This is a genomic window from Serratia sp. 22264 (assembly GCF_052045345.1).
GTDB lineage: Bacteria > Pseudomonadota > Gammaproteobacteria > Enterobacterales > Enterobacteriaceae > Serratia > Serratia plymuthica.
On sequence record NZ_JBQEOY010000001.1, the window covers coordinates 2,211,872 to 2,269,542 of the forward strand.

The 57,671-nt window shown below is 57.4% G+C and carries 50 protein-coding genes (2 of these 50 running past the window's edge); 28 read left to right on the forward strand and 22 right to left on the reverse strand.

Annotation, left to right across the window (positions count from 1 at the left end):
• Window positions 1-396, reverse strand: partial view of a MurR/RpiR family transcriptional regulator gene (locus ACTJJ1_RS10340; RefSeq protein WP_440833478.1) — the 5' end (the start) only. It extends 492 nt beyond the left edge of the window; only the first 396 of its 888 coding nucleotides appear in the window; its start codon is at window positions 394-396; its stop codon lies beyond the left edge, outside the window.
• Window positions 397-804: 408 nt separating this feature from the next.
• Between ACTJJ1_RS10340 and ACTJJ1_RS10345 the strand changes: the two genes are divergently transcribed.
• Complete coding sequence (locus ACTJJ1_RS10345) at window positions 805-2,934, forward strand: TonB-dependent siderophore receptor (RefSeq protein ID WP_440833480.1); 2,130 nt, start codon at window positions 805-807, stop codon at window positions 2,932-2,934.
• 99 nt (window positions 2,935-3,033) lie between these two features.
• Here the strand turns inward: ACTJJ1_RS10345 and ACTJJ1_RS10350 are convergent, their stop codons facing one another.
• A complete protein-coding gene (locus tag ACTJJ1_RS10350; RefSeq protein ID WP_440833482.1) occupies window positions 3,034-4,299 on the reverse strand; it encodes an MFS transporter in 1,266 nt (421 codons plus the stop codon).
• Window positions 4,300-4,475: 176 nt separating this feature from the next.
• Entirely contained in the window at window positions 4,476-7,595 is a 3,120-nt protein-coding gene (locus ACTJJ1_RS10355; RefSeq protein WP_440833483.1) for a beta-galactosidase, read from the reverse strand.
• Between the two features lie 390 nt (window positions 7,596-7,985).
• Between ACTJJ1_RS10355 and ACTJJ1_RS10360 the strand changes: the two genes are divergently transcribed.
• From ACTJJ1_RS10360 to ACTJJ1_RS10435, 16 genes are all read left to right on the forward strand, one after another.
• Window positions 7,986-9,050 (forward strand): LacI family DNA-binding transcriptional regulator, encoded by a 1,065-nt coding sequence (locus ACTJJ1_RS10360; protein WP_006326443.1) that lies wholly within the window; start codon window positions 7,986-7,988, stop codon window positions 9,048-9,050.
• 119 nt (window positions 9,051-9,169) lie between these two features.
• Window positions 9,170-9,745, forward strand: coding sequence for a TetR/AcrR family transcriptional regulator (locus ACTJJ1_RS10365; RefSeq protein WP_325986774.1), 576 nt, complete (start codon window positions 9,170-9,172; stop codon window positions 9,743-9,745).
• A gap of 289 nt (window positions 9,746-10,034) precedes the next feature.
• Window positions 10,035-11,102: an iron-containing redox enzyme family protein gene (locus ACTJJ1_RS10370; RefSeq protein WP_122288545.1), complete on the forward strand. Its 1,068-nt coding sequence runs from the start codon at window positions 10,035-10,037 to the stop codon at window positions 11,100-11,102.
• 223 nt (window positions 11,103-11,325) lie between these two features.
• Window positions 11,326-12,195: a phosphoenolpyruvate mutase gene (aepX, locus tag ACTJJ1_RS10375; protein WP_004946681.1), complete on the forward strand. Its 870-nt coding sequence runs from the start codon at window positions 11,326-11,328 to the stop codon at window positions 12,193-12,195.
• A 47-nt stretch (window positions 12,196-12,242) separates the two neighbouring features.
• A complete protein-coding gene (gene aepY, locus ACTJJ1_RS10380) occupies window positions 12,243-14,663 on the forward strand; it encodes a phosphonopyruvate decarboxylase (protein ID WP_208904215.1) in 2,421 nt (806 codons plus the stop codon).
• Between the two features lie 56 nt (window positions 14,664-14,719).
• Window positions 14,720-15,556 carry a phytanoyl-CoA dioxygenase family protein gene (locus ACTJJ1_RS10385; protein WP_006326451.1) on the forward strand — a complete coding sequence of 279 codons (837 nt, stop codon included), beginning with the start codon at window positions 14,720-14,722 and terminating at the stop codon, window positions 15,554-15,556.
• Between the two features lie 12 nt (window positions 15,557-15,568).
• The gene (locus tag ACTJJ1_RS10390) at window positions 15,569-16,708 is read left to right on the forward strand and encodes a 2-aminoethylphosphonate--pyruvate transaminase (RefSeq protein WP_020439383.1); all 1,140 of its coding nucleotides are present in this window, start codon (window positions 15,569-15,571) and stop codon (window positions 16,706-16,708) included.
• Entirely contained in the window at window positions 16,705-17,724 is a 1,020-nt protein-coding gene (locus tag ACTJJ1_RS10395) for a GNAT family N-acetyltransferase (protein ID WP_440833487.1), read from the forward strand. Before ACTJJ1_RS10390 ends, ACTJJ1_RS10395 begins: the two co-directional genes overlap by 4 nt.
• 1 nt (window position 17,725) lies before the next feature.
• Window positions 17,726-18,646 (forward strand): hypothetical protein, encoded by a 921-nt coding sequence (locus ACTJJ1_RS10400; protein WP_202291598.1) that lies wholly within the window; start codon window positions 17,726-17,728, stop codon window positions 18,644-18,646.
• A 10-nt stretch (window positions 18,647-18,656) separates the two neighbouring features.
• The gene (locus ACTJJ1_RS10405) at window positions 18,657-19,880 is read left to right on the forward strand and encodes a pyridoxal phosphate-dependent aminotransferase (RefSeq protein ID WP_440833489.1); all 1,224 of its coding nucleotides are present in this window, start codon (window positions 18,657-18,659) and stop codon (window positions 19,878-19,880) included.
• Window positions 19,873-21,213, forward strand: a complete 1,341-nt coding sequence (locus tag ACTJJ1_RS10410; protein WP_440833491.1) for a hypothetical protein — start codon at window positions 19,873-19,875, stop codon at window positions 21,211-21,213. The genes ACTJJ1_RS10405 and ACTJJ1_RS10410 overlap by 8 nt, the downstream gene beginning before the upstream one ends.
• A 64-nt stretch (window positions 21,214-21,277) precedes the next feature.
• Window positions 21,278-22,000: a sugar phosphate nucleotidyltransferase gene (locus ACTJJ1_RS10415; RefSeq protein ID WP_235196215.1), complete on the forward strand. Its 723-nt coding sequence runs from the start codon at window positions 21,278-21,280 to the stop codon at window positions 21,998-22,000.
• The gene (locus ACTJJ1_RS10420; protein WP_004946700.1) at window positions 21,997-23,283 is read left to right on the forward strand and encodes a pyridoxal phosphate-dependent aminotransferase; all 1,287 of its coding nucleotides are present in this window, start codon (window positions 21,997-21,999) and stop codon (window positions 23,281-23,283) included. Before ACTJJ1_RS10415 ends, ACTJJ1_RS10420 begins: the two co-directional genes overlap by 4 nt.
• Window positions 23,280-23,909, forward strand: a complete 630-nt coding sequence (locus ACTJJ1_RS10425; protein WP_202291602.1) for a CDP-alcohol phosphatidyltransferase family protein — start codon at window positions 23,280-23,282, stop codon at window positions 23,907-23,909. Before ACTJJ1_RS10420 ends, ACTJJ1_RS10425 begins: the two co-directional genes overlap by 4 nt.
• Window positions 23,910-23,938: 29 nt before the next feature.
• Window positions 23,939-25,231, forward strand: a complete 1,293-nt coding sequence (locus tag ACTJJ1_RS10430) for an ATP-grasp domain-containing protein (RefSeq protein WP_004946705.1) — start codon at window positions 23,939-23,941, stop codon at window positions 25,229-25,231.
• A 42-nt stretch (window positions 25,232-25,273) separates the two neighbouring features.
• A complete protein-coding gene (locus ACTJJ1_RS10435; RefSeq protein ID WP_006326469.1) occupies window positions 25,274-26,533 on the forward strand; it encodes an MFS transporter in 1,260 nt (419 codons plus the stop codon).
• 62 nt (window positions 26,534-26,595) lie between these two features.
• On the opposite strand, the gene ACTJJ1_RS10440 is transcribed toward ACTJJ1_RS10435, so the two are convergent.
• Both ACTJJ1_RS10440 and ACTJJ1_RS10445 read right to left on the reverse strand, forming a co-directional pair.
• The gene (locus ACTJJ1_RS10440; protein ID WP_041417031.1) at window positions 26,596-27,039 is read right to left on the reverse strand and encodes a DMT family transporter; all 444 of its coding nucleotides are present in this window, start codon (window positions 27,037-27,039) and stop codon (window positions 26,596-26,598) included.
• A gap of 4 nt (window positions 27,040-27,043) precedes the next feature.
• Complete coding sequence (locus ACTJJ1_RS10445; RefSeq protein WP_041417033.1) at window positions 27,044-27,562, reverse strand: GNAT family N-acetyltransferase; 519 nt, start codon at window positions 27,560-27,562, stop codon at window positions 27,044-27,046.
• Between the two features lie 39 nt (window positions 27,563-27,601).
• Between ACTJJ1_RS10445 and ACTJJ1_RS10450 the strand changes: the two genes are divergently transcribed.
• A complete protein-coding gene (locus tag ACTJJ1_RS10450; protein ID WP_006326475.1) occupies window positions 27,602-28,171 on the forward strand; it encodes a helix-turn-helix domain-containing protein in 570 nt (189 codons plus the stop codon).
• Between the two features lie 59 nt (window positions 28,172-28,230).
• Here ACTJJ1_RS10450 and ACTJJ1_RS10455 read toward each other — a convergent pair whose 3' ends face one another.
• Window positions 28,231-28,818 (reverse strand): nitroreductase family protein, encoded by a 588-nt coding sequence (locus ACTJJ1_RS10455; RefSeq protein ID WP_013813687.1) that lies wholly within the window; start codon window positions 28,816-28,818, stop codon window positions 28,231-28,233.
• Between the two features lie 86 nt (window positions 28,819-28,904).
• Window positions 28,905-29,786, reverse strand: a complete 882-nt coding sequence (locus ACTJJ1_RS10460) for a LysR substrate-binding domain-containing protein (RefSeq protein ID WP_006326477.1) — start codon at window positions 29,784-29,786, stop codon at window positions 28,905-28,907.
• A gap of 121 nt (window positions 29,787-29,907) precedes the next feature.
• Here ACTJJ1_RS10460 and ACTJJ1_RS10465 point away from each other — a divergent pair, with 121 nt between their 5' ends.
• Window positions 29,908-30,543 (forward strand): flavodoxin family protein, encoded by a 636-nt coding sequence (locus ACTJJ1_RS10465; RefSeq protein ID WP_004946718.1) that lies wholly within the window; start codon window positions 29,908-29,910, stop codon window positions 30,541-30,543.
• Between the two features lie 144 nt (window positions 30,544-30,687).
• Complete coding sequence (locus ACTJJ1_RS10470) at window positions 30,688-31,794, forward strand: glycosyltransferase family 9 protein (RefSeq protein WP_062792358.1); 1,107 nt, start codon at window positions 30,688-30,690, stop codon at window positions 31,792-31,794.
• On the opposite strand, the gene ACTJJ1_RS10475 is transcribed toward ACTJJ1_RS10470, so the two are convergent.
• The 3 genes from ACTJJ1_RS10475 to ssuD all read right to left on the reverse strand — a co-directional run bounded on the left by ACTJJ1_RS10475 (window position 31,795) and on the right by ssuD (window position 35,312).
• On the reverse strand, window positions 31,795-32,961 hold the full coding sequence (locus ACTJJ1_RS10475; protein ID WP_440833497.1) for an O-antigen ligase family protein: 1,167 nt from the start codon (window positions 32,959-32,961) through the stop codon (window positions 31,795-31,797).
• Entirely contained in the window at window positions 32,939-33,847 is a 909-nt protein-coding gene (locus ACTJJ1_RS10480) for a sugar glycosyltransferase (RefSeq protein ID WP_440833642.1), read from the reverse strand. Before ACTJJ1_RS10480 ends, ACTJJ1_RS10475 begins: the two co-directional genes overlap by 23 nt.
• Before the next feature lie 310 nt (window positions 33,848-34,157).
• Window positions 34,158-35,312: an FMNH2-dependent alkanesulfonate monooxygenase gene (gene ssuD / locus ACTJJ1_RS10485; RefSeq protein WP_004946729.1), complete on the reverse strand. Its 1,155-nt coding sequence runs from the start codon at window positions 35,310-35,312 to the stop codon at window positions 34,158-34,160.
• A 282-nt stretch (window positions 35,313-35,594) separates the two neighbouring features.
• Between ssuD and ACTJJ1_RS10490 the strand changes: the two genes are divergently transcribed.
• On the forward strand, window positions 35,595-37,502 hold the full coding sequence (locus tag ACTJJ1_RS10490; RefSeq protein ID WP_440833499.1) for an aliphatic sulfonate ABC transporter substrate-binding protein: 1,908 nt from the start codon (window positions 35,595-35,597) through the stop codon (window positions 37,500-37,502).
• A 14-nt stretch (window positions 37,503-37,516) separates the two neighbouring features.
• On the opposite strand, the gene ACTJJ1_RS10495 is transcribed toward ACTJJ1_RS10490, so the two are convergent.
• From ACTJJ1_RS10495 to ACTJJ1_RS10520, 6 genes are read right to left on the reverse strand one after another with little or no spacing between them, the layout of a single operon-like run.
• Window positions 37,517-38,629, reverse strand: coding sequence for an alkylhydroperoxidase domain protein (locus tag ACTJJ1_RS10495; RefSeq protein ID WP_020439400.1), 1,113 nt, complete (start codon window positions 38,627-38,629; stop codon window positions 37,517-37,519).
• Window positions 38,626-39,672, reverse strand: coding sequence for a putative FMN-dependent luciferase-like monooxygenase (locus ACTJJ1_RS10500; RefSeq protein WP_208904222.1), 1,047 nt, complete (start codon window positions 39,670-39,672; stop codon window positions 38,626-38,628). Before ACTJJ1_RS10500 ends, ACTJJ1_RS10495 begins: the two co-directional genes overlap by 4 nt.
• Window positions 39,662-41,335 (reverse strand): dipeptide ABC transporter ATP-binding protein, encoded by a 1,674-nt coding sequence (locus tag ACTJJ1_RS10505; protein ID WP_440833502.1) that lies wholly within the window; start codon window positions 41,333-41,335, stop codon window positions 39,662-39,664. The genes ACTJJ1_RS10500 and ACTJJ1_RS10505 overlap by 11 nt, the downstream gene beginning before the upstream one ends.
• Window positions 41,335-42,225, reverse strand: a complete 891-nt coding sequence (locus ACTJJ1_RS10510; protein WP_004946744.1) for an ABC transporter permease — start codon at window positions 42,223-42,225, stop codon at window positions 41,335-41,337. Before ACTJJ1_RS10510 ends, ACTJJ1_RS10505 begins: the two co-directional genes overlap by 1 nt.
• Window positions 42,222-43,166, reverse strand: a complete 945-nt coding sequence (locus tag ACTJJ1_RS10515; RefSeq protein ID WP_004946748.1) for an ABC transporter permease — start codon at window positions 43,164-43,166, stop codon at window positions 42,222-42,224. The genes ACTJJ1_RS10510 and ACTJJ1_RS10515 overlap by 4 nt, the downstream gene beginning before the upstream one ends.
• Window positions 43,167-43,176: 10 nt before the next feature.
• Entirely contained in the window at window positions 43,177-44,802 is a 1,626-nt protein-coding gene (locus ACTJJ1_RS10520; protein ID WP_037431272.1) for a TIGR04028 family ABC transporter substrate-binding protein, read from the reverse strand.
• Between the two features lie 177 nt (window positions 44,803-44,979).
• Between ACTJJ1_RS10520 and ACTJJ1_RS10525 the strand changes: the two genes are divergently transcribed.
• On the forward strand, window positions 44,980-45,228 hold the full coding sequence (locus ACTJJ1_RS10525) for a hypothetical protein (protein WP_062792363.1): 249 nt from the start codon (window positions 44,980-44,982) through the stop codon (window positions 45,226-45,228).
• A gap of 15 nt (window positions 45,229-45,243) precedes the next feature.
• Here ACTJJ1_RS10525 and ACTJJ1_RS10530 read toward each other — a convergent pair whose 3' ends face one another.
• Window positions 45,244-46,539, reverse strand: coding sequence for an MFS transporter (locus ACTJJ1_RS10530; RefSeq protein WP_208904226.1), 1,296 nt, complete (start codon window positions 46,537-46,539; stop codon window positions 45,244-45,246).
• 304 nt (window positions 46,540-46,843) lie between these two features.
• Here ACTJJ1_RS10530 and ACTJJ1_RS10535 point away from each other — a divergent pair, with 304 nt between their 5' ends.
• Window positions 46,844-47,560, forward strand: a complete 717-nt coding sequence (locus ACTJJ1_RS10535; RefSeq protein WP_440833506.1) for a FadR/GntR family transcriptional regulator — start codon at window positions 46,844-46,846, stop codon at window positions 47,558-47,560.
• A 41-nt stretch (window positions 47,561-47,601) separates the two neighbouring features.
• Here ACTJJ1_RS10535 and ACTJJ1_RS10540 read toward each other — a convergent pair whose 3' ends face one another.
• Window positions 47,602-48,855: an enolase C-terminal domain-like protein gene (locus ACTJJ1_RS10540; protein ID WP_004946762.1), complete on the reverse strand. Its 1,254-nt coding sequence runs from the start codon at window positions 48,853-48,855 to the stop codon at window positions 47,602-47,604.
• A gap of 354 nt (window positions 48,856-49,209) precedes the next feature.
• Between ACTJJ1_RS10540 and ACTJJ1_RS10545 the strand changes: the two genes are divergently transcribed.
• The 3 genes from ACTJJ1_RS10545 to idnD all read left to right on the forward strand — a co-directional run bounded on the left by ACTJJ1_RS10545 (window position 49,210) and on the right by idnD (window position 52,486).
• On the forward strand, window positions 49,210-49,977 hold the full coding sequence (locus tag ACTJJ1_RS10545; RefSeq protein WP_261455591.1) for an SDR family oxidoreductase: 768 nt from the start codon (window positions 49,210-49,212) through the stop codon (window positions 49,975-49,977).
• Window positions 49,978-50,075: 98 nt separating this feature from the next.
• A complete protein-coding gene (locus ACTJJ1_RS10550) occupies window positions 50,076-51,440 on the forward strand; it encodes an MFS transporter (RefSeq protein ID WP_440833508.1) in 1,365 nt (454 codons plus the stop codon).
• Complete coding sequence (gene idnD, locus ACTJJ1_RS10555) at window positions 51,440-52,486, forward strand: L-idonate 5-dehydrogenase (protein ID WP_006326508.1); 1,047 nt, start codon at window positions 51,440-51,442, stop codon at window positions 52,484-52,486. The genes ACTJJ1_RS10550 and idnD overlap by 1 nt, the downstream gene beginning before the upstream one ends.
• 27 nt (window positions 52,487-52,513) lie before the next feature.
• Here the strand turns inward: idnD and ACTJJ1_RS10560 are convergent, their stop codons facing one another.
• Window positions 52,514-53,143, reverse strand: a complete 630-nt coding sequence (locus ACTJJ1_RS10560) for an alanyl-tRNA editing protein (RefSeq protein ID WP_440833510.1) — start codon at window positions 53,141-53,143, stop codon at window positions 52,514-52,516.
• A gap of 88 nt (window positions 53,144-53,231) precedes the next feature.
• Between ACTJJ1_RS10560 and ACTJJ1_RS10565 the strand changes: the two genes are divergently transcribed.
• Window positions 53,232-54,167 carry a LysR family transcriptional regulator gene (locus tag ACTJJ1_RS10565; protein WP_202291620.1) on the forward strand — a complete coding sequence of 312 codons (936 nt, stop codon included), beginning with the start codon at window positions 53,232-53,234 and terminating at the stop codon, window positions 54,165-54,167.
• Here the strand turns inward: ACTJJ1_RS10565 and alkB are convergent.
• Window positions 54,150-54,797, reverse strand: coding sequence for a DNA oxidative demethylase AlkB (alkB, locus tag ACTJJ1_RS10570; RefSeq protein ID WP_004946782.1), 648 nt, complete (start codon window positions 54,795-54,797; stop codon window positions 54,150-54,152). The two genes, ACTJJ1_RS10565 and alkB, sit on opposite strands and share 18 nt — an antisense overlap.
• A 139-nt stretch (window positions 54,798-54,936) precedes the next feature.
• Here alkB and rarD point away from each other — a divergent pair, with 139 nt between their 5' ends.
• Window positions 54,937-55,821, forward strand: a complete 885-nt coding sequence (gene rarD, locus ACTJJ1_RS10575) for an EamA family transporter RarD (RefSeq protein ID WP_004946787.1) — start codon at window positions 54,937-54,939, stop codon at window positions 55,819-55,821.
• 27 nt (window positions 55,822-55,848) lie between these two features.
• On the opposite strand, the gene ACTJJ1_RS10580 is transcribed toward rarD, so the two are convergent.
• Window positions 55,849-56,604 carry a 4'-phosphopantetheinyl transferase family protein gene (locus tag ACTJJ1_RS10580; protein ID WP_202291622.1) on the reverse strand — a complete coding sequence of 252 codons (756 nt, stop codon included), beginning with the start codon at window positions 56,602-56,604 and terminating at the stop codon, window positions 55,849-55,851.
• Between the two features lie 44 nt (window positions 56,605-56,648).
• A protein-coding gene (gene agp, locus ACTJJ1_RS10585) for a bifunctional glucose-1-phosphatase/inositol phosphatase (RefSeq protein WP_064799782.1) crosses the window boundary here: on the reverse strand, window positions 56,649-57,671 show its 3' portion. It continues 207 nt past the right edge of the window; the window shows 1,023 of its 1,230 coding nt (coding positions 208-1,230); its start codon lies beyond the right edge, outside the window; its stop codon occupies window positions 56,649-56,651.

Below are 57,671 nucleotides of genomic sequence, written 5' to 3' on the forward strand. Positions count from 1 at the left end.
GATGGCCTGGCGGTTTTGCGGTTCAGATAACACGTCGCAGGCGCGCTTGTGCCCACCCAACACGAAATCAATGCCGGAATTGATGTCGCAAGCCAGATCGCTCACGGTAGCGTTCATCTTTACTTCAGAGTTAATCGCGGTGCCGAACCAGGCTTCCAGCGTGCTTTTCATGTCGCGCAAGCCGGCAAAACCCAATGCCTGCACCGCCCGCACCACGGTGGCATCCGAGGTACCCGTCGCTGCGGCAATCTCCATGGCGCTCGCTTCCATTACGGATTCGCGATGCTCATGGATGTAGCGCACCACCGCCTGTAATCGTGGAGAAAGGCCCGCCGCACGCGCGCGGTAACGTTCGCCAAAAACATCGACACGTTTTTTTATTTCATTTCCCGTCATAATCTTTGCTCAATCCGTTTGTTTTTCATCGGTTTATTGACCAAGGCCATCCTGCAAAGGCCGCCTCGTTCGCGCTAAATGTAGTAGCCGTCAGGCTGTGAAAATAATCACATCGCGGCTGAGCTACGGGAAACCGTCGCAAACCCGCAACCAAAAATTCAACAAAATCACTTTAAATACATATCACTACACAAAAATAATCACCCACATAAAACGAGGCATTTTTTTGCGCATCGCTGTAGTGGCGGGTTGAATTTTCATATTTACTACTACATTGCCCTATGATTGAATGATTATCAATTACATTGAAGCAAGCGCATCCCTTACCCTGGCGGTTTCACTTAAAAGCAGCCGGGTTTTTATTGGCAAAAAGAAAATAACAACATCATTAACACCGGGTTTAATTAGATGAATAACAACACATTGTTTTATTTTAAACGCAGCTGCCATCCGGCCATTCTGGCCGCAATCTATGGCGCCGCGTTTTTCACCTCAGGCGCCAGCTATGCTGCATGGAACGACAATACCCTCACCGTTACCGGGCAAGCGGCAGACGAACAGGGTTACAGCGCCAGCAACAGCTCCGTTGCCGGCAAAACGCCAACCTCCAGGCTGAATGAAGCGCAGTCCGTCAGCGTAGTCACCCAACAACAGTTAGAAGATTATCAGGCAGAAAGCCTGGCCGATGCGATGCGTTTTGTCAGCGGTGTAGCCGAAGGCAACACGCTGGCGGGCACCGAAGATGGCTTTGTGCGCCGCGGTTTTGGTTCCAACTCGGACGGCTCCATTTACCGCGACGGCGTGCGCAGCAGCCAGGGGCTGAATTTCGATGCCACCACTGAGCGCGTTGAAGTGCTGAAAGGCTCGGCTTCGCTGCTGTACGGCATCCAAAATCCGGGCGGCGTGATCAATGTCGTCAGCAAAAAACCGCAATACGACTGGCACACACGCGTCAGCGGCCGCTACGCCAGCGAAGGCGGCGGTACAGGCACGGTAGACGTCACCGGCCCGCTCGGCAACGGTTTTGCATTCCGGTTGATTGCCGAGAAGCAAAATCAGGACTATTGGCGCAATTATGGCAGTGACAAACACACGCTGATCGCCCCGTCGCTGCAATGGTTCGGCGAAAAAGCCAGCTTCCTGATCAGCTACTCAGAATATCGCTACGACATTCCTTACGATCGCGGCACCGCCTTTATTGACGGCAAACCAGTCGACATCGGCTATAAAAACCGCCTGGACGACAAGGCCAACCATGCCTGGGGCCACAACAAAACGCTGAATGCCCAGTATGGCTGGCAGTTCAACGAAGACTGGAGCACCCGCCTGACGCTGGGCTGGAACCAGCGCCGCTACGACAACAACGAAGTTCGGGTGACCGGCGTCAACGCCACCACCGGCGCCGTCACGCGTCGCGCCGATGCCAACCGCGGCTTCAACCATAAAACCAAATACGTCTCCTGGGACCTGCTCGGTTCGCAGAACATCTTCGGCATGACGCACGATATCGTTCTGGGTACAGATTATGAGATGAACCAGACCTACCGTGCGCATCAATACCAGGGCAAAGCCAACAGCAGCTTTAACTTCAACGATCCGCAATACGACATCCTGTCGCCCGTGACGGACAGCAGCACGGAAAATGTCGCCAACAGCAATAACCTGAACCGCATTCACAGCCGTTCGGTGTACGCCAAAGACAGCATTTCGCTGACGCCGGACTGGATCGCCGTATTGGGCGGGCGCTATCAGCATTACGAACAGCGCGCCTCCAAAGGCTTCAACCCGGTGGTGGAAACGCTGGATGATGAAGGCAACAAGTTCCTGCCGCAGGCTGGGCTGATTTATAAACTGACGCCGGATGTCTCGCTTTACGGCAGCGTCAGCAAATCCTTTACGCCGTCCACCAACGTCGACGATGACGGTGACGTCGGCAAGCCGGAACAGGGCACCACCTGGGAGATGGGCAGCAAGTGGCAGGTTTCGCCGCGCCTGTTCGCCAGCGTGGCATTGTTCAATATTGACGAGCGCGACATGTCGCTCAGCATCAACGGCGCAACGCGCGCTATCAATAAAGCGCGTTCTCGCGGTGCGGAACTCGAGCTGAATGGCGAGATCTTGCCGGACTGGGAGCTGAGCGCCAATTACAGCTACACCAACGCCAAGATCATTGACGACGGCGTGAACGCCGCGAATAACGGCAACCGTCTGCAGAATGCGCCACGCCATTCAGGCGCGCTCTATCTGAGCCATAATCTGGTGATCGGCGGCATTCCGGGCGACTTCCGCGTCGGTGGCGGCGCGCGCTACGTCGGCACGCGGGCGGGCGATCCGGAGAACAGCTTCACCCTGCCGAATTATGTGGTGGCCGACAGTTTCATCGCGTGGAACAACCGCCTGTTCGGCGAGAAAACGCAGTTGAAGCTGAACCTGAACAACCTGTTTAATGAGCACTACTACACCTCCAGCGGCGGCAATCTGCGCGTGCGCGAAGGGGAAACCCGTAATCTGATGGTACAGGCGAGCGTGGAGTTCTAAACAGTTCCGCCCTCTTTAGCCAGATCGAAAAGAAAGCCCGCTCGGGGCAAACCTGAGCGGGCTTTTTGTCGGGCCGTTGCCTGTGCTTGCGGCAATGCGTTACGGCGTGGCGGTGTTAGCCTCCGCCGGTGCACGCAGGCCGCGCCCCGTCAGCGTGAAATAGGAAATGACGGTAAAGGTGGTGGTGATCAGGCCGAGGATCAGATAGGCCTGATGGAACCCCACAGAGTCATACATTCTGCCCACCCAGGCGGAAAGCACCACGCCCGAAAGCTGTTTGGACAAATTAAAGCCGATCAGGAACAAGGTTGCCGACACCCGGGGATCAAACACTGAGGAGATATATTTAAAGGTGCCCACCAGCAGGAACGGCAGCTCAAACATATGCAGCGTTTTCAGTAAAATCACTTCAATGCCGCTGCTGGCGAAGGACGAACCGATAATCCTCACCGACATGATGGCGCCGGCCACCAGCAGCGCATTTTTGGCGCCGATGCGGTTAATGATAAACGGGGCGCAAAACATAATGCAGGCATTCAATAACTCCCCGCCGGTGGTGACGAAACCGAAGATCTCGGTGCCCCTTTGGGGCGATGAAAAGAAGCCTTTGAAAAAGTTGGCGAATTGCTGATCGAACACGTCGTAAATACTGGCGACGCCAATCACGTATAACAAGAAGGCCCAAAAGCGCGGCATTTTCAACAGTTCCAACGCCATAGCCAGCGAGAACTCGCGCTGGTTCGCCCCCAGCTTGCCCATTACCTGCGCCGTCTGGTTCGGTTGCGGGCGGGATACAATCAACAAGACGGCCAGCACCACCCCGAACCCGGAGGCGATCCAGAAGGTAATGTTAGGGTTAATGCTGAACAGCAACCCGGTTATCGACGCGCAAATAGCCCAGCCCACGCAGCCGGAAACGCGAACCTTGCCGTATTCGAAACGGTTGGTGCGGCTGACGCGCTCAATATAGGCCTCCACGGCGCCCGCGCCGCCGGAGAATACAAACCCCAGGTAAAGGCCCCCCGCCAACGCGCCGGCATAAATATTGTATTGCAGCAAAGGCGCCAGCACGTAAATAAAGAACGGCGCGAATAAAATCAAAAGAATGACAATCGCCCAGATCAGGTGTTTGCGCAGGCCCAGCTTGTCGGAAATCAAACCGAAAGCCACCTGGAAAATAATGGCGAACAAGGCAATAAAAGAAAAAACCATCCCGGTTTCAGTTTTGGTGAGGTGATTGACATCCGAAAGCCATATCGGGAAAAAAGGGAAATACGCCGACATGATGAAATAGTAGAAAAAGAAGAAAAGCATAAAATAAATAAAGTTATGCCGTTCCTGTGCCGAGAGCTGAGTCAATTTCATAGTGTCACCTGGATTATTATTTTGTAATGGGGGAAATATACCCAAAATAATTGGAGTTGCGTCAAGGCGGCAAGGGAGCGCATCCCGATGAGCTTACTGTAGTAAGTGATTCGGGTAAGTGAGCGCAGCCAACACAGAGGCAGCTTCAAGTATGACGGGTATACCCCCCTCCACGCTTACTGATGCTTAACACTGACCTGATAACGCCACTGCGTTTCCTTTAACAACCACTCTTCATGCACGCTCGGCGTCCAGGAGTCATCGCCCCCCACGCCCATGTGCTGCGCGTCCAGGGTGATCCAGATACCGGGTTCGGCGCGCAACAGATGCCAATGGTCGACGTCCATCAACTGTTTGCTGCCGTAAGGCATGATGGAGAAATGGAATAATCCGTCGACGCGCCAGCCTCCCCAATTGAGCTCCTGGGTGTTGCAACGCAAGCCATTCTCCGTGGGGAATACGTACGGGGTGACCATCTCGCTCAACGGCAAGCGCCAGCGTGAGAAACAAGCACTTGTTTGGCGGTCAGGGTAGTTCTCATGCGGCCCCAACCCTAACCACTCCACGTCTGCCGCCGCCGGTGTGGCCTGGAAAACCATGCCGATGCGCGCCAGCGGCGGCAAATGGCCGGCGCGCTCCCCTTCGACGTTAATCTTCAGCGCGCCGTGGCCATCAATCATCATCTGCCAGTGGCTGACGATCAGCACCTCATCGCCATAGCGGTAATGGAAGGTGCTGCGGATCTCCACCCGGTCTTCGTCAGCCGCCGCCGTGCACTGGGTGCAGGTTCTCTGCATGGCATAAAGCCCGGCTTTTTTCCAGCGTTCCACCCAGGCGTTAGGGTCGATTCGTTCGACTTCACTGACCCCAATGTCGTTATCCAGCGGCGCACGAACAAACTGGTCGGTGAACGGGCTCATCAGCTTGTCTTCACCCGCCACCGTCCACTGCGTCAACAAACCGCTCTTGCGGTCGATAAACCATTGCTGTTCGCCATGCCGCACCCGATAACCCTCTTCATCAATCTGCAATTCAGGGCGAACGCCGGGTGTTGGCGCATCCGGCAACGCCAGCGCCGTCGGCAGCCGGAATTGTTGCCATGCGACGCGATGCCCGGCCGATGACCAGGCGGTGGCCTCCGGCTGGATAACTTCAAGGATCAGGGTGACATTGCGGGCATTCGCCGGCAAATCGATACGTTCCGCCAGGGTGACGACGGCATTGCCCTGCGGCGGGAGGTCCAACTCCACCTCACCCGACCGCCATTCGCGCCCATCCTGTTCAATGCGCCAGTGCAGCCTTTCATTGTCGGTACGGCGGAACAGGTATTCACTGCCGACGGCCACCTCGAGCGGCGCATGGCCCACCAACGAAAACTGGAAGAACTGCTGCGCCTGTTTGGCTTCATGGAGCGAAGGGTGTGGCGTGCGGTCGGCAAACACCAGGCCGTTCAGGCAGAACTGCCGGTCATTGGGCGTGTCGTTGAAGTCGCCGCCATAGGCCGGAGCAAGCAAGCCATTCCCATCGTCTTTAAGCAGCGATTGGTCGGCCCAGTCCCAGACAAACCCGCCCTGTAGCCGCGGATACTGACGAAACGCCCGCCAGTACTTATCAAAATCCCCCAGGCTGTTGCCCATCGCGTGGGCGTATTCGCACAGTATCAGCGGGCGGTTTTCGCCCGGCATGCCGACCCATTTTTTTATCGACCATTTTGGCACCCCAGGGATGAGTTGATCTTCATCCACCCGGGCATACATCGGGCAAAGGATATCCGTGGCCGCGCTGTTGGCCCCGCCGCCTTCGTACTGAACCGGCCGTGTGGGATCGCTGCTTTTGATCCAGCGATAAAGCGCATCATGCAAACTGCCATGCCCGGACTCATTGCCCAACGACCAGATGATGATGGAAGGATGGTTGCGGTTGCACTGCACCATGCGGGTCACGCGGGCGCTGTAAGCCGGGAACCAGCTCGGATCGTCACTCAGCCGCGCCATCGGCACCATACCGTGAGTTTCGATATTGGCCTCATCCACCACGTAAAGACCGTAGCGGTCACAGAGCTCGTACCAACGGGGATTGTTGGGGTAATGCGAACAGCGCACGGCATTAAAGTTGTTCTGCTTCATCAGCAGAATATCCTGAATCATGTCCTCTTCATTGATCGCCTGGCCGCGTTGCGGGTGGTGCTCATGCCGGTTGACGCCACGGATCAGCAGCGGCTTGCCGTTCACTTTCAGCAGCCCGTCCGTTATCTCTACGCGGCGAAAACCGGTGTCCGCCGCCTCGGCCTCAATCAGCTCCCCATCGGCGCCATAAAGCGCAATGACGGCGCGATAACAATGGGGTAACTCGGCACTCCATAAATCCGGCGCCTGCACCGGCAACGCAAAGGTCACCCGATCGGCATAAGCCCCCCGCTCGTCAATCGCCTCGGTGCCCAGCGGCTTGCGTTGGCCGGCGATTTTTTCGTCGCCTCGCCACAGGGATAACTCCACCTGCAGCCCCGCCGGCTGGGCTTTCCCCGCCGCGACATGCACCGAGGCCTGCAAGGTGCCGTGCCGATACTCCGTATCCAGCCCGGCGGCCAGTTGAAAATCGGTAAGATGGGTGTCCGGCTTGTGCAGCAATGACACCGAGCGGTAAATGCCGCTCATGCGCCACATGTCCTGATCCTCAAGCCAGGTCCCCGAACTCCAGCGCATCACCATCGCGCAGATACGGTTCCCACCGGCATGCAGCGCGTCGGTTAAATCGAACTCGGCCGGTAAACGGCTGTCCTGCGAATAGCCAATCCACACCCCATTGCAAAAAAGGTGGAACGCCGAGTTTACCCCGTTGAAGATGATTCGGGTTTTGCCAGCCTTCAGCCAGGCTTCAGGGATGTCAATTTCGCGCGAATAGCACCCCGTCGGGTTCTCCTGCGGCACAAAAGGCGGCTCGGTCGAGATCGGGTAGCGAACGTTGGTGTAGATAGGCGCATCATAGCCGTCCATCTGCCAGTTAGAAGGCACTGTTACGGCCCGGCTATCCGGGCCATCCGCCACTAACCAGCGCGGGTCCGCCGCCTCGGGGCGGTTCAGATAAACAAACTGCCATTCGCCATCCAGCGAAATGCGCCGATCGGAACGCCGGTTATCCCTGGCCTCTTCAAGCGCGCGCCAACTGCGAAATTGCGGGTGGGCGGGCAATCTGTTGAGGTGGGTGACGGCCGGGTTCTGCCAGTCCTGCCGGGCCAGCACCTGAGGGAGAACGCTGTCCGGCGGGTTATCGTTTACCGAATAAAGAGGCTGCTTCATAACAATCCTTACCTGCTGTCATAGGGATGTATAGCGCTATACATTTTAAAGCGAGTAAATACGATACACGCCCTGGCGGGCAATAAATTTGGTGGGTATATTTGAGGTCAATCACGCTATTTGTCGATTGTTTCCTATAATGTATTGCGCATGACATGAAATGTTTTTTTAATACATTTTCAGACAAAAGGGCACATTGCGGGCTAAATAACTGCGTTTAATACCGCGACACCCAAACTTGAGACGGGTGGGAGCATGCAGGTTAGCCGACCGTTGGCGCATGGACGCGCGATACGAGCCTCGATGGGCGGATTCACGGCGTGTCGGCGCTCTGCATGTTCCTCACCGGTAGCACTATTTAACGCCGCGCGTTATTGCGAGATTGAATTGATGAATAAACGGCAGGCAACGTTGGAAGACGTGGCAAAAGAGGCGGGAGTTTCCCAGCAAACCGTGTCGCGGGTGTTGAACAACCCGGATATCGTCTCCGAGCGCACGCGCAATAAGGTGCTGGGCGCGATGAATACGCTCAATTATGTGCCCAACCGCTCCGCACAGATCCTGGCCGGCAAAACCTTGCCGACATTTGGCTTGATCACCACCTCCCTTGCGCTGCACGCCCCTTCGCAAATCGCTTCATCGTTCAAGCACCATGCGGAATTGGTGGGGTATCAGGTGGCGATATCGATGTTGAAAACCGGGCAGTTGAACGTCCTGCAATCGGCGCTGAATGAATTTCGGGCGCAGAAGATCAACAGCGTGGTCATGAGCCTGCCGCTGGAAAAAGCGGATGCGGAAACCCTGGCGCGGGATAACCCGGACATACAGCAACTGTTTCTGGACGTGCCGCCCGCCGCAGAGGTCTGCCACCTTGGCTTTCTTCACAGCGACGGCACCGCCAGCAGCGTCGACCTGCTTCTGGAACTGGGGCACCGGAAATTCGGTTTGCTGGCCGGGCCGGAAAGCTCCATTTCGGCACGGCTGCGCCTGGCCTGTTGGCGCGACACCCTGTATCAGGCGGGCATTGCGGAGACGGATACCGAGTACGGCGACTGGAGCGCCAACAGCGGCTGGGTAAAAACCATGGAATTATTCGGCAGGCACCCGGATATCACGGCGATGCTGGTCGCCAGCGATCAGATGGCGTTAGGGGTCATCAGCGCGTTGCGGCAACTCAACAAGCGCATACCGCAGGACGTGTCCGTGATTGGCTATGATGATACCCCCGACAGCCAGTATTTCCACCCGGCCCTGACCACGGTGAGGCAGGACTTTGATCTAATAGGTAAACGTGCGGTCACCCATTTGTTGAGCATGGCGAATCAGCCGCAAGAGGCGTTTAACGATCTGTTGCCGACCACCCTGGTTATCCGGCAGTCCACCGGCAAACCCGAGGCTGCGGGTTCGGAAAACGCGCTTATCAGGCAACTGAAAGCACTGGTGCAACAACTTTAACAAAAGAACAAAAACCGGATGCAGGTTTTTTTGCATTGCATCACGGTCCCCCGTGCGGATACCTTTGTTTATAAATTGTGATATTATTATAAATATTTCGTTAGCTTTCAGGGGATATTATGACAACTAAAAAACAAATAATAATGAATGTCGCGGCGGAGTTATTTAATAAAGAAGGTTATCAAGCGGTGGGTATTGACAAGATCATTACCGAGGCGGGTATTTCCAAGCTGACGCTGTACCGCAACTTCGCTTCAAAAGATCAGTTAATCATTGAGGTATTAACCCAGCGTAAAGACGATTTCATAAAAAATATCACGGAGGTGATTGAAAACAATCTCACGCCGAAAGATAAACTCTTTTCATTATTCAATTTTTATCACACCTGGTTTAAAGACAAAAGCTTTCGCGGTTGTATGTTTACCAACTCATTGCTTGAGTTTGGCAACAAATCAAAAGAAATTTCCAGTATCAATAAAGAGATGAAAGACGCCCTGGTGGCGTTAATCACCGGCATTCTGTTTTCGCTGGTTAAAAAAGAACGAGCGCAACGCATCGCTTTCACCTTTGTCATACTGCTGGACGGCGCAATCATCTCGGAACTGACCTACGCCGACCGCAGTGAATACTCGCCGGCACTGATCGCCTGGGCAACGGCCAAAACCATCCTCGAAGCCGAAAACATCGTACTTTAACCTCCGCAACCTCCGCGCCCCCAATTTCGCACCTATGCCGCAGCAATGCGGCATTTTTATTGCCGGCCAATCCTACCGCCCCATTAATAAATTAATAATAATTAATGTGTACCGATCTGTTTCATTTTACAGAAAATGTGATTTAAATCACACGAAAAAACAAAGAAAGAAAAATAAAATTATATATTAATCAATGCAGTAAACAAAAATGAAACATTTTTGAAATATTAAATTTGAAAAACCAACCTGTTTACATTAGCTTTTATATCAGCAAATTTTATGGGGGTAAATGATGGATAGTTTAGATTTGGTAACTACTGAATTGACGCAAAGCCAACTGCTGTCCACCAGCCTGGATGAGTTCGTGGCAAGTCTGTTGCGAATGGAGGATTTGGATGCATTTTTTTGCCGTCATCCCACCCTGCCGGCAATACTCCTGGCCACCACAGAGACTGAACTGATCTCGGCCTATCACAGCACGGACATTGAGCACAGCCGCAAAGCCGTGCAAAAAACCTTATTTTGGTTGTACCAGACATTTTTAGCCGACCCGTTAAGCGCAGAAAGCAAAAACCAACACCACCCTGTGATGGTCACTATCAAACGAATGATAGAAAAAAAATGGTTGGCGCATGAGACGGAGCATTTCGCCGCATTGCCCAGCGCGACGAGCCCGCAACTGTTTACGGAAAGCCTGCGGAAACTCTGGTCACACCATCGCTCAGCGACGCACCCGCTCTACGAATTTTTGCAGCATGACGCGTCAAAAGCGCAAATGAACGCATTCTTCAAAAGCGACAGCGCATTGAATTTGCTGTTTTTTGATTTAATCGCCATGGCGATGGTGGGCGCACGTCTCGAGGTCCGAGGTGAGCTCAGTCGCAATATGTGGGATGAGTGCGGCGAAGGCAGCGACCACCATACTCATGTCAATTTGTACAAAGATTTGCTGATGCGCAATCACCTTGAGTTGCCGGAAGACAATTTTGCCGACACCCTGGACTGGCAAGGATTGAGCGGTTACAACCTGTTTATGTTGGGGGGCACCAACCGAGAACATTATTTCAAGCTGATCGGTGCCCTGGCCATTACGGAATTGCTGGATCCCAGCCAATACGAAAAACTGGTTTTGGGCAGTAAACGCCTTGGTTTTACCGAGCGGGATCTGCGCTACTACACCGAGCATATCGGGATTGATGTGATCCATGCGGAAGGCTGGTTGCAGCAAGTGATCACGCCAATTGTAGAGAAATCGCCGGCGGCAATGGCGGAAATATGGATTGGCGCGAATATGCGTCTTAACACGGTGGATAATTATTATAATCACCTGTTAAACAGCCTCGTTAATTTAAAGTAAGTCATTACAAAACAATAAAACGGACTCGCCTTCCTCAGTACAAAGGCAAAAATGATTACTCAGCGATTGCAGGTGCCTTTAACTATTCTCGTCATCCTTCACTATGACAAGCGCAGTCATTGGGTCTTATGCTTGCTTTGATTATTCTGATTAGTACCTGACACTTTCACTATGAAGAGCCATTGAACCATCACTGTATATCAATGTTAATTGAGGTAATGCTATGAGAAAAACATCGGCTTTAAAGAATATACTGCAAAAGAAAGAACTCTCTTTCCTGATGGAGGCCCATAATGCCATGAGCGCTAAAATAGCCGAAGAAAGCGGCTTTGAGGCATTATGGGCTTCCGGGCTATCTATTTCCGCCTCTATGGGGCTTAGCGACAGAAATGAAGCGTCCTGGACTCAGGTGATGGACGTTGTCGATTTTATGGTAGATAACACCGCCATCCCTATTTTATTAGATGGGGACACTGGCTTTGGCAACTTTAATAATGTCCGCCGCTTGGTTAAAAAACTGTCTCAGCGAGGCGTCGCCGGCGTGTGTCTGGAAGACAAATTATTCCCTAAAATAAACTCTTTTATTGGCGCAGGGCAGGATCTGGCTTCCATCAGTGAATTTTGCGGCAAAATACAAGCGGCGAAAGACAGCCAGTTGGACAGCGATTTTTGCGTGGTTGCCCGTGTGGAAGCGCTTATCAGCGGCTGCCCCATGGAAGAAGCGTTGAAACGCGCCGACGCCTACGCCAGTGCGGGAGCCGATGCGGTATTAATTCACTCCAAACAATCTGACGGTGCGGAGATCATGGACTTTTGCCGCCAATGGCAAAATGATTGCCCGATCGTTATCGTACCGACGAAATACTATAACACCGCTACCGATGCGTTCCGTGAAGTCGGTGTATCCACGGTTATCTGGGCTAATCATAGCCTGCGTGCTTCCATCGCCGCTATGCGCGCTATTACCCGAAATATTCGCCAACATAATAGCGTTGCACAGATTGAACGTGAAATTGCCTCTTTGGACGATGTGTTCAAACTCACCAACGAATATGAAGTACAACTGGCCGAACAAAAATACTTAACCCTTTAACGCGACAGTCAGCCGGTTTTTCTATTCATTCGTGAGGAAATGGTTAGATGATTAACGTCCGCGATTTTGTTAATGCATTGATTGAGCAAGGTACACACTATTTTACCGGTGTCCCCTGCTCTTATTTAACCCCGCTGATCAATGAAGTTATTGCTCGCGATGAAACCCACTACGTACTGGCCTCAAACGAGGGTGAGGCGCTGTCTCTGGCCTCCGGACTTTGGCTTGCCAATAAAACGGCCGTTGTCCTGTGTCAGAATTCCGGGTTGGGTAATCTGATAAACCCACTGACATCGCTTAACGAGCCTTTCTCGATTCCGGTCTTGTTGTTGGTGACCTGGCGTGGCCAGCCCGGTACCAAAGATGAACCGCAACACAGGTTGATGGGCGAGATCACGCCCGAATTGCTAAGCCTGGCGGGGGTCGAGTGGGCCGTGCTGCCCGACGACGAAACCGGAGCCTTGGCCAGCCTGCAGCACGCCTGCAATTATATTCAGGCAGAGCAGCGCCCTTATGCATTGGTTCTGACCGGCAATCAGTTTTGCGCCGCGCAATCTCCAATGCCTGAGCCGCAAACGGCGTATCCGCGCCGTGAAGAGGCGTTGGCAACGTTGCTGGCTCACGCTAATCCCGATGGCGTGATCATCGCTACGACCGGCAAAACCGGCCGAGAACTGTTTACGTTATCTGACCGCCCTGAACATTTTTATTGCGTCGGGTCGATGGGCTACGCCAGCGCAATCGCTCACGGCATTGCCTTGGGCTGCGCCAGCTTGCCGGTCTACGTGATCGACGGGGATGGCGCTGCGCTGATGCATCTGGGAAATTTTGCCGGCATCGGCGCCAGCAAGCCCGACAACCTGATACATATTATTTTGGATAACGGCAGCTACGACTCGACGGGAGCCCAACCCACCGCGTCCCCTGGCGTGGATTTTGTCGCCATGGCCTATGCGGCCGGCTATGCCCACGCACAGCATTGCAACGATTCCGACAGCTTCGCCAAAGCACTGCGTCAAACGGATATTGCCGGCCCCCGGCTGTTGCATGTTCCGATCGGCATCGGGTCGATGGCGCAGTTGGGCCGCCCGACGCTGTCGCCTTATAACGTCGCGCGCCGTCTGCAATCCCATCTGAAAACGATAGACCCCGCTTCACCGTTCGAAAAAACCATGGCAAATACCGTGCAGCTTCCCGAGGGGGGCCGCATTTCTCACTCAATCCCTACAACCGAGAACGGACTCATGAACATTCATGATACTACCCAACCGAACGCCCTCAATGCTGTTCTGACGGGCATGGATATTTATGCCTCAAAAGCCATTTCGCTGAAAGCGAAGGCCGATCCCTCCATTGCAAACCTGAGTTTTGGCGAGCCGGTTTTCGGTCCTCCAGAGCATCTGCTGAAGGCGATAGAACAGGAGGATTTGTCATTGTCGGCGTTTATGGACGCCTCAAAACGCTACGAGGATCCCCGAGGGAGCCTGGCTCTGCGTCAGGCAATTGCCGCCTGGTATCGCGATCGCTACGGCCTGCATTTCGATCCTGAGCGTGAAATCATGGTGACGCACGGTGGCGTGGAAGCCATCACGCTGGCTCTGCTTGTCACGACGTCGGCACAGGATAAAGTCGCCATCAGCGATCCCTCCTATATGCTCTATGCCCGCACGCTGAAGACGCTGGAACGCACTCCGCTGCGGATAACGCGCCCTGCCGGCAACCATGAGTATGCGGAAATGCTGGCGCAGGACGGCGCGCTGGAAGGGGTGAAGGCGATGATTGTCAACTCCCCGGAAAACCCGACCGGCTATGTCGCCAGCCCACAGGATTGGGCGGTGATTGGGGCACGTGCCGAGCGCAGCGGTTGCTGGATCATTCATGACGAAGTGTACGATGCCATGCACTTTGAACGCCCGCACCAACCGGCGCGCGCCATCGCCTCCCTGGCCAACAACTCCATTATTATCAACAGTTTTTCAAAAAAATTCGGTCTGCCTGGCCTGCGTATCGGCTGGATGATAGCCCCGCCGCAGGTTATCGAACAGGCTGCCAAAGCGCATGATTACCTCTATCTGGGCGTCAATATCCAATACGAGCGCATCGCACAGCGTTTGCTTAACGATGACGGCAAATTTGCCTGGCTGGAGGAAATGTCCTCCAACATCGCTCAGCGCTGTCATACCGCGCTGAATACTCTGACGGAAGAACGCGGGTATCGCTGGCCACGTAAACCGCTCGGTGCCATGTTCCTGTTCCCGGAAGTGAGCGGCGTCTACCAACGGATGCCTGAAAAATACCGACAACCGGGCCAGCATATCGGCGACGCCGTAGCGAATTACCTTTTGGAAGAACGCGGCGTTGCCGTTGTCCCCGGCTCGGTCTATGGCCCGCAGGGCAATAACCACATCCGGCTGGTGCTCTGCATGCCGGACGACGTTTTTAACCTGGCCATGAAACGCATGGTGTAACCCTGGATACACGGCGGCCGCCGCTGAGTGGCCGCCAAACGGATAAGGAGAAAGTGATGAACGCCTCACGTAACCATTTTCAACAGCAGGGTTTTGTCCATCTGGAAAAATCGCGGGCCAACCTCGATCTGAGCCGTATCGAATCCGCGCTGGCCGAAATCAGCCAACGCGCGCTATCGGCTTCAACCGACAACGTGCCGGGCCTGGTGGTGGTCACCGAAGCCGGCAATGCCGAACAACTGTGCCGTATCGAGTACCTTGCCGGCAGTTCGCCTTATTACGCGCAAGAACTGGTGCCCTGTCTGGCGCAATTGATAGAGCAGCACCTTGGCCAACCCGTCAACCTGTTCAAAGACAAATGCAATTTTAAACATCCCGGCGGTGGCGCGTTCACGCCCCATCAGGATATTACGGCCTATCGTCATTTCGCCTCAAATTACCAGGTGACCGCTGCCGTGCTGCTCGATGCCGCCGTGGAAGAAAACGGAGCGTTGGAAATCGCCACCCACTGGGACCTGACGCCAAAAGGCGCGCAACTGGTGAATACACCCCGAGGGATCCTGCCCCAGTTACCCAGCTATCAGGGGGGGCCGCGCAACGGGGATATCGACGACAGTCTCTGCGCAACCATGCGCTGGCAAAGGATCGATGCCGCCCCCGGCGACGTGATCTTGTTCGACTCTTATATTCCCCATCGCTCCAGCGAAAACCGCTCGTCCTCGACCCGGCGCATCCTGTTCTTTACTTTCAATCTGGCTAGCGAGGGGGATTTTTACCACCACTACTACCGGAGTAAATGGGCCACGCCGGACAATCCCATCTTTCACGTTTCCACCCCGACCTTGCATAGCGCCCGGCAAACCAACGCCGGCACAGTGCCTCAATCCCGTTGAACGGTGACAACGATGCAATCACAGGAATTTCGTTTATTCACTCCCGGCCCGCTGAATACCTCGGCGCAAGTGCGCCAGGCCGCCGGCAGAGATTTAGGGTCGCGCAGCCCGGTCGCCATCCACTTGAGCGCCCGGTTGCGTGAAGACATCGTGGATATCGCGGGATGCGACGCGAGTTGGAGCGCAGTACCCTTATCAGGCAGCGGCACTTTTGCCGTCGAAGCGATGCTTTGTTCTCTGCCGGCGGCAGATGACCACTTGCTGATTATCGAAAATGGCGTCTACAGCGCCCGTATGGTGGACATTTGCCGCATCCACGCGATCCCGCATTCGGTGCTGACGTTGCCGCCACATCAGGGTTTTGACCTGGCGCAGGTTGAACTGGCCCTGAAGCAAACGCCTTTGGTTACCCACATCGCCGCCGTTCATTTCGAAACGGCGCTCGGCGTGATCAATGATATTGATGGCCTGACGCAGTTGGCGAACAGGTACGGCTGCCAGTTGCTGATCGACGCCATCAGTACCTTTGGCGTACTGCCGTTGGACTACAGCGCGCCATCGCTTTCCGCCGTCGCGCTTTCGGCCAATAAGTGCCTGCATGGGCTACCCGGCATCGCCTTCGTTTTAGTGCGAAAGGCCGTGCTGGCAACCCACGTAGCCCCACGCACGCTGAGCCTGGATCTCAGGGCGCAGGCCAACGCGTTGGATGGCAATGGGCAGTGGCGTTTCACGCCGCCGCTGCAAATTATGCTGGCCCTGAAACAAGCTATTGACGAGTACCGTCAACAGGGCGGCAGGCGCGCGCGTCACCGTGCGTATTCTCAACGTATGGCGCATCTGCTCGACGGTATGGCACGTTTGGGTTTCACCCCGATAATTCAACCGCAGTTCTGCGCCCCGTTGATTGTCACGCTGGCGCCGAACCCGGGAATCCAGTGCGAAATCGACAAGCTGAACGACTTTTTATTCCAGCGCGGATTGGTGATTTACCCCACCAAACACTGGGCGGTAAATTCATTCCGCATTGGGGTTATGGGGGAACTCGACATCCAGGATATCGATGATTTGCTGACGGCGTTCGCTGAATTTACCGCACAGGCCGCCCCCGGAACCCTGCAACCGAATCCACTTTCGCTAAGGCCCGCACTATGAGTTATCACCTGTCTTGCCATCATCAATTCGCGGAAATCAACGCCCAGGCCTATGCCGACTTGTGGATGGACTGCGGGCAACCGGCCTTTTATCACCCTGATCTGCTGACGGCGGCAGAACGTCACCCCATGTTGCCGACGCTAGCCACGCATTACCTGGCGGCATGGCGAGGAGAGCGGCTTGACGCGTTGTTGGTGGTCTACCAGCAATCGCAACCCGATCCCTTCGGTACGTTGGCAAAAAGTACCGGTTTTCATTTTGCCGCCCCCGTCGGCGGGCTCTTGGGGCATATAGCCCATTGCTACGACACGCAAATCCTGCATCGGCCAGGTTCGGAAGACGCGGCGCAACGCTTGATGACCGAGCTCATTGCGCTAGCCGACCGGCAGGGCATTCCGGGCTGCGGCCTGCTCAATCTCAGCGCAGGGCCTTCATTGAGCGCCGCAGAGCGGGCGGGTTATCGCTGCAATTTCATGCATGACCGTTTCTTTATCGATCTGATGCCCTTTGGCCAATTCGACGATTATCTGGCAGCCCTCCCGCGCGATGGCCGACAGGAGATGAAGCGCCAGTTGCGGAAATTCGACAGCGATCGCGGCAGCTACCGCGTGCTTTCGGGCCGAGACGCCGATCTTGCCGCCGCGGTCAAACTTTGCCACGCCACCAGCTCCCGAAACGGTACGCCGCACTATTATCCGATAACGACGTTTCTCCATTTTCTGGAAACTTGCGGCGAGCTGATTACCGTGGTCCAGGTTGAACATGAAGGCCAGTTGGTGGCCGCCGTCATCTGCCTGAACGACCCGCAATGCCTGCACCTTTGGGCCGGGGGCGTCGACTATCGGCTTTCGAGCTTCAGCCCTTACACCGTCATGATCGCGGCCAGCGTGCAGTATGCGTTCTCGCAAGGTATCCGCCGGATTGAGGCGGGCAGGACCAATGCCCGGATTAAAGCGCGTTTGGGTTGCCAATCTCAGCCGCTGTATTCGGCCCTCTACCCATTGGAGGTGGCCTGACATGCCTGTGACCTCGGCCTCCCCGCCCCATCAGAAACCCTCGGTGCAGCTGGTGCACGGGCAATTGCTGACCTTGCTGTATATTGCCCTCACGTCCGCCTCACAGGTATTTTTAAGTCATGTCGGCGGCGGCATACCGATCGAGATCAGCCTGTTCTATATGGCTCTGGCGGCCTGCGTGGTGTTTAACCTGTGGGAGTTCCGTCGCCTGCGGCACAATCACCGCGCGCTGCGCCGCCATTGGCGCATGTGGCTCATGCTTTCCGTCGCCTTTGTGCTGAACTGGATATTTTCTTATTACAGCGTGACGCACGCCTCAGCCGATTTTTTCATCGGCGTATTTTTCCTTTCTTCGGCACTGTGCAGTTGCCTGCGAGAAAAGCGCTGGCTGAAGTCACTGTTCATCCTGATGGCAATCCTGTGCATTCATGCTCTCTCGGCCTTCCCGTTGCAGGTGCTTTGCACCTCAATGTTAGCGGGGGCCATGATGTATCTTTACTACGTCAGCTCGCTGCGTTTCAGCCGGCAGAGCGGGCTTGGCCCGGTCTCGGTCGTTTCTTTGCGCTGCTATATGCTGCTGGCCTGCAGCGCCGCTTACCTGTTCGCGCATCACGAGTTCGGCGCGTTGTGGGTAGCCCCGGAAACCTTGCGCAACCTGTTGATCCTTATCGTCGCCAATATGGTTTTACCTTCTTTTTTGTCGCAGACCTGCCTGCAGTGGGTCGGCGTCACCCTGTTTACCTTTATGAATTCGTTGATACCGGTGCTGGCCTTCGTGATGCAGTCGCTGGTCAGCGGCCAATGGCAAACCGGTATGTTGATCGCCGTAACCCTCACTACGCTGATGCTCAATTACGATCGTTTGATTTTGCTGGCGCGTAGCCTTATCGCAGTAAACCCTCAGTCAATGGATCAGGAATAAGAGGAATACCATGCCTGCCATCAATGCGTATTTGGAACACCTGAACCCGCTCTCATCAAAGACGGTCTCTCAACGGGCGAAAGCAAACCCTGCGATCCTCAATCTCAGTATGGGAGAACCCGATTTTGGTCCGCCCGCCGCGTTGGTTGACGTGATCTGCCGAGAAGATCTCAACAAAGAACGGTTTCTGGATGCGGTCAAGCGCTATGAACACTCACGCGGCTCGCTGTCGCTGCGCAGAGCGATAGCGGCGTGGTATCGGCGTCGTTACGCTATCGATATCGATCCCGAAAGCGAAATAATGGTGACTCATGGGGGGATCGAAGCACTCAATCTGGCGTTGCAGGCGTTGACCAATCCTGGCGACGGCATCCTGCTGGCGGCACCGGCCTACACCCTTTATCAACGAGCCATTCACTTGTTGAACCGTAAAAGCCATCCGCTGCCCCGCCCTGAAGGCGAAAACGAATATGCGGCGGCGCTGGCGGCCAATACCCACGCCTCGGCGCGTGCCGTGCTGATCAACTCCCCGGAGAACCCTACCGGCTACGTCATGAGTGACGCGGATTGGCAAGCGCTCGCCGATGACTCTCACAAAGGCGATCGCTGGGTCATCCATGATGAAGTCTACGACACCCTGGCTTTCACCCGCCCTCACCTTAACGCCTGGTGCATTCCGGCCCTTCGCGAACGTAGCGTGCTGATTAACAGTTGCTCAAAAAAGTTTGGCATTCCCGGCTTGCGCACAGGTTGGCTGATTGGGCCGGCCAAGGTGATTGAAGCCGCCAGCAGGGTCCACGAAAGCCTGTGTCTGGGCGTGAGTATTCTTGGCGAACCTATCGCCGAACGGCTGCTGAGCACCCCCGAGGTAGACGACTGGATGCAACAGCAGCAGGACATTCTGGCGGCCCGCAACCGTTACGCGCTTTCGGCGTTGGGCGAGACGCAGGGCTTCCGTTGGTCACGCCGCCCCATGGGGGGAATGTTCCTGTTCCCTGAGGTTTCCGCACTCTATCCGGCCTTACCCACCCGCTGGCGCGATTTTTCGCCTGATGCCGGCAGCGCAGTCGCGGAATATCTTCTGGTGGAACGGCAAGTCGCCACGGTGCCGGGAATCGTTTACGGCGCTGAAAGCCGGCAACACTTGCGATTGACCAATTGCGCCAGCGAGCAGGTTTTCAATCAGGCCATCGCGCGTCTTTCATCATTGGAACTGGGAGGTAAGGGTGATTAAAAATACGCTTGATCAACAGGTTATGGACTTCTACTCCATGCAGGGCAGCGCCGAGTCCGCTGACGCCTTTTCCCAGGCATTGCTCAAGGTACACCCCGGCGACTGGCGCGCCACCTTTCCGCCTGCGGTGTTCCCGCCCGGCCATCTGACAAGCATCGGTGCCGACGCCGCGCGGCTGCTGGCCATCGTTTTCAGCCTGCCGGAGCGCCTGTTCGGCGGGGATTATTCGCGCTTTCTGGCCGCGCAGTGCCTCACGCCGCAACAGCATGAAGACATACTGGCCTTCTGCACGCCGCACGTATTAGCGCGCGCACGGCTGTTTGCCAGGCCGGACGCACTGCTGACCCACGAAGGCTTCAAACTGGTTGAAATGAACGTGACGCCTTCACTCGGCGGGCTGGGCATCTGCGATCGTTATGTCACGACCTTGCAGGAACATGCGCTTAGCCATCGGCTGCAGGCAGCGGGAATTACCCTCCATGCGCCGGACATGGGGCGCCTCTGGGCCGAAACATTGCACCGCCACCGCACGCCGCTGGCGGACGAACGCACCCCGGTTATGTTGGAATTGCTGGACGATCCGGACGAGATCCCGGAGGACAATTTTGGCTGGCCCGACTTTGGCCATATCGCCCGCCGCGGCGGTTTTCGACTCTTGACCGGCAAACCGGCGGACGTCCGTTTCACCCCAACGGGCGTCTATGCTTTCGGCGTAAAAATCGACATCGTTTTTACCGATTTGGTGTACGCCGAACAGCTGCAATACAACATCGACAACGCGTTTATTGCAGCGCTGGTCGCGGCGGAAAATCAGGGCCAGATAGACCTGTTCAGCGTACCGGCCAGCTGTGCGGTTTACGACAACAAAGCAAACCTGGCCCTTCTCACCGATCCCGATTATGCCCACCTGTTCACTGAGCAAGAGCGCGCACTGATCGATGCCCACATTCCCCCCACCTTTATTTTAACGCCGGGCAATTTGGCCAGAGCGATACGCGAACAGAGCAATCTGGTTTTAAAACCGGGGCTGGGCCTGTGCGGTTACCAGGTGATGTTTGGCAGACAGATGTCGGCTCCGCAATGGCGTGCGCAGTTGGAACGGCAACTGACGGAAGGCGGTTCTTTTGTCCTGCAGGACATTGTTGATGACATATGGACGTACACCCTGCCGCATCAACAGAACAATCCAAGAATGGTATGCATTGGCCCGATCGTCATCGATGGTCGTTACACCGGCACCTTCTCGCGCGATGAGGCTTATCACGGTAAAGCGATCGTTGTTAACCATGCGCAAGGCGCAAGCTGGTCAACCGGTCTGGAACGCGCCGAGTAACCCCCGGCCTGCCACGCGGCGGCTGTTTTACACAAGGAGATTGAAAATGCGTCTTGCATGTTTAATGGCAGGTTCCAGCAGCAGACTACTGCCACTGACCACATCCCGGCATAAAGCCAGCCTGATGCTTGGAAAACGACGAATGGTGGATTACCAACTCGAATCCTTCGACCGCGCCGGCATCGGGCATAAAACCTTTGTTCTGGGGCACGGTGCCACGGAGGTCGCGCAGATTTTGTTTGAATCATTGGGGGGCAGCCATTTTATTGTCTCGCACAATCCACAGTTCAAATCCCGCAATCTGGACTGGAGCGCCTGGCTGGCCCTCAGTCAACACCCTGGGCCGGTGATTTACTATGAAGGCGACCTGCTTATCCCGCCGTCGTTGCTCAAGCAGGTAATAGATAACCCGGCCGAAATTTGCATTGCGGTGGATTCCGACAGCAAAAATCCCAGCATCGATACGCTGGTTATCGCCCCCAATGGCAAGGTTGAACATTTGTTGTTTATTGAGCATGGGACGGCAAAAAGCCAACCGGGTGATGGTGCCATCGGCGAATTTATCTGCTTCGTCAAATTGGGCGAAGCGGCACGGCAGTTTATCGTCGATGCGCTGAGTACCTTGCCGTTTGAAGGGGAAATGCAGCTTTACAAAATTTTCGAACAGGCATTCTCCCGTTTTCCGACGGCCTACGTCGACGCCGGCGGCCGCCCCTGGATTGAAGTGGACAATCACAACGACCTGCAACGGGCTACCCATCTGGCCGAGGAGATCTTAACCTCATGAAAGAGCCTAACGCATTGGATCAAGTGAAGCCGGCGCTGCTGAACAGCACGTTGTCCGACATCGGGGTTTACGTATCAAAAGCCATCTCGCAGGCCGCTCGTGACAATCCGGATATTATGAACATGAGCATCGGTGAACCGGCATTTGGCCCACCCGCGCATTTGCTGGCAGAGATTGCCCAGACTGATCTGACCCAGGAGGCGTTTCTTTCCTCGGCGAAACGTTATGGGCACTCGTTGGGATCCCTGGCGCTGCGTCAGGCGATCGCTGACTGGTATCTGCGCCGTTATAACCTCAAGATTAATCCTGAAACCGAGGTTTTAATCACCCACGGAGGCGTTGAAGCCGTCGCACTGGCGATTCTGTGCTGCTCGAATCCTGGGGATACGCTGGCGATCACCGATCCTTCCTATATGCTGTATGAACGCGCCCTGCTGGCTCTCGGCCGCCAGCCTCGGCGCTTTTCGCGCCCGGTCGGCGATGCCGAATTCACCGATTTGATCGACAGCGACCCGTCATTCCGAAGCCAACTCGGCGGGGCAAAAGCGGTGATTGTCAATTCCCCGGAAAACCCATCGGGGTATGTGCTGTCGGCCGAGGAATGGCAACAGCTCATGCGCTGCGCAGAACGCAGCGGCGCCTGGATTATTCACGATGAAGTCTATGACAGCATGGCATTTAACCGCCCGCATTACCCTGCACGCAGCTTTGACCCCTTGGCGAGCAGGACGGTTCTGGCCAACAGTTTTTCCAAAAAATTCGGCATTCCCGGCCTGCGCATTGGCTGGTTGGTCGGAAGCGCCGAATTTATCGCCACGGCCAGCAAAACCCACGACTACCTGGTGCTTGGCGTTAACCGCCAATATGAACAGATTGCCCTGCGCATACTCCAGGACGCACAGACCGACGATTGGCTGGCGGACAAGCAAAAAATGCTTCACTCGCGAATACGCCTGGCAAAACAGCGGTTAACGCCAACGCTGGGGTTCAGTTGGCCACGTTCGCCGATGGGGGGAATGTTTTTGTTTCCCTGCGTTAGAGGGCTCTATCAACGTTTGCCGCCGGCACAACGGCAACGCTTCGCCACCGTGGGCGAGAGCGTCGCGGATTACTTATTGCAGGTTGCACGCGTCGCCACGGTCCCCGGCATTATTTACGGGCAAAGCTGCGCCGACCATATCAGGATCGTCTTGTGCTGTGATGAACCGACGTTCCACACCGCGCTTGAGCGATTGGCTAATTGCCACCACGCCACGCTCGCTCAAAAACTGGAACTGCCATGATGTCAAAACGACGCTACTGGCTGATGCCCGGTAAATATATAGATGGCGCGAATCTGGTAACCGCGACCAATGTTCTTGCGGGGATCGTAGCGCTGATGCTGGTTTTAGCCCACCGCGCGGAGTGGGCGATCCTGTTGGTGTTTATCGCTATTTTGCTCGATCATCTTGATGGATATCTGGCCCGGCGTTTTTATGCTCATCAGCAAGAGAAGCGGGCATTTGGCAAACAGTTCGATACATTGGCCGATATGCTGAATTTCAATGTGGTTACCGCCGTATTGCTGTTCCAGCAGTTTGCCTATACCCCCCTTCTGACCGGCGTTATTTCGGCCTCTATCGTCCTGTTTGGCTGCGTGCGCCTGTCGCACTTCACCCTGCAGACAGGATCGGGGGATGAGAGCGCTTATGGCCTGCAAACGCCTTATGCCGCTTTTATTATCATCAATATGCTGTTGCTGAACACGGCCGGTTATTTGCCCGGCGGCCTGGTGCTGCTCATTACGGCCATCATTTCCATTTTGCAAATAACCTGCGTTCCCATTCGTATGCCCAACGCCACTTTCTGCGTCACGGCTCTCAGCGTGCTGTTCTTTATCAATCTGTTGCTCTGTGGTTTCCCAAATTAGTTCCTATTTTATTCCAAGGAGAAATGCTTATGGCTCACGTTATTTTTATCGACAGCACCCCGACCGGTCTGAACGCCTTTCGCAGCGCTCAGCGGCTCGGCCACCAGGTCACCTTTATTCATCCGACCAAGTCTTCGAGTTTCGTCAGCATCATGTCGAAAGACCCGGCGAAACTGGCTAACCAGTTAGGCCATGTCGATCGTTATATCGAGGTAGATACATTGGAAAACGAGCATCTTTTCCCCGTACTCGAGGCCTTGGTGAAAGAGAATCCGTTCGACACGGTAATCAGCTCGGCCGAGACCGGCATCATGGCGGCCGCCTGTGCGGCTGAAAAATGGGGAACGCGCTATCCCAGCCCGCAAGATCTGGGCAATGCGATATTTAAAAATCGCTTGCGCACCACCCTGAAGAACAACGGTATCCGCTCACCGGATTTTGAGGTGTTAAATGAAGAGGAACTGTTGCAAGGGCCAAAAAAAATCAAGCTGCCGTTTGTGGTAAAACCCATTCGCGGCTTTGCCAAACAATTTTCCGCTATTTGCCACACGCAGAGCGATTTCGATAATTATATCGATAACCTGAAGATCGACCGGGCCAACAGCGCCTTGATTGACAGCGTGGTGTCGCATGAATATATCATCGAAGAATACGTCACCGGCACCCTGCACTCCGCTGAGGTGATCGTGCGTGAAGGCGAGGTCATGTTTTACGCCACCACCACCCGTTACCGCGCGCATTATTACGATCTGCTGGAACTGGCGGCGGTCATGCCCTCCGGTTTACCGAAACAAGCGCGTGAAGAGATGAAAACCTATCTGCAAGCGGTGTTTACCGCCCTGAACATTCAGATTGGCCTGTATCACGTAGAATTGCTGTTAACCGACAGCGGCCCGGTGCTGGTGGAAATCAATGCCCGAATGATGGGCAGCGTGTCTCCGATCATGTATCAGATTCAGACAGGCCACGATCCTTTCGAGTATTTGATCCGTCTGCATCTGGGGGAGCCGGTCACTGTCAGCGACGATGAGTTTACCAATGCGGGGATTACTCTCGCGGTGGCGGCCAGACATGGAGGCACCATCTCCTCATCCTTCCGACCGGAACAGCTCGATGAACTGCTGGCTCGCTACGAGATCCCGCACAATACGCTGAATATCTTTGCCGGTAAGGAGATTGGGCGCTACGGGGGCAATTTCAGCATTATGGGGCACGTCATTATTCTGGCCGAAACCCCGCAGGAAGTGGCTGAAAAAGGGCATCGCTTCCTGAACGAAATAGATGCGCTGATTGGATTGGAAACGGCAAAATACTTTGCGTAAGGTTTACTGCATGCACACTGGCGAGCTAAGGAAGCAGTTCAAATGACGACACGGGATTCGATTTTTCATTATCCGGCCTTCGTACGATTCTGTATGGGAGATATTGCCACTCAGCTTGGCACGGCGATAGTGATTATCGTTATCCCGCTCATCGCCATAACCTTTCTTGATGCGACACCCTTTGAGATAGGCCTTCTCGCCGCCAGCGAACGTTTGCCCTTTATCATCTTCAGCCTGATCGCCGGCGTGTCCGCTGATAAGTGGGAGCGTCGGTCGATTCTGTTTTGCGCCAATTTTCTGCGTGTCGTTTTGTTGCTGATAATCATGTTTATCGTTTGGACCGGCGCATTGTCGGTGATGACTCTGGCGGCGATGGTCTTTATCGTCGGCGCCGCCAATGTCTATTTTGAAGTGGCTTACTGGACTTATATCCCTGCGCTGGTTCCCGGACGGCTGATTGCCAAAGGCAACGGCGCTCTGGCGGCCATTGCCGGTGCGGCAGAGTTGGTCGGGCCTGCCGTGGGCGGCATGCTGTTAAAAATTGCCGGCATTCCAGGGGCCTTGTTATTGAACAGCCTGCTGTTTCTGATGGGCAGCAGCATGATCCTGACCGTGCCCAAGAATAAGCCTGCGCCTCCCGAGGGCGCCCGTCCGTCAAGCCTCAGTCAAATCAAGCTGGGCATTCACACCCTTTTCCATTCACCGCCGTTACGCCGTCTGGTGATTATCGGCGCGGTGTGGAACATCTTCGCCTGTGCGGCGACCCCGCAAATCATGGTTTATCTCACCCGCACGCTGGGCCTTGCCACCACGCAAGTCGGCTTGATTCTGGGGCTGCAGGGGCTGGGGGGATTGATCGGCGCACTCTGCGCCGGCAAGGCCAGCGAACGGCTGGGGCACGGGCGCAGCATCATGGTGGGCGGAGTGATCTACAGCCTTTTCACTTTGGCTATTTGCACCGTGACGCAAGCAGCACCGCAAGATCAGCTGCTACTCGGCGTCTTCCTGTTTTGCGCAGGCTGGGGTTCGTCCATTGGAGTGGTCAATATTATCAGCCTCCGGCAGTTGGTTAGCCCCGAATACCTTCTGGGTCGGATCAACGCCAGCTTTCGCTTCATCACCTGGGGGATCATGCCGCCGGCTGCCTTGTTGGGGGGGGCGCTTTCGCAGTTGATCAACAGCCGGTTTGTCATTGTTTCCGCTTGTCTGCTCGGGCTCGCCTTTATCTTGTGCTCATACCGTAAAAGCACGGCCATACTCGGCATAGACGCACCGCCCGACCGCCTTAGTGAAAACGGCTAACCTGTAGGCCCGCGCCGATGCCGACAAGCCCGCCAGGGGAAAAACCGGCGGGCTTTTTCTCTTCAAAAACTTCTTCTGGCCACCAAAAAAGCGCCCACCACCAACAAAACGGCACCGAACAGCGCAGGCAGGTTGTCGCGCAGCGCCGCCGGCCCGGCCTTGTAAATATCCACCGCCAATCCCGCCACCAGTTGGCTGGCGATCAGCACCGAAATGGTGGTCGCTGCCCCCAGCTTTTGGTAACCCAAAATGCCGGAAAAGACGAAGAACGAGCCCAGCAAGCCGGGCAACAGCATCCAACCCCTGAAATTGCCGGTCACCTCCGCCAGGGCGCCGGCGCCGTTTTTGGCGAACAGCAGCGCCATCAACAGCAGCAGGCCGACGCTGGAGTTGATCACCAGAGCGATCAGGATCGTCGATGCGCTTTCGCTGATGCGCACCATCAGCAGGTTCTGGGCAACCAGGCTGACACCCGCCGCCACCAGCAGCAATAGCATGATATTCATAGGATTAGCGGGCCGGCGGCGATTTTTCGTGATCAAGTTGCAACTGCAAAAAGGTCAAATCCAGCCATTTGCCGAATTTGGCGCCCACTTCGCTCATCCGCCCCACGTTCTGGAACCCCAGATTAAGGTGCAGCTGTATCGACGCGGCATTGCCGGATTCGATGCCCGCCACCATCACATGTTTACCTATCGCTCTCGCCTGTTCAATCAGGGCTGTCAGCAGGGTTTTCCCCACCCCGCCGCCGCGGCTGTCGCGCCGCACATACACCGAGTGCTCCACGGTGTGACGATAGCCGTCCCACGCCCGCCAGTCGCCGAACGAGGCATAGCCAATCACCTCGCCCGCCTCGTTGCTGGCCACCAGCACCGGATACCCCACCGCCTGGCGTTCCGCCATCCATGCCGCACGGTTCGCCGCATCGACGGTGAGTTCATTCCAGATCGCCGTGGTGTTAAGCACGGCGTCGTTATAGATAGCGGCAATGCCTTCGCTATCGGTTATAGTCGCGTTACGGATAAGCATGTTGACCCCCTGGTTGACTGTCCACTATCATACTACGATATGAACAATAAATTAGACAACCTAAATCAGCGCATCGGCGCACGCATCCGCATCGAACGCGAAGCCCGCCATTGGTCCTTGTCCGATCTGGCCGAGCGGGCCGGCGTTTCGCGGGCCATGGTGCATAAAATTGAACGCGGCGACAGCAGCCCCACCGCCATGCTGCTGGCCAGGCTCTCCGGCGCCTTCGGCCTGAGCATGTCCAAACTGATCGCGCGTGCGGAAACGCAGGAAGGCCGGCTGCTGCGCCGGGAGGATCAACCGGTCTGGGTCGATCCCGAGAGCGGTTACGTCCGCCGTCATGTGTCCCCGCGCTCAGACATTCCGCTCGATCTGGTGCGCGTTGAGCTGCCCGCCGGGGCGGAGATCCCGATGCCAGCCTCCGTCTACGCGTTCAAACGCCAATTAATCTGGTTACTGTCCGGCGAGCTGGTGTTCCTGGAAGGGGAAAATCGCCATGAAATGGCCGCAGGGGATTGCCTTGAACTTGGCCCACCGGCGGACTGCGTGTTCAAAAACGAGAGCGACGAGCCCTGCATTTATCTGGTTGTGGTGATGAGCAAGGCCTGAAGAAAGCAAAAAGCCCGCAAAGTTATCCTCTGCGGGCTTTTTCACGTCAGGCGAAACGATTACAGGGTGAAGTTCAGCCCTTCGACCACCGTCTGCTCCAGCGGCAACCGCCCTGAAGGGATCTCCTTTTGCTGCAGGAACTCCGGCAACTGGGATTTATCACCCGCTTTGCCGATCGCCACCATGCCGTGCACCACATAGTTATCCGGCAGGTTCAGCGCCGCCTTGATTTTGTCGTGGTGGACGCCGCCCATGCAGTGGGTCAGCCAGCCTTTCAAGTGCGCCTGCAACGCCAGGTTCGCCCAGGCGGCGCCGGCATCAAACGCATGACTTGGGTTAGCGACTTCCTTATCGCCATTCAGGCTGGTGGTTTTGGAGATGACCACCACCAGCGCCGAGGCGTGTTGCGCCCAACCGCGGTTGAACTCAATCAGGAAATCCAGGTAGCTGTCCCAACTGGCCGAGCCGTGCTTGCTGTAAGCAAAACGCCAGGGCTGGATGTTATAGGCCGAAGGTGACCAGCGCGCCGCTTCAAAGAAGCTCAACAGGGTTTCGTCGTCGATAGGATCATTGGCCAGCGCACGCGGCGACCAGCGTTCAATAAACTGTGCATCAATCGGGTAATCAGAAGTTCTTGGCTGGCTCATGGACATCTCTCTCATGGGAATGGAATACCGAATTTACCCAATATTCCCATGCTCCACATCAGAAAAGTTTTTATTTTGTGCTGTATTCAATACCGCAATTCCTGCTGCAACCAGCCCAGAAACGCCCGCACCGGCGGGTGTCGTTCGCGCCCAGGCACGCAAAGCGCGGTATAAGCGGCGCCCGGTACGCCAATTTCCGGTCGGTAAGCCACCAGCAGGCCGTTACGCACCAGATCGGACACCATCACCGAACTGGCCAGCACCAGCCCCTGCCCGGCCACCGCCGCCTGCAAGGCATAATGCTCCTCATCGTAGGCACGCAGCGACCTGTGCCGCTGCCACCAGTCGACCCCGGCAGCCAGGCACCAGTCGCGCCAGCCGTTTTCATACAGCGTTGAATCGCGCCAGCGAACGGTGATCAGCGCAGGCGTTTGCAACTGTGTGGCAGACAGCCCCGGCGCGCCGTAAACGCCAAAACGTTCTTCCAACCGTGCGGCCTGATGCAATCGAGGATAATTGGCGCTGCTGTAGCGTATGGCAATGTCCACGCTGGCGTCCTGCTGCAGGTCGATCACCTCAGCGCAAGCCTCCAGACGAACCAGATAGTGCGGATAAGCCTGATAAAAACGCCCCAGGCGCGGCACCAGCCACAGGGCGGCGAAAGAATGGGTCACGGAAACGCACAGCGCGCCGGCGCTGGGCACCGGCCGCAGCGCATCCAGCGTGTTTGCCACATCGAGCAGCGCGGTATGTACCCCTGCGAACAAACGCTCCCCTTTCTCCGTCAGCCGCACGCCGCGCGGCACCCTGTCGAACAGGGCAAAACCCAGTTGCCGCTCCAGCGCCTTGATCTGGTGCGAAACTGCGGTCGGCGTAACCGCCAGCTCCAGCGCCGCCTGTTTAAAACTGCGCAGGCGGGCGGCGGATTCAAAGGTGCGCAGTGCGGTAACCGGAAGCGTGGCGAACATAGTGGACAATCCATAGGGATGAATTGAATTCATCCTGGCAGAGAAAGCGTCATTTGTCGCCTGCCCCTTGCTCCCAATAGAGTGGCAATGACAATTTCACGCTCGGTAAACGGAGAATCACATGAATTCAACTCATCAACCCAAACGCCTTATCGTGCTGGTCGGCAGCCCGCGCCGCGACGGCAACAGCGCCGCTTTGGCGCAAGCCGTCATGGCGGGTGCCGCCGAGGCGGGAACCGGGGCCAGCCTGCATTTTCTGGATGATTATATCAGCGGATTTCTGACGGATGAGCGCCACAGCCCACCGCCGACCGACCGCTATGGCGAGCTGTTCCTGGAGCATTTTCTGCCGGCCGATGCGGCGGTGTTTTGCACCCCCATTTACTGGTACGGCATGTCGGCGCAGACCAAAGCCTTTTTCGACCGCGCTTTCAGCTATTACGCCGACGCCTATCCGGATGCGAAGCAGGTGCATCAGCGCATGAGCGGCAAACGCATCGGGCTGGCGGTCGCCTCGGAAGAAACCTACCCCGGCGCGGCAATGGGCATCGCGCATCAAATCCAGGAGTTCAGCCGCTACTCGCACTCCGAGTTTGTCGGGGTAGTGCATGGCGCAGGCAACAGCCGGGGCGAAATCGGCCGCGATCCGCGTAACCCGCTGTTGGCCGCCCGCGATCTGGGGCGCGAGATCTTCACGCGGCCCTATTCGGATTACCGGATGGATACGCCGCGCAGTTCGCAGGTTTGGCCAAATTGATGCAACACAGGGGCAGCCCGCTGCCCTTTATTAAGGTTACGCAAACATATGTAGCAATATATTGCCGCCCATTGGCCCGTTGAGGTAAACATCATATGATGCACCTGTCCGAGCGGCGCGCCAATCAACTCAAAGTGAATCAAGATGTCGAAACAGTGGAAAATAACGGCGGCCAACGCTGGCCTGCAACTTTACACCCGGCTGGGAGGGCATTTCAAAGACAAGGCCACTTTTAAGCCGGACCTGGTTTTCGACAGTATCGTTATTTTTTCCACCACCGCCCTCGGCGATCTGATGTTCAATACGCCGGCCATTCGCGCGCTGCGCGAACGTTATCCGGCGGCCGGCATCACTCTCGTTTCCAGCCACAAAAACAAACAACTGGTCGCGACCAGCCGTTACTTTGACCATGTCATCTATTGGGATCATAAAGCGAAAGACATGCTTGGCGTAATTTGCCAACTGCGAAAACGCCGGCCCCAGTTGGCCATCATCCTGCACTCAAAATCCCCTTATGACGTGATCACCGCGATTACCGCCGGCTGCCACTATGTGTTCAAAGACGCCTACGGCAATAAAGCCACCGGCATGGAGCGCTGGCTGAGTGGCGTAAGCCGCAGCACCGGCGGGCATTTAATTCAGCGCAAGCTGGATCTGGTGGCCCAATTGGGTTGCGAGACTCAAAACACCGAAATGTTTATTCCCATCGCCTTCCCGCCGAGAGACAAGGCCGTGGGGAAAACCGTTATCGGCTTTCAGATGGGCGCGTCTGAACCGTTGCGCTGCTGGCCCGTCGGCCAGTTTATCCGTCTGGCAAAGCTCTTGCTGGCGCAGTCGGCGCATAACCAAATTGAATTAATCGGCGCCCCTAAAGAGCGGGATATCGAGCAGGCGTTTATGGCGGGATTGACGGCAGCCGAACGGCAACGGGTGGTCAGCCATATCGGCAAAACCACGCTGCCGCAGTTGCTGGCGGTCATGGAAAACATGCAGGTTCTGGTGACCGGCGACACCGGCCCGTTACACCTGGCCATCGCCCTGAAAACGCCGACCGTCAGCCTGTTTGTCACGGCAAATCCGCAGCACACCGGCCCCTATCAAAATAGCGAACTGCATCAGGTGATGTACGTGCCGGTCGATGCCGAAAAACTTAGCCTAGCGCAACGCCGTCAACCGCTAAGCATCATCACCGAGAACCAGGTGTTTGAAAAAGTGGCGAATGCCTTGGCGCTCGCCCCCCTTCACGGCTGATCAATTTTCGGCAGGCGGCGGCGACGTCAATACCATCGCCACCGGGAACCAGAACAGATACCAAAACTCGGCCGGGTTGGCGATGACAAACATGCCCTGCGAGCAATAGAAGATCAGCATAAACAGGTATAAGGCGGCCTCCAGGCGGCGGCCGGCCCTGAGATGGCTCAGCGCAAGCCGTGCTCCAAACCCCAGCAACGCGGCGAATAAACAGAACCCGACCAATCCTCCCTTGAGCAACGCGCCCAGATACAGGCTGTGGGTCGTATGAATAAACTCACCGGTATAGTTGGTAAAGGTCAGTTCTTTATCAAAGCCATAGCCAAAAAACGGCGCCTGACCTATCAGCGACAGGCTGTGTCGCCAAATGCTCATGCGCACAAAACTCTGTTGGTACAGCTCTTCAAAGCGCGTAATCAGCATCTCGCCAATGTCAGAAAACAAAACGACGACGACGGCAAGTATCATCGTGGCCGCAATGCCCATAGCCGTTTTTTTATTGAGCGTAACGAATGAGGTCGTCAATGCCAGCGCTGCCAATAACGCAATCAACGGGCCACGGCTTTGCGTCAGCACCATAAAGGCAAACAGCGGCGGGATCGCCAGCAGCACTTTCTTTTGCCGGGTATCGCGCAATACCATCAGGCTTAAAATAATGCCCACGGCGGCATAGCCGGCGAGATCGATCACATTACGCGGGCCCGGATTGAGGGCCGAGGTCTCCCTGAGGGTATAAATGGCCTGATAATCGCTTATAGCCAGATACGCGCACAGCAGCACAATGCCGGCAATCACCGCGCAGAGTAAGAAATTACGCCTGGACCCAGCCAGCAAGGTGACCAGCAGGGCAAGGTAGATCAGAATATAAGCGCTGTGGGTAAAGGCCGACCCCGTATCGTCCGGCGTTCCCCCCCAAAGATTGCTGGCGGAGTAATAGGCCAAAAAACACGCCGCCAACGCCAGCCCCTGTACCGCCTTGCGCTGCTTTAGCCATGCCGAACGGAGCTCCGGGCGGGTGACCAATGCGATAAGGTAAAAAAAAGCGGCAATATGGAATAAATTATTGACCCGGGTATACCCGCAAAACACGGCGCTGAAAAATGAAAAGGCCAGGAATGGGTAAACATAGAAAGCCGTAGTGACATCAGCCTTTTTTGAAAAAATCATTATAATCAACCTTTTCAAAAACATTACTGTCAATGGCGCTGCTCAACGAAAAATTCTTGATGGCAATACTGTTGTTTTTCATTCTTTCACCGGCGTGGCTAAAGGCAGGCATGATGATATCGTCAATTTTTTCAGGCAAAAAAGTGGGCAGTTTATTTTCCTTCGTTTCATAAAAGCGCGGCAAATGGAAATTATTCATATCCAATCCGGCAATAAACAGCTGTTTGAACCCCAGAAATGAAATGATCTGGAAAGCCCAATAAACCACCGTGCCGGCATCGAAAATCCCGCGCCGGATATCGTGGGTGAAGGCAATGGTTTTATTGGCCGATGAAAAAGAGACGCTGCGGTCGTTTCGGTAATGCTCCCACAGGTCTGAGGGGGTTATTTTGGGGCTGTAGATTTTAAATGCCGCGTCTTCTACCACGGCAAACCGGCACTTCACGCCCGCCAGCGTAAAGCGGTCGATTATTTTGGCAATGCCGTGTACCGTGGTAAAAAGAATTAAATCCGGCTTCAGGATAATGTTTTCTATAATATCCGGCCGTTGATCAATAAACCCCATGTCGACGATAACGTAAAAGTGAAAATCGACCCGCGGGTGCAGCGAATAAGCACCATTAACCCCCATTGTCGGCATGGCGGGAATATGGTTAAAACAAATGTCGTTAACCGAAGGCCCGGTTGCGGTAAGCAGCAGCGGCCCCTGGCAACTGTCTTTCAACGCGGACAGCGCTACCAGTGGAACCGGCTTTTTTTTATAATGCAATACGGCAATTTCGCCGCTTTGGGCCCGCTCAATCCTCACATAGGGCCAGAGATTTTCATTGTGCCGATAAGGGCGAGAATGAGAATACCGATATACCTGCTTAAAAAAACTGCCCATCTGGCCCATTTCCCCTGGTAAATGCACTGGCATCTGAGCTGATTGCTCTTATTTTAATTACGCCAACTCTAAACCCGAGTATCTGAGCATTTATTACGGCGGGCAATTTTATCAATTTGAATTATTCGTCACGATATAGATAAGAGATGTGTACGTTTGTAACCCACGTTAAAAAAATGCAGGGAAACGTAATTATTCTCTTTTTGAAAGATAAAACTGCGGCAGAAAGCGCTGCCGCAGAATGAGATTGGGTGCTTCACCCTGAGGGAGTTGGGGTATTGCGCACACTGCCATCACGCCGCCTTGATCCTCAGGCTGGCCGTTTGTCGCCGCCGATGGTTTCCCCGAACGGGCCGGTATTCACCGTGCGCGCCGTCGGGTTCAACGGCTGCGCCAGCGGCAGCAGCGGCATCACCAGTTCGGCGAAGCGATGGGCCTCTTCGAGGTGCGGGTAGCCGGAAAGGATAAAGTTGTCGATACCAAGCTGCCGATACTCGAGAATGCGCTCCGCCACCTGCTGCGGATTACCCACCAGCGCGGTGCCGGCGCCGCCGCGTACCAGGCCGACGCCGGCCCACAGGTTAGGGCCGATGCGCAGATCGTCCCGCGAGCCGCCGTGCAGTGCGCTCATGCGTTTTTGCCCGGTGGAATCCATGCGCGCAAAAATTTTCTGCGCGGCGGCAATGGTGCCTTCGTCCAGATGGCTTATCAACCGATCGGCGGCGGCCCAGGCCTCCTCTTCCGTCTCGCGCACGATGACGTGCAGGCGAATGCCGTAGTTGAGCTTGCGCCCCTGTTGTTCGGCGCGTTGGCGCACCACCGCCAGTTTCTCCGCCACCTGCTCCAGCGGCTCGCCCCAGGTGAGATAGGTGTCTATCTGGTTGGCGGCGATGCCGATAGCCTCTTCGGAGGAACCGCCGAAATAGAGCGGCGGGCCGTTTTCCTGCACCGGCGGGAACAACAGTTCCGCGCCTTCGACACGAATGTGCTTGCCTGCAAAATCAACCTTTTCGCCCTTCATTAAGCGCTGGTAGACCTCGAGAAACTCCTGCGTCACCTCATAGCGCTCAGCGTGGTTAAGGAAAATGCCGTCTCCCTTGTTCTCTACCGGGTCGCCGCCGGTCACCACGTTGATCAGCAGCCGCCCCTCGGACAGCCGGTCCAGCGTCGCCGCCATGCGCGCAGCCAGGCTCGGCGGCTGCAAACCCGGCCTTACCGCCACCAGATAGCGCAGACGGCGGGTGATCGGCGCCAGTGCCGCCGCCACCAGCCAGGAATCTTCGCAGCTCTTGCCGGTGGGGATCAGCACGCCGTAATACCCCAGATTGTCGGCGGCCAGCGCCACTTGTTGCAGGTAGGGTAAATCCACCGGCCGCCCGCCTTGAGCGGTGCCGAGGTAACGGCCGTCGCCGTGGGTCGGCAGGAACCAGAAAACGTTAATATTCTCTTTCACGGACTCAGTCATTATGCCTTTCCCATATAACCATTCCTGGTTTTTATCGATAGAAAATTACCCTTTGGTTATAAATCTGTTAGCAGGATGCATGCCAGCGTCGTGGAATTTTTTAGTTGTTTAAAATCATCCGGTTGTAGATTTACAGCGCGGGCAAAACTGCTGCATTGGCAACAACCGTTGCTGATGAACTGCTGCTTTTGCAGCACCTCGCACTTTTGCTCCCCTCGCCGTTGGCGCCCTGCTGGGATAAGATTTTTTCTCCGTTAGCCTCGCCAAGCCTGGAGCCGCCCAATGCATAACCCACAACCCTATGCGCCAGACAAGCCGGTGCTGATCGACCCGGCGTCGATCGCCTTTCAAAGCGTGCTGGACCGGCTGGCGCCGACCGAAGCCACGGTGCTGATCGTCGGTGAAACCGGCACCGGCAAGGAGGTGGTGGCGCGCTATCTGCACCACAACAGCCTGCGCCGTCATCAGCCGTTTTTGGCGGTGAACTGCGGCGCGCTGACCGAAAGCCTCGCCGAGGCCGAGCTGTTCGGCCATGAGAAAGGCGCCTTTACCGGTGCCACCAGCACCCATCAGGGGTGGTTCGAGGCGGCGGAAGGCGGCACCCTGCTGCTGGATGAAATAGGCGAGCTGAGCCTGCCATTACAGGTAAAGCTGTTGCGGGTATTGCAGGAACGGGAGATCACCCGCGTCGGTTCGCGCAAGGCGTTGAAGGTGAATGTCCGGGTGATTGCCGCCACCCATGTGGATTTGGCCAACGCGATCCGCGAGCGCTTGTTTCGCGAAGACCTCTATTATCGGCTCAACGTAGCCGCAGTTACGCTGCCGCCGCTGCGCCAACGGCCGGACGACATTCCGGTGCTGGCCCAGCATTTTCTTATGCTGTACGGCCACCGGTTGGGGCGGCCACGGCTGCGGTTGGCACCGGAAACCCTGCAGGCGCTGCTGGATTACCACTGGCCGGGCAACGTGCGTGAACTGGAAAATACCCTGCACAACGCCGTGCTGCTGAGCAAAGATGCGCTGATCGCCCCCCACCAGTTGCGGCTGAATCAAAACCTGCAAGATGCCGGCATCGCCGGTGATGACGCAATCGGGCACTTTATGCGCCGCCAGTTGCAAGGGGACACCACGCAGCTCTATCAACGGGTGCTGAACTCGCTGGTGCGCAGCGCCTTCGAGGCCAGCGACGGCAACCAGTTGCAAACCGCCATGCTGCTTGGCATCAGCCGCAACACGCTGCGCACCCACCTGGCGCATCTCGGGTTGATCAAGCCGCGCCGCCGCGCCACCTCTACTGCCGTTTCGCCTGCCGCCACCTGGCCGCAGCAGGAACAACAGTTGCGTATCGGCTATCAGAAATTCGGCAATCTCGGGGTGCTCAAAGCGCGGCAAAGTCTGGAGCAGCGCTTCGCCGACCGGCACATCAGCATCCTGTGGAGCGAGTTCCCCGCCGGACCGCAGTTGTTGCATGCGCTGAACAACGATGAGATCGATTTCGGCACCACCGGCGAGGTGCCGCCGATTTTCGCCCAGGCTCAAGGGCATGGCATGGTCTATGTGGCCTATGAACCGCCGGCGCCGCAAAGCGTGGCGATGGTAGTCCCGAACGACAGCCCGATCCGCAGCGCCGCCGATCTGCGCGGCAAGCGCATCGCGGTCAACAAAGGCTCCAACGTCCACTATTTACTGGTGCAGATGCTCGACGAGCAAGGGCTGGCGCTAAGCGACGTGCGCATAGTCTACACACCGCCGAAGTATCCGCTGTCGGCGACCGACTATCAGGCGGTAGACGCCTGGATGATGTGGGATCCGTTGCTCAGCGACGCGCAGCGTTCAGGGGAATTGCGGGTGATCGCCGACGGCACGCAGCGGGTGCTGAATCAGCAGTTCTATCTGGCGAGACGTCGCTTTGCCGAGCAGTCGGGCGATCTGCTCCAGCAGATGATGCTGGCGCTGCAAAATACCGGCCGCTACATTGCCGAGCAGCCGGTTGAAGCGGCGCGTTATCTCTCCAGCGAACTGGGATTGCCACCGGCCTCGCTCGAGCTGGCGTTGTCGCGCCGCAGCCATGAAACCCGCGCCATGAATGTCCAGGTTATCCGCGAACAACAAAGCATTGCCGACCGGTTTTACGCCCTGGGCCTGCTGCCCAGAGCGATCACCGTACGCGATGCAGTGTGGCCGATGTAAAGCGACCGTCCGCCTTAGTCGTCGAAGGGTTCACCGAGGGTTAGCATCAGCCGGTTAGCCCAGGCAAAGAACGCCGTTGATTGCACCAGATCCAACAGCGCCAGTTCGTCCAGCCCCTGCTCGCGCAGCGCTGCCAGATGCCGGGCGTCAGCCTGCGGCGGCGTGGCGGACAGCGCGGCGGCAAAATCAATCTGCGCCCGCCAGCGATCCCCTTGCCCCTCACTCAGTACGCCGCCCGGCGCTACGTCCAGCAGACGCTGCACCTCTTCCGTTTGTTTCGACAGTTGCGCCGCCTTGCGCGCATGTACCGAAGCGCAATAGATGCAACCGTTGACCTTGCTGGCCACCGTCGCCGCCAGTTCGCGATCTTTGCGCTCCAGCCCGCCAGGGGTGTAGAAAATCGCCCTGTCCGCCAGCGTGCGCTGTTCCAGCACCGGATGATTGCGCGCCAGCAGGCGGAAGTAATCCGAATCGCTATGGCCGAAACGCGTCAACAACGCCTGTCCCGGCTCATCGAACTCCGCCAGCGGCTTGGCGGCGATCCAGGGTTCCCACCCCAGTTCCTGGCGGGTAAACACCGGCGGCGCATGGCGGCCGCTCAACGTGACGGGGTCGGTACGCCAACCGCCGGCCCTGACCGGGGTGCCGGTCACCTCAACCGGTTTGTCGCCCAGCAGCCGGTAACCGGTCAGCAGGCGGCTTTGGAAGCTGACAAACGCGATCAGTTGCGACAGCGTGACGATATCGTCCAGCGACCAACCGGCCTGTTGCAACCCCTGCAAATGCTGCGCGTCGGCGCTGGCGGGTTTGAACGCCAGCCGTTCGGCATGAGCCAGCGCCGCCTGCCAACGCGGGCCGGCCGGCGCGCCGCCCTGCTGTTCCAGCAACGCCGCGTAGTGTGCGGCCAATGGCTGGTCGGCCTGCCATTCGCTGATGCGCTGCGCGATCAGCAGCCGCTGCGCCGGCGGAAAATCCCCGGCGTCGGCGGGAGCAAACAGCGCCTGATAGCTGGCCTGAATGGCGTCTGTCGCCGCCTGACGCGTCGCTCTGGCCTGCGCCAATGCCGAACCGGGCGCGATCTCCGCCAGCGTCGCCAGCAGATCCTCAGTGTTCAACGTGGTTGTCATACCTTTTCCTCAGCGGGATATTCGTGGGAGACGGAAGCGGGATTGCGGCGTTGCCAGCCCAGCTCCGGAGCAACATGGCGGGCGATCAGCTCGATCGAACGCAGCACATGGGCGTGCGGCGGGTCGATCGAATGCACCTGAAACGCCAGATCGGTCACCCGTGCCAACGCGCTGTCTTTTTGCAGCGAGGCAATAACCTGATCCGGCGTGCCCAGGTGCACGTCAAAGGCGCGAATCAATCCGTCGAGCGATTCATCGGACGGCCGGTGGCCGCTGGCGCGCAAGCGTTCCAGCCCCCGCCCAAGCCCCTGCGCGGCGAAGTCCCGCGCCTGTTGGCTATGGTCGGTGACAAACGCCGTGCGCGAGCCCATGATGCGCGGCGCTATGCCGGGCGGCAGCGCCGCCAGATAAGCGTCGATAATCGGGTTTTGCAACGCGTCCAGCGGCAAATCCGGCGCATCCGCCGGGCGGGGTTGAGTGCGCGACAGCATCAGGCCATCACCGGCCCGCCCTGCGCGCTCGCCGCCTTCCACCGAGAAAGTGGCTTGCCAGACGCGCTGCGCCAACTGCGGCGCTGCCGGATACAAGCGGTTATCCTCGCCGCCCAACGCCTCGCCGCGCCAGGCCCGCAGCAGGGTATCGAAGTTATCGGCAAACACCGCGTTGCGCTGTTGGGCATCGAACCCGAAGGCGCTGAACGAGGACGGGGTGCCGCCGGCGGCAATGCCAACCTCCAGCCGGCCGTCGGACAGCAGATCCAGCACCGCAGTGTCTTCCGCCACGCGAATTGCCGATTCCATTGGCAGCGTGATTACCCCGGTGCCCAACCGAATATGGCGGGTACGCGCCGCCACCTGCGCCAGAAACACCAGCGGCGAAGGCAGGCCGCCTTCATCCTCATGGAAATGGTGCTGCGCCACCCAGGCGGTATCAAACCCGGCCCGTTCGGCATGCACAATCTGTTCGGTCGCCAGCCGGTAACGCTGTTGCGCGCTGCCCTGATCCAACAACCGGGTGAAAAAACCAAGTCTCTTACTGCTCATGGAACGCGTCCTCACTCTTTGGCTGTGCGGCATGCCAGTGGCGGCCGGGAATGGCCTCAATCAGCTGACGGGTGTAATCGCTGCCCGGCATGGCGAACAGGTCACGGGTCGCGCCACCGTCCACCTGCTGCCCACGGTGCAACACCGATACGCTGTGCGAAATCTGCCGCACCGTCGCCAGGTCATGCGAGATAAACAAATAGGTCAGCCCCAACGCTTGCTGCAAATCCTGCAGCAAGCGCAGGATCTGCGCCTGCACCGTCACGTCCAGCGCCGAAGTGGCTTCGTCCAGCACCAGGACCCTTGGCTGCAACACCAGTGCGCGGGCGATAGCCACCCGCTGGCGTTGGCCGCCGGACAACTCGCGCGGCTTGCGGCCAAGCAGATCGTCCGGCAGCGCCACCCGTTCAAACAGCTCGCGCACCCGGCGATAGCGCTCGGCTTTACCCAAGGGTTCGAAGTTCAGCAACGGCTCTTCAATGACCTGATACAGCGTCTGCGAAGGATCGAGCGAACCGAAAGGATTTTGGTACACCAACTGAATGCGGCGGCGGAACTGGCGCAGCGCTTCCCCCTTCAGCCGGGTGAAATCGGTGCCGTCGATAATGATTTGCCCGGCGTCCGGCCGCTGAAAACCGAGCAGGCAGCGCGCCAGCGTGGTCTTGCCGGAGCCGGATTCCCCCACCAGCGCATGAGTCGTGCCGCTCTGCACGCTGAAAGAAACCTGATCCAGCGCGCGGTAGCTTTTGCCGCCGGAACCGGCCAGACGAAAATCTTTCACCAACCCGTTAACCTGGATCGCCGGCTCTTGCGTGCCAAGGTTTAGCTGCGGCGCGGCGCCGCCGGCCAACGAAGGCACATCGGCAAACAACCGGCGGGTATAGTCGCTGGCGGGAGCACGCAGCACCTCGGCGGTTACGCCCTGCTCCTGCACCCGGCCGTGGCGGAACACCAGCAGCCTATCGGCGCGCTCCGCCGCCACCGCCAGATCGTGGGTCACCAGTAATACCGCGGTGCCGAATTCCTGCCGCAGCTCGTCGATCAGATCAAGAATGCGTTTCTGCACCGTGACGTCCAGCGCGCTGGTGGGCTCATCGGCGATGATCAGCGCCGGCTGCAACGCAATGGCGATAGCGATCAATACCCGCTGTTTCATGCCGCCGGAAAGCTCGTGCGGATACTGTCGCACCCGCAGCTCCGGGTGCGTCAGGCCAACCCGGGTCAACAGTTCCACCACCCGCTGCTGCACCTGCTTGCGCGGCAAGCGGCGGTGAATATTGACGATCTCCGCCACCTGCTCGCCGATGGTTTTTACCGGGTTAAGCGAGCTGGAAGGGTCCTGCGGGATCAGGCTGATTTGCGCGCCGCGCACCGCATCCAGTCGGCGTGACGACCAGTGGGCAATGTCGGTGCCGTTGAGGCGGATTGCCCCCTGCTCCAGACGGCCGTTTTCCGTCAGCAAGCCAATGATCGCCTGCGCGGTGGTGGTTTTGCCCGAACCGGACTCGCCGACCAGCGCCACCACTTCACCCGGTTGGATCGAGAAAGAGACGTCGTGCACTACCCGGCGGCTGCCGGCCGCCTCCTGATAGGCGATGGAAACCTTGTCCAGCTCCAGCACCGGCGTGGCGGCGGCCCGTTGCAATGCGGTTTGAATGCTCATCAATGCGTCCTCGCCAGCGCGCGGCTGATGCGGTTAGCCGCCAGCACCACCGCCACCACCGCCAAACCGGGGAAAGTGGTCAGCCACCAGGCGGTGGAAATGTAGTTGCGCCCTTCGGCGATCAACAGCCCCCATTCCGGCGTTGGCGGCGGCGTGCCGTAACCGAGGAAGCTCAGGGTGGCGATCGCCAGAATGGCGCTGCCGAATTGCAGCGCCGAGAAGGCAATCACCGAGGTCAGCGAGTTCGGCAGAATGTGCCGCCACAGCACCGCCCAAAAGGTGCCGCCGCTGCCATAGGCCGCCTCGACGTAATCGCTGTGCCGCACCCGCACCACTTCCGCACGCGCCAGGCGGGCGAAATTGGCGACCGAGGTGATGCCGACGGCGATGGCGGCGTTCACCGTGCCAAACCCCAGCAGGATAATGATGCTTAGCGACAGCAGCAGGCCGGGAATAGACAGCAGCACATCGACCAGGCGCATAACCGCATCGTCCGCCACACCGCCCACCGCACCGGCAATCAGCCCGAGCGCGGTGCCCAGCAGCAAGCCCAGCGCCACCGCCACCAGCGCAGCGGACAGCGTTTGCGAAGCGCCATAAACAATGCGCGCGTAAAGATCGCGCCCCAGTTGATCGGTGCCCAGCCAGTGCGCCCCGCCCGGCGCCAGCCGCTGCGCGCCGGCAATGCCCTCGGTGCCGCTGTAGGCGGTAAACAGCTGCGGCGCCAACGCCCACAGCACCGCAATGGCGATCACCGCCCAGGCCAGCAGCAGCGTCACCGGCACGCGCCTGCGGCGGCGCGGGCGGCTGGCCGGCAAGGTGCCTTCGCTTTCCAGCCCGGCCAGATCGCGTTCCGGCACGGTCGCTTTTTCAAAGGAGATACTGCTCATACGGCGGCTCCTGTTTGCGTTTTCAATCGGGGATCCAGCAGCGGGAACAGCAGATCCACCAGCAGGTTGATGGTGACGAAGGCGGCGGCGGAAATCACCACAATCGCCTGCAACACCGCCACGTCTTGATTAAGCACCGCCTGCAGGGTCAGTTGCCCCAGCCCGCTGCGGCCAAACACGGTTTCGGTGATCAGCGCCCCGGCGATCAGCTCGCCGAACAAAATGCCGGCGATGGTCAGCGCGGGCAGCATGGCGTTGCGCGCCACATGCCGCCACAACACCCCGCTGCGGCTGGCACCTTTGGCGCGCGCCACGGCGACAAACGGCTGCGTCTGGACCTGATCGATGCTGCGGATCAATATCTGCGCCAGCGGGGCGGAGATGGGTACCGCCAGCGTCACGATCGGCAGAATCAACCCTTCCCACTCGCCCGGGTTGATCACCGGGATCAACTTGAGCTGGAATGAAAAGACCTGGATCAGCACGATGCCCAGCCAGAAGGTAGGCACCGAGACAAACAACGAGGGCAGCGATTGCAACGCCGATCTCAGCCCGCCGAAACCGCTCAAATTGGAGAGAAAGGCAATCGCCAGCGCCAGGATCAACGCCAGCGAGAAGCCCAGTACCGCCAGTTGCAGCGTGGCGGGCAGGTTGGTGGCCAGCAGATCGGTGACCGGCACGCCGGCCTGCATCGAGTAACCCAGATCGCCACGCAGCACGTTGCCCAGCGTGTGCAAATACTGCTGCCACAGCGAGACGTTGGCCCCATAAGCGGCGCGCATATCGGCGATTTGCGCCGGGCTTAGCCCCATGTCCGGGTTCTGGAACTTGATCAGAATCGCATCGCCGGGCAGCACCTGCAGCAGGATAAACGACAGGGTGAAGGTCGCCCACAGCACCAGCGCCGCCTGCCCAATGCGCCTCGCCAGATATCGGGTCATCGTGGCCTCCTTAATGTTTCTCTAACCAGGCGCCATAGAAACTCGGGCGGCCGACCGCTTCAAAACTGACGCCCTTCAGATAAGGCGCACCGGCAAACACCTGCGGCTCCTCAAAGAACGGGATCACATAGGCCTGATCGAGCAGGTAGTTTTGCGCCTCGCCGGCGATTTGCAGGCGTTTTTGCGCATCGACTTCGGAAGCGATGCCCAGCAGCAGCGCGTTCAGCTTGTCATCGCTGAATTGGCTGTTCTTGCCGCTGCCGCCTTTTTGCAACAACGCATCGCGGTTGGTCGGGTAGAACTGGCTCTTAATCACGTCGGGATCGGCACGGCCCACTTCCACCACCGTCGCCGGGGTTTTCTGCGGATCGAGGTTATCCGCCACCCGACTGCCGGCGTCGCCGGCCAGGATGTTCAGCCGTGCCCCCACCTTGCCCCACTGCTGCGAAACCAGCTGCAACACCGCCTTGTTCTGTGGCTGCGGCAGAGATTCATACACATTCAGCAGCAGTTTTTTACCCTCTTTCTCGCGCAGGCCGTCGCTGCCCTTTTTCCAGCCGGCTTCATCCAGCAGGCGGTTGGCTAATTGCGGATCGAACTTCAGCTTGTCGGACAAGTCGACAAACCCGGCGGCGGACGAGGCGATGACCGATTTGGCCTGCGGGTAATTGGCGGAGAACAGCGTCTCGACGATTTGCTTGCTGTCGGTGGCATGCAGCAGCGCCTGGCGCACCCGCAGGTCGCTCACCAGCGGGTTGTCCGGCCGGAAGGCGACGCTGTCGTTAACGCCTCGCGTCGGAGCAGCGTAAATCGTGAACCCCTGATCCTGCGTCTGCTTCTCGTCATAAGCCTGAATTTGGCGAATAAAGTCCGCCTGGCCGGCCTGCAACGCGCCAATGCGCACGCTGTCTTCGCCGGTGACGATCACCTTGATGCCGTCGAGATTGGCGCGCCCCTGCTGCGCCAGTTTGGCCGGCCCCCAGGCGTAATCCTTGCGTACGCCGAGATCCACTTCGCGCCCCAGCGTTTCGCCGCTGACCACGAACGGGCCGGAGCCGATGATATGGCGTGCGTCGCCGAGTTCGTCGTAACTGCGGTTCAGGGTGCTGAGGGACACCAGCCCCGAACCTATGGTGGCGGTGCCCTGCAGGAAGCCCGGCGATGAACGTTTGAAGTAAAATTTGACGGTCAGCGGGTCGATCACTTCGCTGCGGTCATAGTTGTTGATCACCTCCGACACCGGCAGGCGTTTGTCTTTATTGCCCAGGCCGTAGGTATCAAAATTCTTCGCCACCGCGTTGGCATCCAGCGGCGTGCCATCGGAGAAGGTGACGCCCGGGCGCAGCTTGAAGGTGTATTCGGTTTTATCGGCGTTGCTGCTCCAGGATTCGGCGATCCACGGCTCAATCTCCAGCGTTTTCGGGTTCTGATAGGTCAGTTTGTCGGTGATCTGGTTGAGGATGCCGCCGTTGGGGTAGAAACCGCCGGAAGGCGGGTAGAGGTTGGTGTGCGCCTGCTGTTCCAGGTAGACCAGCGTGCCGCCCTGCACCGCCGCCAGCGCCGGATGAACGCTCGCCGCCAGCCCCAATGCCACTGCTATCCCGCCGGTTAATGTGTTGAAAGAGAACTTAAACATAGATTTGCCACGCCTTCTTTATTTCGGAACGTTATGGGTGAGATAACAAACCAAATCGGCGGGGAGTTGAACGAACTAATTTCGCTAACCAAGGGTGGAAAACGCACAAGGCGCTCTGGCTTGGCAGAATCGAGGTAATGTTATAGTGTATCAAAAACCAAAATCAGGAGAGCCAGGATGAAAATTCAACTCTCGCTGCTGTTCCTTGGCCTGCTGGCCGGGCGGGCTGCCGCGTTTCAGTCGAAGGTGCCGGAACCACAGCCAGAACAGGCGCGTGCGGCGGAAACTACCCTCGAGACTATGTTCTATGGTTTTCACGCGATGGATGCGCAGGCGGTCAACATCGGCACCTGCGCAGCATTGCCGCAGGCCGGATGCCAATGCGCTTTCTGCACCCAGCTGCGACAGGCCGGGCCGACGAAATGACCGCCCGGCCTGACCTTATCGGCAGGCCGCGGCGTCAGGCGCGCCAATCCGCGGCGCCGGGTTGGAGAAACGGGTCAGCGCCGTCAGCGCCACCGCGATTATCAGCGACGTGCCCATAAAGACGTAAGACGCCTGCGGCCCCTGCGTAATGCCATTGAGATAGCCGACAATCCAGGCGCCAACAAATGATCCCAATGCGCCGAAACTCACGATGAATGCCATCGCCCCCGCCATCACGTTCCGCGGCAGCAACTCCGGGATCGCCGCAAAAAACGGGCCATACGGCGTATACATCGCCCCGCCGGCTATCACCAGCAGCACATAAGACAGCCAGAAATGATGGGCACCGAGCGTGAAGGACGCGCAAAAACATACCGCGCCCAATCCCAGGAACAACAGCACTACCGGTTTGCGTTGCTGATATTTATCAGAGAAGTAGGATGCACTGAGCATGAGCGGCACCGCCAGCAGATAGGGCGCGGCGGACAACCAGCCGGTAGCGACGATGCCCATGCCGGAGGCCGTTTTCAACATCGACGGCAACCACATGATGAAACCGTACATGCCGATATTCCAGAAGAAATGAATAAACGACAGCGCCAAAACCTTGCGGGAACGGAATGCCTCACCGTAATTTTTAATCGGTTGCATGCCAGTCTGTTCAGCGGCCAGCGCAGCCTCGAGGTCGGCTTTTTCCTGCTTGCTGAGCCAAGTGGCATCTTTTGGCCGATCGACAAATATTACCCACCAGATTGCCGCCCAGATAATCGCCGGCACCCCTTCAATGATGAACATGCCGCGCCAGCCGAAGGCATCGACCAAATAACCGGACAGGATCGACATCCACAGCACGGTGATTGGATTCCCCAGGAACAGGAAGGTATTGGCTTTCGACCTCTCCTGCTTGGTGAACCAATGGCTGAGGAATACCAACATCGCCGGCATCACGACACTCTCCGCCACCCCGAGCAGGAAGCGGATAACGGCCAAGGTCGCCACATTGCTGACCAAGCCGGTGGCCGTGGCCAAAATCCCCCACAGCACCAGGCTCCAAAAAATCAGCGCCTTAGCGCTGCGTTTCTCGGCGTAAATGCCGCCGGGCACCTGGAAAAAGAAATAACCGAGGAAGAACAAGGCTCCCAGCAGTGACGATATGCCGGGCGTAATATTGAGATCCTGTGCCAGCCCTGCCGCTGCGCCAAAACCGTAGTTGGCGCGATCGAGGTAGGCCAGGCTATAGGTGATAAAAGCCAGTGGGATAAGCTTTCGCCAGCGGATTGGCGCCAGTTTGGCGGGTAAATTGATGTTCATGTGAGTTTTCCCAAGGGAGGTTTAATGAATACCGGTCCATACGGCAGACAGGGTTTTTCTGTTTATCATTTTAAAAAACCACATGTCATACCATTACTTGTATGACATCCCTCAAGATCAAAAATGAATCACTGTTGCGCCGCAATCAATCGCCAGTGCTGTAAATTGAAATGGCGATCACAAAATAAATTTATGACGCCTTGGCGGGGTCCAGCCACGCAAAAATGCGGTGAAAAACTTCACACCTGTAGCGCGGCGTGCTATACCACAGGCATGTTGTAGGACAACTTATGCGACGGATATCATGAGTCTTCAATCAATCCAAAAACACAACGTGGTCAACGCGGTTTACGAACAAATTAAAGAAAAACTGTTGGACGGCAGTTGGCCGCCGGGGAGCAAACTGCCTTCAGAAGCCGAGCTGACCGCCTCTTTCAACGTCAGCCGGGTCAGCATTCGCAGCGCGGTGCAGCGGCTGCGCGATTTGGGCATTGTGGTGACCCATCAGGGCAAAGGCAGCTTCGTCGCCAAACACCTCAATCCGCAAAACCTGTTCAACGAACAGCAACCCATCATGCACCTCAGCCGTGAAGAGTTTCACGACATGATGGTGTTCCGCCAAACGGTGGAGTTCAAATGCATGGAGCTGGCGGTATTAAACGCCACACCGGAAGACATCACCGCGCTGGAACAGGCGCTGAGCCGCATGCTGGTCAACAAGGACGATTACAAGAAGTACTCCCAGGCCGATTTCGAGTTTCATCTCGCGATCGCCAAAGCGTCGCAGAACAAAGTGTTCTACAACGTGATGCACTCGATCAAAGACACCTATTACTACTATCTGGAAGAACTGAACCGGGCACTGGGCATCTCGCTGGAAAGCGTCGAGGCGCATATCAAGGTGTTTATGGCGATTAAAAACCGCGACTCTTCTACCGCCGTTGCGGTACTTAATGAAGCGATGGCGGAGAACGTCATCGCCATCGAAAAACTCAAGAAGACAGCATCGGGCAACGAGTGATTCGCTTGCAAAGGGCGCAATAAATGCGCCCTCAAGCGATGTTAAGGCCGGGATGCCGTGCCGTCCGGCGTGCGCGCCAGCGTCCAGGACGGGATCCCGCCGATGCACGGATACTGCGCCGCTTTTTTCTCATCGATATCGATGCCCAACCCTGGGCGATCGCTCAGGTAAGCGTAACCCCGCTCAATGTCCGGGCAACCGGTGAACACCTCGCGCAGCGCGTCATTCATCGGCGTGTACTCTTGAATACCGAAATTGGTGAGGCTCATGTCCAGGTGCAGGTTAGCCGCTACGCCGACCGGCGAAATATCCCCCGGCCCGTGCCATGCGGTGCGTACCCCGTGGATTTCACTCAGCGTCGCCAGTTTTTTCGCCGGGGTTATGCCGCCGATGGTGCTGACGTGACAGCGGATGTAATCGATCAGATTGTGGGTAATCAGCGTTCTCCAGTCATTGACGTTGGTAAACAACTCCCCCATTGAGATCGGCGTAGAGGACTGTTGACGCAGCATTTTCAACCAATCGATATTTTCCGGCGCCACCGGATCTTCCAGATAAAACAGCTGGTACTGTTCCAGCGTTTTAGCCAATTGAATGGCCGCGATCGGCGTCACCCGCTCATGCACATCGTGGATAAACTCGATGCCGAACCCCAGCTTGTCGCGCAAATGTTCAAACAGACGCGGCACACTTCGCACGTAGGCGTCCGGATCAAAATAAATGCCCGGCGTGCTGCTGCGCGGCGAACGTTTGGGTTGAATGTTTTTTGCCCGCGCCAACTGAGTGGCGATCAGCTTCAGGTCATCCGTCCCCGCCCCGCCGTACATCCCCATCTGGCAACGCACGTATTGGTAACCCTCTTCCATACGTGCACGAATGTTGTCCTCCACCTCGAACTCATCGCTGCCGTCGGTGTGGCAATACAGCGGGATGCCATCGCGGCATTGGCCGCCCAACAATTCATACACCGGTAAACCGGCGACCTTGCCTTTGATATCCCACAGCGCCATGTCGACGCCGGACAGCGCATTATTCATGATCGGCCCGCTGCGCCAGTAGCCGCTTACGCAGGCGGACTGCCAGATATCCTCGATCCGCGCCGGATCCTTACCGATTAAAAACGGCGCCATGTAGTCGTCAATTGCCGTTTTCACCGCATGTATGCGTTGAGTGAAGGTCGCGCACCCCAGCCCATACAGCCCAGGTTGGTTGGTCTCTACCTTCACTACCGCCAGATCGATGCCGCCCGGGGCGGTGAGAATGGTTTTCACGCCGGTGATTTTTAGATTGCCCACTGGAAACTCCTTTGATCGCAAACTTATAAGTTGTCCTACAAGATAAAGAAACTTATATCACCGATGACGCAAGCCCTAAAGCGCCAATTAAAAATTATGTGCGCTGCGTCATACTGTAAAACACAGACAAAATAACTAACTGTTTTATATGCAATTTTAAATCATACCTTCCCACAATGAAATTTTCTTTTGTGATCGAAGTTTCAAAAACCGTTTAACCGCATTGATTTCCATCAAGGCTTACCGCAATTTTAATATGAATGATGTCATACAAGCTGTTGGCGCAACATTTCGCATAATGCCCCAACGGCCCGGCAGGCATCAGGATCATTTAACCAACCATAAGGGGTTGATATGTCTGCTCTGTTTGATTTAACGGGGAAAACGGCGCTGGTGACCGGTTCCACCCGCGGATTAGGTTTTTCCTACGCTGAGGGGCTGGCGGCAGCCGGTGCCGCCGTTATCCTTAACGGCACCCAACCCGCGACGGTACAGGCAGCGGTCGAACGCTTGCAATCGCAAGGCCACCGGGCACGCGGTTTTGCTTTTGACGTGACCGATGAACAAGCCATTGAAGCGGTATTCAGCCAGCTCGATCGGGAGCACGTCGAAGTCGACATCGTGATCAACAACGCCGGCATTCAATATCGCAAACCGCTGGTCGATCTGGAGTTGGCGCAGTGGCAACGCGTGCTCGATACCAACCTGACCAGCGCCTTTATCGTTGCCCGTGCCGCCGCAAAGCGGATGATCGCCCGCGGCAAGGGCGGAAAAATCATCAATATCGGCTCGCTGACCAGCCAGGCGGCCCGCGCGACGGTAGCGCCTTATACCGCCGCCAAGGGCGGCATCAAGATGCTGACCTGCTCAATGGCGGCCGAATGGGCCGAATTTAACATTCAGTCCAATGCCATTGGCCCAGGTTATATTCTGACCGATATGAATGCCGCGCTGGTTGACAACCCAGCCTTCGACAACTGGGTGAAAGCCAGCAATCCCTCAAAGCGCTGGGGCAAACCGGAGGAGTTGATCGGCACCGCCGTCTATCTGGCTTCCGACGCGTCCAATTACGTTAACGGGCAAATCATTTACGTCGATGGCGGTTGGCTTGCCGTGTTGTAATTTTCCCACAGCCTCCGAATGCGTATTTGCCCACGGCGGGCATACCGCCCCTGTACCCAAAAAACCTATAAAAACAAGTCACTCACCAGGACAAAAAAATGAAAGCAACAAAGTCGCGATTCTTTATTCTGTCGCTGTTGTTTATCGTCACGGCAATAAATTATATGGACCGGGCCAACCTGTCCGTCGCCGGCAGCAAGATTCAGTCCGAATTCGATCTCAGCGCCACCCAGTTGGGATTGCTGTTTTCCATGTTTACCTGGTTTTACGCCGCCAGCCAGATCCCGGTCGGTTACGTGCTGGATCGCATCGGCTCGCGCATTCTGTACGGCAGCGCCATTATTTTATGGAGCCTGTTTACCTTCATGATGGGGTTTGCCTCGCACCATTTATTCGCCACCGCGACCGCGTCATTCCTGATGCTGCTGGCCTGCCGGGCGCTGATTGGCGTTGCCGAAGCCCCTTCCTTCCCGTCCAACACCAAGATCATCGCCAGTTGGTTTCCCGACCATGAGCGTGCGCGCGCCACGGCCATTTACTCCAGTGCGCAGTATATCGGTCTGGCGCTGTTAACCCCGGCGCTCTCCTACATAGTGGCGGAATACGGTTGGGAGATGTCGTTCTATCTGTCTGGCGGCGTCGGCATTCTGTTCGGCATCTATTGGTTGATCGCCTACCGCGATCCGCAGCACAGCCGCAAAACCAATCAGCGGGAGCTGGATTATATTCGCGAAGGTGGCGGTTACGGCTCCAAAAACCAGGCTAACGTCAGCGAAAAAGTGCGCTGGAGCGATATCGCCTTTTTCCTCAGACAGCGCACCGTTTGGGGATTGTTCATCGCCCAGTTCGCCTGTTCCTCCACGCTCTATTTCTTCCTGACCTGGTTTATCGTTTACCTGGAAAAAGGGTTGCACCTGCCGATAGCCAAAGCCGGGCTGGGCGCGTCCTTCCCCTACCTGATGGCGATGGCCGGCGTGCTGTGCGGCGGCACGCTGAGCGATATGCTGCTGAAAAAGGGCAAGTCCCGCACCTTGGCCCGCAAACTGCCGGTCATGTCGGGCCTGTTCCTGACCATGATTATCTGCCTGGTCAACTTTTTCGAGGACCAACCGGTGATCGCCATCGCCATTTTGTCCATCGCCTTCTTCGCCAACGCCTTCTCCAATTTGGGCTGGGTGGTCTGGAGCGATGTGATCCCGCGCAATTTCATCGGCACCATGGGCGGCTGCCTGAACATCTGCGGCAACCTTTCCGGCATCGTCAGCCCGATCGTCATTGGCGTCATTTTGCAACGCACCAATAACTTCCACTATGCGATGTGGTATATCGCCGCCGTCGCGCTAATGGGCCTGCTGGCGTATACCTTCCTGGTCGGCAAGATTGAGGTGCTCGTTCCCCCGAAACCGGAGAAACCTTTACCGCCGCACTCCAACGCGGACCTCCACAACATTGAGGCAAAATAATGAGCAAAAAAACCCTAAGCTGCAAAGCCTGCTTCGCCTACGGTGAAAAAGACGTGCGCGTTGAGCTGCGCGAGCTGGAATACGATGAGAATGACGTGTTGGTGAAGGTGGAACGCGGCGGCATCTGCGGCTCCGATATCCATTATTACCAGCACGGCCGCGCCGGCATGTCGGTCCTCAAACACCCGATGGTGGTCGGACATGAATTCGTCGGTACCGTCAGCCAGGCCCCCGCCGGATCGGCACTGCGGGTGGGGCAGCGGGTGGCGGTCAACCCATCGCAACCCTGCAATCATTGCCAATACTGTCTGGCGGGCAAGCAAAACCTGTGCGCCACCATGCGCTTTATGGGCAGTGCGCAGTTTAATCCGCACGTTAACGGCGGTTTTTCCGAATACGTGGTGGCAACGGAACAACAATGCATTCCTTACCGCGATAACGTCGCGCCACAGGTGATGGCCTTTGCCGAACCGCTGGCGGTTGCCATTCATGCAGTCAACGTTGCCGGTACGCTGGTGGGGAAACGCGTACTGGTGATAGGCGCAGGCCCCATCGGCTGCCTGATCCTGGCCGCTGCACGCAGTGCCGGCGCGTCCGAACTGGTCGCCTCCGATGTCAGTGACCGTTGCCTGACGCTGGCCCGGCAAATGGGCGCCACCGCGACCTTCAACCCGCTGAATGAGGGCAGTGCTGCGCCTTATCAGGAAAACAAAGGCTATTTCGACGTGGTGTTTGAAGCCTCCGGCAGCCCGGCGGCCATAGCCTCAACCGTGGCCCTGGCCCGCCCCGCCGGCACCGTGGTGCAAGTGGGCATGGGCGCCAACAGCGTCGATTATCCGGTCATGCCCATGCTGGTGAAGGAAATCCGTTGGATCGGTTCGTTCCGCTTTGTCGACGAATTTGCTACCGCCGTTAAATGGTTGCAGGACGGCCGCATCGACCCGTTGCCTCTGCTCAGTGGCGAATACCCGCCGGAAGCGATTGAAAATGCGCTGATCGCCGCCGCCGACAAAAACCTGTCTTCCAAGGTGCAAATTCGATTCTGACCGACTTATCGCCAGGGCTGAGCCTGCTCAGCCCATTTCATACTGCACAATCAACTGCCCTTTTTTCATCTTCACCGCCGTGATGGTCACCGCGCCCAGCTCGCTCAGCGAGGCCACGTGGGTGCCGCCGCAGCCGTAAACGGGCAGATCGCCGAAACCTACCTGACGCACGCCATCGACGTCCAACTGCCTGCGTGGCAAATTGGCCGCGATCAGCCGTTGCAGTTCCGCCTGCAGGGCACCTTGCTCCAGCGTTTGCGGGTCTGCGCCCGGCGCAAAGGTGATGCGCCCTTCACCTGGCCAATGATGCGCCTTCACCGGTTGCCAGCCGTGGTTTTCCCCTACCCAGCCAATCAGGTGGCCAGCGGAATGCCAGCGGGCATGCAACCGGCGCCGCTCGCCATCCACCTGTTGGTTCACCGGCCCGGCGCTCACGGGTTCGGCGGTGAAATGCAGCACCTTATCGCCCTGCTGCGCCACGCGCAGTACCGGGATGGCGCCGAGAGTGCCGGTATCGGCCTGTTGCCCGCCGCCCTGCGGGTGGAACAGCGTCGCGCTCAGCTCCACGGCATATCCGCCGTCTTCGACCGGGGTGCAGGCCAACACCTGCGCTTCACCCTGTAGCTCGTCGCTGTAATAATAAAGTCGTTCGGTCATGGCTTTCTCCTGGTTACGGAACTCTGCCTAGTATATTCATGCCATAATCAAAGGATAATCCGTCTTCTTTACAATGGACCTTTGCGCCGTGAGCACAAATCTATCCCATTCTCTGCTGGCCGAAATGGCCGTTTTCGTTCAGGTGGTGGAAAGCGGCAGCTTCTCCGCCGCCGCCCGCCTGCTGGGCACCTCGCCCTCTGCCACCAGCCGCAGCGTGGCGAAACTCGAACAGGCACTGGCGCTGCAACTGCTGCATCGCACTACCCGCAAGCTGCGCCTGAGCGAACAGGGCGAAGAGGCCTTCCTGCGCTGCCGCAGCATGCTGGAGGCCGCGCATTCGGTGATGGAAATCAGCGGCCAGGGCGCCGTAGAACCTGAAGGCTTGATCAGCGTCAGCGTCCCCAAAGCGGTAGGCCGCTTCGTGCTGCACCCGCATATCCCGGCATTTTTGCGCCGCTACCCCAAGGTGGACGTGCGTCTGCGGCTGGAAGACCGCTATATGGACCTGATTGACGATCGGGTCGATCTGGCGTTACGCATTACCGATCGCCCATCGCCCGGGCTGATCGGCCGCCAACTGATGACGATAGAACACCTGTTGTGCGCCACGCCGGAGTATCTGGCGCAGCACGGCACGCCACAACAGCCGCAGGATTTGGCACAGCACAGCTGCATTTATCTGGGGGAAACGCCCAACGACGCCCGCTGGAAATTCCGTCGCGCCGGCAAAACGATCGCGGTGAACGTGCGCGGCCGCTATGCCGCCAACCATACCGGCGTGCGGCTGGATGCGGTGAAACAGCACCTCGGCATCGGCAGCCTGCCCTATTTTACCGCCCGACAGGCGCTGGACAGCGGTGAAGTGGTGCAGGTGCTGCCGGAGTGGGATTTCCTCAGCAGCTACCACGGCGGCCTGTGGCTGCTGTATGCACCCAACCAGCATCTGCCGCCCAAACTGCGGGTGTTTATCGATTATCTGGTCGCCTGCCTGGCCAAAGAGCCGCAGCTAAAGCGCCTTGCGTAAGGTGATGTTGATCCTGTGCGGCCCCACCAGCGAATGGTAGCCCTCTTTGATCGGCATAATGCCGTGAAAACACAGCCGCGACGGGCCGCCCCACACGACGACGTCGCCGTGCGCCAGTGGAATGCGCTGGGCCCGGTCACTGCGCTGCATGCCGCCGAACTGGAATACCGCCGGTAATCCCAGTGACACCGACACTATCGGTGAGCCAAAATCGTGTTCGTCTTTATCCTGATGCAGCGACAGCTTGCTGCCGGGATCGTAGCGGTTAATCAGGCACGAATCCGGCACGAACGGCGCAAAACCCGCCTGCTGCGCCGCTTCGTCCGCCAGCGCCATAAAAATAGCCGGGATGGGCGGCCAACGTTTGCCGCTGCGCGAATCGCGCTCGGAGTAACGGTAGCCGCGGCTGTCGCTGCTCCAACCATTGCCGCACCAGCTCATCGCCACCGACATCACATGGCCGCCCGGCGTGGTCATGTGGCGCCACGGCACCTGCGCGATCACCCCCTTCACCGCCGCCAACAGTTCCGGCCCGTGATCGCGCACAAAACCGTGCATCACCACCGCGCCCGGAGCAATCTGCTCGCGCCACGGCGGCGGCACGGCGTCTTCGAAAAGATCGAGAGTCATTGCTTAATGCCTGTATGAATACCCAGTATTTATTTTAACTCGCCACCGAGGATTGTCCAGTGTGATGCGCGCCATTGTTGTCCGCGCCAAACTTCTCTAGAGTACCTGCAATAAAATCAATAACCTTTCAGGATCGCACGTGATTAAAGGGATCGTTCTTTCGGTTGTCGCCTCGGTATTGTTCGCCGTGATGTATTACTACACCTCCACGCTGGCCCCGCTCGACGGCGAACAGGTCTTCGGCTGGCGCACCCTGCTGACGGTGCCGTTCCTGACGCTGTTTATGATTTTTTCCGCCGACTGGCGCCGGGTCAGCGAGACGCTGCGCTGGATCAAACAGCGGCCGCGCCGCCTGCTGTTTCTGCCGCTCAGTTCCGCGCTGTTGGGGGTTCAACTGTGGTTGTTCCTGTGGGCGCCGCTGCACGGCAAGGCGCTGGAGGTGTCGCTCGGTTATTTCCTGCTGCCGCTGACCATGGTGCTGGCAGGGCGAGTGATTTTCCGCGATCGTCTTTCACTGCTGCAAAAGCTGGCGGTGGGTTGCGCCATTATCGGCGTCGGCAACGAGCTGTATCAGGTCGGCGGCGTCTCCTGGGCGACGCTGGTGGTGGCGTTGGGTTATCCGGTTTACTTTATTCTGCGTCGGCATTTCGGCACCGATAACCTCGGCGGGCTATGGTGCGAACTGGCGCTGATGCTGCCGGTCGCCGGCTGGTTCGCCTTTGGCGGAAACGGGCCGCAGGCCGCATTGGCCACTCATCCGCTGCTGTATGTGCAGATCCCGCTGTTGGGTATTCTCAGTGCCTCGGCGCTGGTGTGTTATATCCTGGCCAGCCGCCTGCTGCCCTTCAGCCTGTTTGGTCTGCTGAGCTACGTGGAGCCGGTGCTGTTGGTGGTGGTGGCGCTGTTGTTGGGCGAGAGTATCGGCCGCGACGAATGGCTGACCTATATTCCGATCTGGCTGGCGGTGCTGTTGTTGGTGGCGGAAGGTACGCGTCATCTGTTGCGCCGCCGACAGATAAAGTGACGGCGTCACGTGAATTATTTAATTGATTTATAAATAGATAAACGTGGTTACATCGTCACTTTCATGCCAGTAACGCCCACTAAAACGGCGGCCGGCGTGGCAATGCGCCGTGAGTGGCTTAAGCAGCTCCAGTTCAAAGGTCCGCTGTCGCGTATCTATCGCCACCATACGCGCATCGAGAAAATCAAAGTAGCAACCCACCTGCGGGTAAAGGGTTTTGAACAGGCTCTCTTTGGCGGAGAACGCCAGCGTCAGCAATTGGTTAAACGCCTGCGGGCGCCGGCGCAGCGTTGCGCACTCTTCTTCGCCGACGATGGCGGTCCACAGTTCTTCGGCTCGTTCAGCCGGGATCAGCGTTTCAACGTCCAGCCCCACGCCACCCAGCCCGCTTTCCCGATGCACCGCGCACAGCGCGGTATCCGAATTATGGCTGAGCGCACCGGCAATTCCCTGCGGCCACTGCGGCGCGCGGTCCTCTCCCCGCGACAGGGTAAAATCCGCAAACCCCAACGGCGCCAGCAATGCCCGCGCCAGATAACGCCCGGCCAGATACTCCGCCCGCCGCTTCGGCACCGCACGCGCCAGATGATCGGGGATCGCCATACCGACGTCGCCGAAACAGCGGTCCTGATAGGCCGCCAGGGAAAAACGGCAACGGGCAACCTGCCCCGGATAACCGTCCAGGTTCAGCCATTCGATGGTGGGGATAAAAGAAGAGAACACTTGTCGTCCAGGGTGAGTGTACAGGCCGCTAATTTTAGACGCCAGATGGACCGGCAACAACGATTATTCCTCTCCCCCCAACCGGAGGGAGAGGAACGGAAGGGTTACAGAATACCTTTCATGGTTTTTTCGAAATCGCTCCAGGCACAGAAACCCTGTTTATCCACCGGGCAACCTTCCAGCGCCAGCGTCACGCGCTGCGGCGGCGTTTTCAGCGTCAGCGGGTTGGCATTGCGCAGTTGGTCCGCGGACTGGTAGACGTACTCAATCTTCAGCAGGTCGCGATCGTTTTTCTTATCGTGCCAGCGCTGGAACACCAGTTTGCCGCCAATCGGCGTTTTCTCATACTGGTGCGGCAGTTGATAAGGCTTGAAGCGCATCGCCGACAGCAGCGAAGCGATATTGGAGTCATGGCCCACCAGCACCGTCACCTTAGGCGCATCCGGTTTGCGTTCGCCAATCAAGGCGCCGTTGATGTAGGTCAGCAGCGGTTTGGCGACGTTTTGCGCCACCACCGGCGAGGTGAACAGCGAATCCTGGTAACCGTCTTTCAACTGTGCCAGCTGTTTCCACTGCTGCGGCGTGGTTATCTTGCCCCAGGCCACGTCCTTCATCGGGAAGCCTTCGTAATATTGCAGCATGAAGGCGTCCACCAGCGAGTTCCCCACCCGCAGCGGGCCGGCGACGCCCGGCTCTTTGCCCGGCACCGCGCTCATCTTGCTGGCTTCTTTGGTCAGATCGCAGTGCTTGTCGGTTTTACAGGCGCTGGACGCTTTGTAATCGATGATTTTCGCCAGTTGCTTGTAGGCGGCATCCAGCTTCAGCGAGGCCAACTCGGTGTTCATCGCCCCCAGCGCCTGTTGATTGAAGGCTTCGCTGTTGTCGGTGATGATCGGGTTGAAGGTAGGATCCATCTCCCCCATTTTTTCCTGGTGGTGCACGCTGATGTCGCAGCCGGGGAACGCGCCGTTGGTAAAGAACTGCGCGGTCGCGACCGTGCGTTGCAGGCTGTTGGCGTAAACGTAAACGCTGCCGGCGGTCGGGCAGCCTTCCTGCGGCAATACGCCGGTCTGCTTGAGCCACTCGTTGAAATAGTGGCCCATATACACTTCCAGTACCCCGCCCTT

Excerpts from the sequence above, each read along its gene's own strand:
- ACTJJ1_RS10345 (WP_440833480.1), top strand. The coding sequence starts at position 805 with ATGAATAACAACACATTGTTTTATTTTAAACGCAGCTGCCATCCGGCC.
- ACTJJ1_RS10350 (WP_440833482.1), bottom strand. The coding sequence starts at position 4,299 with ATGAAATTGACTCAGCTCTCGGCACAGGAACGGCATAACTTTATTTAT.
- ACTJJ1_RS10355 (WP_440833483.1), bottom strand. The coding sequence starts at position 7,595 with ATGAAGCAGCCTCTTTATTCGGTAAACGATAACCCGCCGGACAGCGTT.
- ACTJJ1_RS10360 (WP_006326443.1), top strand. The coding sequence starts at position 7,986 with ATGAATAAACGGCAGGCAACGTTGGAAGACGTGGCAAAAGAGGCGGGA.
- ACTJJ1_RS10365 (WP_325986774.1), top strand. The coding sequence starts at position 9,170 with ATGACAACTAAAAAACAAATAATAATGAATGTCGCGGCGGAGTTATTT.
- ACTJJ1_RS10370 (WP_122288545.1), top strand. The coding sequence starts at position 10,035 with ATGATGGATAGTTTAGATTTGGTAACTACTGAATTGACGCAAAGCCAA.
- aepX (WP_004946681.1), top strand. The coding sequence starts at position 11,326 with ATGAGAAAAACATCGGCTTTAAAGAATATACTGCAAAAGAAAGAACTC.
- aepY (WP_208904215.1), top strand. The coding sequence starts at position 12,243 with ATGATTAACGTCCGCGATTTTGTTAATGCATTGATTGAGCAAGGTACA.
- ACTJJ1_RS10385 (WP_006326451.1), top strand. The coding sequence starts at position 14,720 with ATGAACGCCTCACGTAACCATTTTCAACAGCAGGGTTTTGTCCATCTG.
- ACTJJ1_RS10390 (WP_020439383.1), top strand. The coding sequence starts at position 15,569 with ATGCAATCACAGGAATTTCGTTTATTCACTCCCGGCCCGCTGAATACC.
- ACTJJ1_RS10395 (WP_440833487.1), top strand. The coding sequence starts at position 16,705 with ATGAGTTATCACCTGTCTTGCCATCATCAATTCGCGGAAATCAACGCC.
- ACTJJ1_RS10400 (WP_202291598.1), top strand. The coding sequence starts at position 17,726 with ATGCCTGTGACCTCGGCCTCCCCGCCCCATCAGAAACCCTCGGTGCAG.
- ACTJJ1_RS10405 (WP_440833489.1), top strand. The coding sequence starts at position 18,657 with ATGCCTGCCATCAATGCGTATTTGGAACACCTGAACCCGCTCTCATCA.
- ACTJJ1_RS10415 (WP_235196215.1), top strand. The coding sequence starts at position 21,278 with ATGGCAGGTTCCAGCAGCAGACTACTGCCACTGACCACATCCCGGCAT.
- ACTJJ1_RS10420 (WP_004946700.1), top strand. The coding sequence starts at position 21,997 with ATGAAAGAGCCTAACGCATTGGATCAAGTGAAGCCGGCGCTGCTGAAC.
- ACTJJ1_RS10425 (WP_202291602.1), top strand. The coding sequence starts at position 23,280 with ATGATGTCAAAACGACGCTACTGGCTGATGCCCGGTAAATATATAGAT.
- ACTJJ1_RS10430 (WP_004946705.1), top strand. The coding sequence starts at position 23,939 with ATGGCTCACGTTATTTTTATCGACAGCACCCCGACCGGTCTGAACGCC.
- ACTJJ1_RS10435 (WP_006326469.1), top strand. The coding sequence starts at position 25,274 with ATGACGACACGGGATTCGATTTTTCATTATCCGGCCTTCGTACGATTC.
- ACTJJ1_RS10440 (WP_041417031.1), bottom strand. The coding sequence starts at position 27,039 with ATGAATATCATGCTATTGCTGCTGGTGGCGGCGGGTGTCAGCCTGGTT.
- ACTJJ1_RS10445 (WP_041417033.1), bottom strand. The coding sequence starts at position 27,562 with ATGCTTATCCGTAACGCGACTATAACCGATAGCGAAGGCATTGCCGCT.
- ACTJJ1_RS10450 (WP_006326475.1), top strand. The coding sequence starts at position 27,602 with ATGAACAATAAATTAGACAACCTAAATCAGCGCATCGGCGCACGCATC.
- ACTJJ1_RS10455 (WP_013813687.1), bottom strand. The coding sequence starts at position 28,818 with ATGAGCCAGCCAAGAACTTCTGATTACCCGATTGATGCACAGTTTATT.
- ACTJJ1_RS10460 (WP_006326477.1), bottom strand. The coding sequence starts at position 29,786 with ATGTTCGCCACGCTTCCGGTTACCGCACTGCGCACCTTTGAATCCGCC.
- ACTJJ1_RS10465 (WP_004946718.1), top strand. The coding sequence starts at position 29,908 with ATGAATTCAACTCATCAACCCAAACGCCTTATCGTGCTGGTCGGCAGC.
- ACTJJ1_RS10470 (WP_062792358.1), top strand. The coding sequence starts at position 30,688 with ATGTCGAAACAGTGGAAAATAACGGCGGCCAACGCTGGCCTGCAACTT.
- ACTJJ1_RS10475 (WP_440833497.1), bottom strand. The coding sequence starts at position 32,961 with ATGATTTTTTCAAAAAAGGCTGATGTCACTACGGCTTTCTATGTTTAC.
- ACTJJ1_RS10480 (WP_440833642.1), bottom strand. The coding sequence starts at position 33,847 with ATGGGCAGTTTTTTTAAGCAGGTATATCGGTATTCTCATTCTCGCCCT.
- ssuD (WP_004946729.1), bottom strand. The coding sequence starts at position 35,312 with ATGACTGAGTCCGTGAAAGAGAATATTAACGTTTTCTGGTTCCTGCCG.
- ACTJJ1_RS10490 (WP_440833499.1), top strand. The coding sequence starts at position 35,595 with ATGCATAACCCACAACCCTATGCGCCAGACAAGCCGGTGCTGATCGAC.
- ACTJJ1_RS10495 (WP_020439400.1), bottom strand. The coding sequence starts at position 38,629 with ATGACAACCACGTTGAACACTGAGGATCTGCTGGCGACGCTGGCGGAG.
- ACTJJ1_RS10500 (WP_208904222.1), bottom strand. The coding sequence starts at position 39,672 with ATGAGCAGTAAGAGACTTGGTTTTTTCACCCGGTTGTTGGATCAGGGC.
- ACTJJ1_RS10505 (WP_440833502.1), bottom strand. The coding sequence starts at position 41,335 with ATGAGCATTCAAACCGCATTGCAACGGGCCGCCGCCACGCCGGTGCTG.
- ACTJJ1_RS10510 (WP_004946744.1), bottom strand. The coding sequence starts at position 42,225 with ATGAGCAGTATCTCCTTTGAAAAAGCGACCGTGCCGGAACGCGATCTG.
- ACTJJ1_RS10515 (WP_004946748.1), bottom strand. The coding sequence starts at position 43,166 with ATGACCCGATATCTGGCGAGGCGCATTGGGCAGGCGGCGCTGGTGCTG.
- ACTJJ1_RS10520 (WP_037431272.1), bottom strand. The coding sequence starts at position 44,802 with ATGTTTAAGTTCTCTTTCAACACATTAACCGGCGGGATAGCAGTGGCA.
- ACTJJ1_RS10525 (WP_062792363.1), top strand. The coding sequence starts at position 44,980 with ATGAAAATTCAACTCTCGCTGCTGTTCCTTGGCCTGCTGGCCGGGCGG.
- ACTJJ1_RS10530 (WP_208904226.1), bottom strand. The coding sequence starts at position 46,539 with ATGAACATCAATTTACCCGCCAAACTGGCGCCAATCCGCTGGCGAAAG.
- ACTJJ1_RS10535 (WP_440833506.1), top strand. The coding sequence starts at position 46,844 with ATGAGTCTTCAATCAATCCAAAAACACAACGTGGTCAACGCGGTTTAC.
- ACTJJ1_RS10545 (WP_261455591.1), top strand. The coding sequence starts at position 49,210 with ATGTCTGCTCTGTTTGATTTAACGGGGAAAACGGCGCTGGTGACCGGT.
- ACTJJ1_RS10550 (WP_440833508.1), top strand. The coding sequence starts at position 50,076 with ATGAAAGCAACAAAGTCGCGATTCTTTATTCTGTCGCTGTTGTTTATC.
- idnD (WP_006326508.1), top strand. The coding sequence starts at position 51,440 with ATGAGCAAAAAAACCCTAAGCTGCAAAGCCTGCTTCGCCTACGGTGAA.
- ACTJJ1_RS10560 (WP_440833510.1), bottom strand. The coding sequence starts at position 53,143 with ATGACCGAACGACTTTATTATTACAGCGACGAGCTACAGGGTGAAGCG.
- alkB (WP_004946782.1), bottom strand. The coding sequence starts at position 54,797 with ATGACTCTCGATCTTTTCGAAGACGCCGTGCCGCCGCCGTGGCGCGAG.